The organism is Roseateles aquatilis (genome assembly GCF_002205645.1).
GTDB classification, from domain to species: domain Bacteria; phylum Pseudomonadota; class Gammaproteobacteria; order Burkholderiales; family Burkholderiaceae_C; genus Roseateles; species Roseateles aquatilis.
In genome coordinates, this window is the sequence record NZ_NIOF01000002.1 from 508,209 (window position 1) to 564,800 (window position 56,592).

General features: G+C 70.3%; 46 protein-coding genes and 1 pseudogene (2 of these 47 running past the window's edge). 21 read left to right on the forward strand and 26 right to left on the reverse strand.

Annotated features, from left to right (window positions below; genetic code table 11):
• The 6 genes in view from CDN99_RS07705 to CDN99_RS07730 are tightly spaced (at most 4 nt apart) and all read right to left on the reverse strand, a layout consistent with a single transcriptional unit that may run on beyond the window.
• A protein-coding gene (locus tag CDN99_RS07705) for a hybrid sensor histidine kinase/response regulator (protein WP_088384225.1) crosses the window boundary here: on the reverse strand, positions 1-471 show its start. Its footprint begins 1,512 nt before the window's first position; 471 of the gene's 1,983 nt are visible here — the first part of the coding sequence; its start codon is at positions 469-471; its stop codon lies off the left edge, out of view.
• Positions 468-1,388 (reverse strand): sensor histidine kinase, encoded by a 921-nt coding sequence (locus tag CDN99_RS07710; RefSeq protein ID WP_088384227.1) that lies wholly within the window; start codon positions 1,386-1,388, stop codon positions 468-470. Before CDN99_RS07710 ends, CDN99_RS07705 begins: the two co-directional genes overlap by 4 nt.
• A complete protein-coding gene (locus tag CDN99_RS07715; protein WP_088384229.1) occupies positions 1,385-2,461 on the reverse strand; it encodes an ATP-binding protein in 1,077 nt (358 codons plus the stop codon). The genes CDN99_RS07710 and CDN99_RS07715 overlap by 4 nt, the downstream gene beginning before the upstream one ends.
• Before the next feature lies 1 nt (position 2,462).
• The gene (locus tag CDN99_RS07720; RefSeq protein WP_088384231.1) at positions 2,463-2,876 is read right to left on the reverse strand and encodes an anti-sigma regulatory factor; all 414 of its coding nucleotides are present in this window, start codon (positions 2,874-2,876) and stop codon (positions 2,463-2,465) included.
• Positions 2,857-3,243, reverse strand: a complete 387-nt coding sequence (locus CDN99_RS07725) for an STAS domain-containing protein (protein WP_088384233.1) — start codon at positions 3,241-3,243, stop codon at positions 2,857-2,859. Before CDN99_RS07725 ends, CDN99_RS07720 begins: the two co-directional genes overlap by 20 nt.
• Before the next feature lie 4 nt (positions 3,244-3,247).
• On the reverse strand, positions 3,248-4,141 hold the full coding sequence (locus tag CDN99_RS07730; RefSeq protein WP_088384235.1) for an STAS domain-containing protein: 894 nt from the start codon (positions 4,139-4,141) through the stop codon (positions 3,248-3,250).
• A gap of 305 nt (positions 4,142-4,446) precedes the next feature.
• Between CDN99_RS07730 and CDN99_RS07735 the strand changes: the two genes are divergently transcribed.
• The 4 genes from CDN99_RS07735 to CDN99_RS07750 all read left to right on the forward strand — a co-directional run bounded on the left by CDN99_RS07735 (position 4,447) and on the right by CDN99_RS07750 (position 11,138).
• Positions 4,447-5,580, forward strand: a complete 1,134-nt coding sequence (locus tag CDN99_RS07735; protein WP_158218782.1) for an ATP-binding response regulator — start codon at positions 4,447-4,449, stop codon at positions 5,578-5,580.
• 159 nt (positions 5,581-5,739) lie between these two features.
• Complete coding sequence (locus tag CDN99_RS29610) at positions 5,740-6,582, forward strand: beta/gamma crystallin-related protein (RefSeq protein WP_310732468.1); 843 nt, start codon at positions 5,740-5,742, stop codon at positions 6,580-6,582.
• Between the two features lie 163 nt (positions 6,583-6,745).
• A complete protein-coding gene (locus tag CDN99_RS07745; protein WP_193531701.1) occupies positions 6,746-10,243 on the forward strand; it encodes a response regulator in 3,498 nt (1,165 codons plus the stop codon).
• A gap of 55 nt (positions 10,244-10,298) precedes the next feature.
• Positions 10,299-11,138, forward strand: coding sequence for a CheR family methyltransferase (locus CDN99_RS07750; RefSeq protein ID WP_088384241.1), 840 nt, complete (start codon positions 10,299-10,301; stop codon positions 11,136-11,138).
• Positions 11,139-11,175: 37 nt separating this feature from the next.
• On the opposite strand, the gene CDN99_RS07755 is transcribed toward CDN99_RS07750, so the two are convergent.
• Complete coding sequence (locus CDN99_RS07755) at positions 11,176-11,475, reverse strand: hypothetical protein (RefSeq protein WP_141100695.1); 300 nt, start codon at positions 11,473-11,475, stop codon at positions 11,176-11,178.
• A gap of 355 nt (positions 11,476-11,830) precedes the next feature.
• Here CDN99_RS07755 and pepA point away from each other — a divergent pair, with 355 nt between their 5' ends.
• Positions 11,831-12,631, forward strand: a complete 801-nt coding sequence (gene pepA, locus CDN99_RS07760; protein ID WP_088384245.1) for a flocculation-associated PEP-CTERM protein PepA — start codon at positions 11,831-11,833, stop codon at positions 12,629-12,631.
• A gap of 176 nt (positions 12,632-12,807) precedes the next feature.
• Here pepA and CDN99_RS07765 read toward each other — a convergent pair whose 3' ends face one another.
• Positions 12,808-13,644: a Crp/Fnr family transcriptional regulator gene (locus CDN99_RS07765; protein WP_310732469.1), complete on the reverse strand. Its 837-nt coding sequence runs from the start codon at positions 13,642-13,644 to the stop codon at positions 12,808-12,810.
• 341 nt (positions 13,645-13,985) lie between these two features.
• Between CDN99_RS07765 and CDN99_RS29720 the strand changes: the two are divergent.
• A pseudogene (locus CDN99_RS29720) lies at positions 13,986-14,078 on the forward strand (PEP-CTERM sorting domain-containing protein); the annotation flags it as partial.
• Positions 14,079-14,223: 145 nt separating this feature from the next.
• Positions 14,224-14,910 carry a hypothetical protein gene (locus tag CDN99_RS07775; protein ID WP_141100696.1) on the forward strand — a complete coding sequence of 229 codons (687 nt, stop codon included), beginning with the start codon at positions 14,224-14,226 and terminating at the stop codon, positions 14,908-14,910.
• On the opposite strand, the gene CDN99_RS07780 is transcribed toward CDN99_RS07775, so the two are convergent.
• A complete protein-coding gene (locus CDN99_RS07780; protein WP_088384251.1) occupies positions 14,844-15,575 on the reverse strand; it encodes a heavy metal response regulator transcription factor in 732 nt (243 codons plus the stop codon). The two genes, CDN99_RS07775 and CDN99_RS07780, sit on opposite strands and share 67 nt — an antisense overlap.
• A gap of 74 nt (positions 15,576-15,649) precedes the next feature.
• On the opposite strand from CDN99_RS07780, the gene CDN99_RS07785 reads away from it, so the two are divergent.
• Positions 15,650-17,929 carry an ATP-binding protein gene (locus tag CDN99_RS07785; protein WP_088384253.1) on the forward strand — a complete coding sequence of 760 codons (2,280 nt, stop codon included), beginning with the start codon at positions 15,650-15,652 and terminating at the stop codon, positions 17,927-17,929.
• A gap of 3 nt (positions 17,930-17,932) precedes the next feature.
• Here CDN99_RS07785 and paoC read toward each other — a convergent pair whose 3' ends face one another.
• The 7 genes from paoC to CDN99_RS07820 form a co-directional block, all read right to left on the reverse strand.
• Positions 17,933-20,143 carry an aldehyde oxidoreductase molybdenum-binding subunit PaoC gene (gene paoC, locus CDN99_RS07790; RefSeq protein WP_088384255.1) on the reverse strand — a complete coding sequence of 737 codons (2,211 nt, stop codon included), beginning with the start codon at positions 20,141-20,143 and terminating at the stop codon, positions 17,933-17,935.
• Entirely contained in the window at positions 20,140-21,099 is a 960-nt protein-coding gene (locus tag CDN99_RS07795; RefSeq protein WP_088384257.1) for an FAD binding domain-containing protein, read from the reverse strand. Before CDN99_RS07795 ends, paoC begins: the two co-directional genes overlap by 4 nt.
• Positions 21,096-21,884: an aldehyde dehydrogenase iron-sulfur subunit PaoA gene (paoA, locus tag CDN99_RS07800; RefSeq protein WP_375134421.1), complete on the reverse strand. Its 789-nt coding sequence runs from the start codon at positions 21,882-21,884 to the stop codon at positions 21,096-21,098. The genes CDN99_RS07795 and paoA overlap by 4 nt, the downstream gene beginning before the upstream one ends.
• Before the next feature lie 66 nt (positions 21,885-21,950).
• A complete protein-coding gene (locus tag CDN99_RS07805; RefSeq protein ID WP_088384259.1) occupies positions 21,951-24,086 on the reverse strand; it encodes a sensor domain-containing diguanylate cyclase in 2,136 nt (711 codons plus the stop codon).
• A gap of 79 nt (positions 24,087-24,165) precedes the next feature.
• A complete protein-coding gene (locus CDN99_RS07810) occupies positions 24,166-24,396 on the reverse strand; it encodes a GNAT family N-acetyltransferase (protein ID WP_202820238.1) in 231 nt (76 codons plus the stop codon).
• Positions 24,397-24,445: 49 nt separating this feature from the next.
• A complete protein-coding gene (locus CDN99_RS07815) occupies positions 24,446-25,069 on the reverse strand; it encodes an RES family NAD+ phosphorylase (protein WP_088384263.1) in 624 nt (207 codons plus the stop codon).
• Between the two features lie 6 nt (positions 25,070-25,075).
• Positions 25,076-25,549 carry a hypothetical protein gene (locus CDN99_RS07820; protein ID WP_141100697.1) on the reverse strand — a complete coding sequence of 158 codons (474 nt, stop codon included), beginning with the start codon at positions 25,547-25,549 and terminating at the stop codon, positions 25,076-25,078.
• Positions 25,550-25,909: 360 nt separating this feature from the next.
• Between CDN99_RS07820 and CDN99_RS07825 the strand changes: the two genes are divergently transcribed.
• Complete coding sequence (locus CDN99_RS07825) at positions 25,910-26,068, forward strand: DUF3309 family protein (RefSeq protein WP_088384267.1); 159 nt, start codon at positions 25,910-25,912, stop codon at positions 26,066-26,068.
• Between the two features lie 127 nt (positions 26,069-26,195).
• Here the strand turns inward: CDN99_RS07825 and CDN99_RS07830 are convergent, their stop codons facing one another.
• A complete protein-coding gene (locus CDN99_RS07830) occupies positions 26,196-27,527 on the reverse strand; it encodes a 3-oxoacyl-ACP reductase (RefSeq protein WP_088384269.1) in 1,332 nt (443 codons plus the stop codon).
• A 138-nt stretch (positions 27,528-27,665) separates the two neighbouring features.
• On the reverse strand, positions 27,666-29,177 hold the full coding sequence (locus tag CDN99_RS07835) for a heavy metal sensor histidine kinase (RefSeq protein ID WP_088384271.1): 1,512 nt from the start codon (positions 29,175-29,177) through the stop codon (positions 27,666-27,668).
• A 131-nt stretch (positions 29,178-29,308) separates the two neighbouring features.
• Here CDN99_RS07835 and CDN99_RS07840 point away from each other — a divergent pair, with 131 nt between their 5' ends.
• The 7 genes from CDN99_RS07840 to CDN99_RS07870 all read left to right on the forward strand — a co-directional run bounded on the left by CDN99_RS07840 (position 29,309) and on the right by CDN99_RS07870 (position 38,816).
• The gene (locus CDN99_RS07840) at positions 29,309-29,755 is read left to right on the forward strand and encodes a DUF4148 domain-containing protein (RefSeq protein ID WP_088384273.1); all 447 of its coding nucleotides are present in this window, start codon (positions 29,309-29,311) and stop codon (positions 29,753-29,755) included.
• 282 nt (positions 29,756-30,037) lie between these two features.
• Complete coding sequence (gene czcI / locus CDN99_RS07845; RefSeq protein ID WP_088384274.1) at positions 30,038-30,430, forward strand: cation efflux protein, CzcI family; 393 nt, start codon at positions 30,038-30,040, stop codon at positions 30,428-30,430.
• A gap of 179 nt (positions 30,431-30,609) precedes the next feature.
• On the forward strand, positions 30,610-31,935 hold the full coding sequence (locus CDN99_RS07850) for a TolC family protein (protein ID WP_088384277.1): 1,326 nt from the start codon (positions 30,610-30,612) through the stop codon (positions 31,933-31,935).
• Positions 31,936-31,943: 8 nt separating this feature from the next.
• Complete coding sequence (locus tag CDN99_RS07855; protein WP_088384279.1) at positions 31,944-33,443, forward strand: efflux RND transporter periplasmic adaptor subunit; 1,500 nt, start codon at positions 31,944-31,946, stop codon at positions 33,441-33,443.
• A gap of 12 nt (positions 33,444-33,455) precedes the next feature.
• A complete protein-coding gene (locus tag CDN99_RS07860) occupies positions 33,456-36,632 on the forward strand; it encodes an efflux RND transporter permease subunit (RefSeq protein WP_088384281.1) in 3,177 nt (1,058 codons plus the stop codon).
• Positions 36,633-36,777: 145 nt separating this feature from the next.
• Complete coding sequence (locus tag CDN99_RS07865) at positions 36,778-37,464, forward strand: heavy metal response regulator transcription factor (RefSeq protein WP_088384283.1); 687 nt, start codon at positions 36,778-36,780, stop codon at positions 37,462-37,464.
• Positions 37,461-38,816: a heavy metal sensor histidine kinase gene (locus CDN99_RS07870; protein ID WP_088384285.1), complete on the forward strand. Its 1,356-nt coding sequence runs from the start codon at positions 37,461-37,463 to the stop codon at positions 38,814-38,816. The genes CDN99_RS07865 and CDN99_RS07870 overlap by 4 nt, the downstream gene beginning before the upstream one ends.
• Positions 38,817-38,999: 183 nt before the next feature.
• Here the strand turns inward: CDN99_RS07870 and CDN99_RS07875 are convergent, their stop codons facing one another.
• Complete coding sequence (locus CDN99_RS07875; protein WP_088384287.1) at positions 39,000-40,046, reverse strand: porin; 1,047 nt, start codon at positions 40,044-40,046, stop codon at positions 39,000-39,002.
• A 108-nt stretch (positions 40,047-40,154) separates the two neighbouring features.
• On the opposite strand from CDN99_RS07875, the gene CDN99_RS07880 reads away from it, so the two are divergent.
• Positions 40,155-42,044 carry a tetratricopeptide repeat protein gene (locus CDN99_RS07880; protein ID WP_141100698.1) on the forward strand — a complete coding sequence of 630 codons (1,890 nt, stop codon included), beginning with the start codon at positions 40,155-40,157 and terminating at the stop codon, positions 42,042-42,044.
• Between the two features lie 60 nt (positions 42,045-42,104).
• Here the strand turns inward: CDN99_RS07880 and CDN99_RS07885 are convergent, their stop codons facing one another.
• Positions 42,105-42,944, reverse strand: a complete 840-nt coding sequence (locus tag CDN99_RS07885; protein WP_088384291.1) for a thymidylate synthase — start codon at positions 42,942-42,944, stop codon at positions 42,105-42,107.
• A gap of 48 nt (positions 42,945-42,992) precedes the next feature.
• Entirely contained in the window at positions 42,993-44,732 is a 1,740-nt protein-coding gene (locus tag CDN99_RS07890; RefSeq protein WP_238139428.1) for an ABC transporter transmembrane domain-containing protein, read from the reverse strand.
• Positions 44,733-45,051: 319 nt separating this feature from the next.
• Between CDN99_RS07890 and CDN99_RS07895 the strand changes: the two genes are divergently transcribed.
• From CDN99_RS07895 to CDN99_RS07910, 4 genes are all read left to right on the forward strand, one after another.
• On the forward strand, positions 45,052-45,576 hold the full coding sequence (locus CDN99_RS07895; RefSeq protein WP_088384295.1) for a MarR family winged helix-turn-helix transcriptional regulator: 525 nt from the start codon (positions 45,052-45,054) through the stop codon (positions 45,574-45,576).
• 103 nt (positions 45,577-45,679) lie between these two features.
• Positions 45,680-47,146, forward strand: a complete 1,467-nt coding sequence (locus CDN99_RS07900; protein WP_088384450.1) for an efflux transporter outer membrane subunit — start codon at positions 45,680-45,682, stop codon at positions 47,144-47,146.
• A gap of 101 nt (positions 47,147-47,247) precedes the next feature.
• The gene (locus tag CDN99_RS07905) at positions 47,248-48,582 is read left to right on the forward strand and encodes an HlyD family secretion protein (protein ID WP_088384297.1); all 1,335 of its coding nucleotides are present in this window, start codon (positions 47,248-47,250) and stop codon (positions 48,580-48,582) included.
• A 100-nt stretch (positions 48,583-48,682) separates the two neighbouring features.
• Positions 48,683-50,248, forward strand: a complete 1,566-nt coding sequence (locus CDN99_RS07910; RefSeq protein WP_088384299.1) for a DHA2 family efflux MFS transporter permease subunit — start codon at positions 48,683-48,685, stop codon at positions 50,246-50,248.
• 138 nt (positions 50,249-50,386) lie between these two features.
• On the opposite strand, the gene CDN99_RS07915 is transcribed toward CDN99_RS07910, so the two are convergent.
• The 5 genes from CDN99_RS07915 to CDN99_RS07935 all read right to left on the reverse strand — a co-directional run.
• Positions 50,387-51,889, reverse strand: coding sequence for a DASS family sodium-coupled anion symporter (locus CDN99_RS07915; RefSeq protein ID WP_088384301.1), 1,503 nt, complete (start codon positions 51,887-51,889; stop codon positions 50,387-50,389).
• A gap of 204 nt (positions 51,890-52,093) precedes the next feature.
• Positions 52,094-52,507, reverse strand: coding sequence for a response regulator (locus CDN99_RS07920; protein ID WP_088384451.1), 414 nt, complete (start codon positions 52,505-52,507; stop codon positions 52,094-52,096).
• A gap of 146 nt (positions 52,508-52,653) precedes the next feature.
• Positions 52,654-54,951: an AsmA family protein gene (locus CDN99_RS07925; protein ID WP_141100699.1), complete on the reverse strand. Its 2,298-nt coding sequence runs from the start codon at positions 54,949-54,951 to the stop codon at positions 52,654-52,656.
• Between the two features lie 54 nt (positions 54,952-55,005).
• The gene (locus tag CDN99_RS07930) at positions 55,006-56,490 is read right to left on the reverse strand and encodes a phospholipase D-like domain-containing protein (RefSeq protein ID WP_088384452.1); all 1,485 of its coding nucleotides are present in this window, start codon (positions 56,488-56,490) and stop codon (positions 55,006-55,008) included.
• 50 nt (positions 56,491-56,540) lie between these two features.
• A protein-coding gene (locus CDN99_RS07935) for a ferritin-like domain-containing protein (RefSeq protein ID WP_088384305.1) crosses the window boundary here: on the reverse strand, positions 56,541-56,592 show its end. 485 nt of this gene lie beyond the right edge of the window; the window shows 52 of its 537 coding nt (coding positions 486-537); the start codon falls outside the window, past its right edge; it ends in the stop codon at positions 56,541-56,543.

Here is a 56,592-nt window from a genome sequence, read left to right on the forward strand (position 1 = left end):
GCAGATGCCGCTGGGCGCCTGCGCGTAGACGGCACGGAACTTGGCCTCGCTGCGGCGCATCGCCTCCTCGGCGGCCCGCGTGCGGACCAGCGCCTGGATCGTCGACACCAGCACCGCCGGCTCGACCGGATGGGTGAGGTAGGCGTCGGCGCCGGCGTCCAGGCCGCGCACCTTGTCCTCGTCGGTCAGGTAGGCGGCGGTGAGGTGGATCACCGGCAGGCGGAAGGTGCTGGCCTGCGCGCGCAGGCGGCGGCACAGCTCGAAGCCGTCGATGTCGGGCAGGTGGATGTCCAGCACCACCGCCGACACGGTCTCGTCGGCCAGCGCCAGCGCGTCGGCGCCGGTGCCCGCCTCCAGCGTCGGGAAGCCCGCCGCGCCGAGCAGGCGCACCGTCGTGTAGCGGCCGATGGGGTCGTCGTTGACGATCAGCAGCCGGTGCTGCGACCGATCGATGGTGCGCGGCTCGTTCATGCGGCGGGGCCCGTTCCGGCGGTGTCCGCGGGCACCGGCGCGCGGGGCGGCAGGCGCAGCGGCAGCGTCACCGAGAACACCGATCCCACGGCGGGCTCGCTGCGCAGCGCCACCCGGCCGCCCAGCAGCTCGGCCAGGCGCTTGCTGAGCGACAGGCCCAGGCCGGTGCCGCGCAGGCGCTTCTGGATCGGCGAGCCGATCTGGGTGAAGTCCTGGAAGATCGCGTCGTGGAACTCCGGCGCGATGCCGATGCCGGTGTCGCTGACGGAGAAGGTGACTTCCTCGACGTCGCCCTCGGCCTGCGTGCGCACGGCGCTGACGCGCACCTCGCCCTTGGCGGTGAACTTGAGCGCGTTGGAGATGAAGTTGCGCAGGATCTGCGACAGCTTGGCATCGTCGGTGAACAGCTGCGGGATGCCCTGCGGCTCCTCGAAGATCAACTGCACGTCCGGGTTGACCAGCACCGGCTTGAACATGCCGCGCAGCGCCGCGAAGAGGTCGACCAGCTCGAACCACGCCGGCGAGATGTCGATGCGGCCGGCCTCGACCTTGGCCAGGTCGAGCAGGTCGTTCACCATGTCGGCAAATTCTTCCGACGTGGTGCGGATGAAGGTGATCTGCTTGTCCTGCTCCGCGGTCAGCGGGCCGTCGACGCGGTCCAGCAGCAGCCGGGTCAGGCTGCGGATCGACGAGATCGGCGTGCGGAACTCGTGGCTCATGTAGGCCAGGAAGCGGCTCTTGAGCTCGGTGGCCTGGCGCAGTTGCTGCGCCTGCGTGTCCAGCTCCGCGTACAGCGCCAGCACGCCGCGATTGGTCTCGTCCAGCTCCTGCTGCATCGCGCCGACCTGCGCGCGCGCCTCGTCGAGCGCGGCGCGCAGCGCGGCCGGATCGTCGTCGAAGGCGGTGGTGTCCGTCATGGCGTTCCCTGCGTCCGCTGATTGTCCTGATGCTCCTGAGCGCCCGGGATCGCCGCGGCCTCGTTGCGGCGCACGACGACGACGGTGGCGTCGTCGCGCCCGCGCAGGTGGTCCCGCAGGATCCAGCCGGCGATCACCGCCGGCTCCGATTGCAGCAGGCCGGGCGTGTCCTGAAGCGACCAGCGGCTGACGATGCCGTCGGAATGCAGCACCAGCACCGCATGGGCCGGCCAATCGTAGACCACATCCTGCAGGCGCCGGATCTGCAGGCCCAGCGTGCCGTGCTGCGACAGCAGCGTGCGGTCCGACACGCCCGAGATCAGCCGGCCGGTGACGTTGCCGGCGCCGGAGAGCAGCAGGCGGTCGCCGCCCTCGGTCAGCGTGACGGCGGTCGCGGCGGCGCCGCGCGTGCTGCGCAGCTCGTCGTGCGAGCGCTCCAGGAACGTGGCCGGCGTGTTCACCGCCGCCGGCGTCGCCTGCGCCAGCAAGGCGGTCAGGCGGTCCGCGGCGCGCGCGGCGTCGGGGCCGTGTCCCAGGCCGTCGGCGACGACCAGGGTCCAGCGTTCGCTGTCACGGCGGCAGGCCCAGGCGTCGCCGCAGACCTCCTCGCCGGGCGCGGCCAGGTTCAGGCCGGCGATGTCGAAGGCCGGCGCCTGGGACGACGACCACGCGTGCGCCATGCCAGGCGAGAAACGCGTCGCCAGCACCGTGCCGCGTCCGGGCGCGGAAAACCCGTTGAAGCGCTCCGCCATGCGCCGGATCGCGCCCAGGCCGGTGCCCGAGGATCCCGCGGTGCTGTAGCCGTCCTGCAGGCAGCGCGCCAGGTCCATGCCGCCGCCCTGGTCCAGCGACAGCACTTGCACGCCGTCGCCGTCCGGCGCCAGCAGCAGCGCCGCCTGACGCCCGGGGCCGACGTGACGGACCAGGTTCGTGCCGAGCTCGGTCACCGCCAGCGCGACGCGGCCGGCGGCCTCTTCGTCGAAGGACTGCTCCAGCGCCAGCGCCTGCGCCGCGCGGCGCGCTTCTCCCACCTGGCTGATGTCGTCGATGGGCAGCCGTCGATGCGCGCGCACGTTACTTCCAGCGCGTGATCGTCACGCGCGTGCCGCGACCCGGACCGGAGTCCAGTTCGAATTCATTCACCAGCCGCTTGCTGCCGGAAAGCCCCATGCCGAGGCCGCTGCCCGAGGTCCAACCGTCCTTCATCGCCAGCTCCAGATCGGGAATGCCCGGTCCCTGGTCGACGAAGGCAAGGCGCAGGCCCGCGCGCACGCCCTGCTGCAGCAACTGCCACTCCATCGTGCCGCCGCCGCCGTACACCAGCGTGTTGCGCGAGAGCTCGCTGGCGGCCGTGATCATCTTGGTCTGATCGACGAGGGAGAACTTCAGCTCCTGCGTCAGCTTGCGCACCAGTTGCCGCGCCAGCACGATGTCCGGCTCGTTGCGCACGGGGATGCTGCCGGAGAGGTCAGGACTCGTCGGCGTCATGGGCCTGCTCCTCGTCGCTGTCGAGCAGCAGGCGCAAGCCCCGCTCGACGTTCAGCGCGGTGCGCACGCCATGCAGCGACAGGCCCAGCTCCACCAGCGTGATCGCCACCGCCGGCTGCATGCCCACCACCACCGAGGTGGCGCCCAGCACGCGCGCGATGCTCGAGATGCCGGCCAGCATGCGGCCGATGAAGGAGTCGACGATCTCCAGCGCGGAGATGTCGATCAGCACGCCGGTCGCGCCGGTGTGCTGGATCTTGTTGGCCAGGTCGTCCTGGAGGGCGAGGGCGGTCTGGTCCTGCAGGTCCACCTGGATGGTGACCAGCAGCGTCCGCCCCATCTGCAGGATGGGAATGCGTGTCGTCATGCCGTCAGTCCGCCGCGCCCAGGGTGGCCGACAGCGGCAGCGCCGCGGCCGCCTTGCCTCGCGTCACCACGAAGCCGGCGCGCTTCATCGCCAGCGACAGCGCGTCGGCCAGCGAGGCCTTGGTGGTGATGCCTTCCAGGTCGATGCCCAGGTGCACGATGGTTTGCGCGATCTGCGGGCGGATGCCGCTGATGATGCAGTCCGCGCCCATCAGCCGGATCGCGGTGACCGTCTTCAGCAAGTGCTGCGCGACCAGCGTGTCCACCGTGGGCACGCCGGTGATGTCGATGATGGCCAGCGCCGAGCCGGTCTCGACGATGCGCTGCAGCAGCGTCTCCATCACCAGCTGCGTGCGGCCGCTGTCCAGCGTGCCGATCATCGGCACCGCCAGCACGCCGTCCCACAGCTTCACCACCGGGGTGGAGAGCTCCAGCAGCTCCTGCTGCTGGCGCGCGATGACTTCCTCGCGGCTGCGCTGGTAGGTGGAGACGGTGTACTGGGCCATGTTGTCCAGCAGGGAGGAGATCTCCCAGGTCGCCTCGATCAGCACCTCCGGCTGCCCGCCGAAGCGGCGCTGCAGGCCGGCGAAGAGCGGCCGCTTCAGCGCCAGCACGAAGCGGCTGGTCTCCGCCGCGGTCGCGCCCTGGGCGGCGCGCGAGCGCGACAGGCCGGCCAGCACGTCGCGCACGTGATTCCACGGCGTGTCGTCGAAGTTCTCGGTGTTGCCGCTGGCGCGCACGCCGACCAGGATCGCGTTGATCAGTTCGTCGGTCTCGCGGCTGTCGCTGGAGAGCGATCGGCCGCCCGCGGTCGAGGCCAGCTCGTTGCGCCATTCGGCCAGGACCTGCTCGCGCTGGGTGGTCAGGAGGTCTTCGACCGCGGCGCTGTTCTGTTTCATGGTGTCGTCCTCTGGGGCGCTCGCCGGCGCCTCGTTCGGCGCTGGCGGCGCCTTCGGTTGCGCAGGTTGCGCGGGGAAGCGGAATGAAGCGGGGAAAAGGCGGCCGGATGTTACCTCTGCGTATGCAGACGAAAACGGAACACGACGCGCGGAACCGGGCAGGGTATGTCCCATGCAAGAGCGGGCACGCCGGTTGCCCAATGGGTGCGACGCCCGTCGGGGCGCGCTCGCGGCACGGTCCCGGCCTTCTGGCTGCAGGACTGACGCGCGCGCTGGCGGGCGTTGGAAAAAAATACTCGGACGACATGACACAAACCAACTTGTTCGATTGGGAGAACGACGTGGCGCATCAGATCAGCGTGCTGGTGGTGGACGACAAACCCCAGAACCTGCTCGCGATGCGGGCCTTGCTGGCGGATTCCGGCCTGCAGGTGCTGACCGCGGAATCGGGGCCGGCGGCGCTGGAGCTGCTGCTGGTGCACGACGTGATGCTGGCGCTGCTGGACGTGCAGATGCCGGGCATGGACGGCTTCACGCTGGCGGAGTTGATGCGGGGCGCGGAACGCACGCGGCATGTGCCGATCATCTTCCTCACCGCCGGCTCGCAGGAGGCGCAGCGCAGCTTCGCGGGCTACGAGGCCGGCGCGGTGGACTTCATCTACAAGCCGGTGGACGCGCATGTGCTGCGCAGCAAGGTCGCCGTCTTCGCCGACCTGCACCGCCAGCGGCAGTTGCTGGCCGAGCGCATCGTCGAGCAGGAGCGTCTGGCCCGCGTCAACGCGCTGATGCTGGGCGCGCTGAGCCACGACATCCGCAGCCCCTTGTCGGTGCTGATGCTCAACGCCGAGCTGCTGATTCGCCAGACCGAGGCCCCTTCGCTGCAGAAGGCCGGCTTGCGGATGAAGACCGCCGCGACGCTGCTGGGCCGGCAGGTCGACCACCTGGGCAGCCTCGCGCGGCGGCCGTGCGAGTTGCTGCAGGTGCAGGCGCGGCGGGGTGATCTCGCGACGCTGGCCGCGCAGCGGCTGGACGTCGAGGCCAATCAGGCGGTGCTGTGGGCGCCGCCGGCCTTCGACCGCATCGGCGACACCAGCGGCGACTTCGACCTCGAACTGATGGCGCAGGCGATCGACCAGTTGCTGATGCAGGCGGCGACCCACGCCGGGGACTGCGCGATCCGCATCCAGGTGGACGGCGGCGCGCAGCGCTCGCTGATGCTGCGCATCAGCTTCGACACGGTGCTGGACGCCGAGGCGGCCATCCATCTCTTCGGCGGCCAGGAGCCGGTGTCCGGCATGGCATCGGCGCAGGTCGGCCCGGGGCTGCACGAACCCGAGCGCGTCGCCCGGGCGCATGGCGGCTCGCTGATCGGCGTGTCGCGGGCGCGCCAGGGCACGATGTTCGAGCTGCTGTTGCCGCGCCTGCAATCGGAGCGCTGAGATGACGCGACCCGGCATCCTCAAGCCCCCGCGGGCGTGCGCGCCCGTGGCCGGCAGCGGCGCGGGGCGCCGTCCTACATCGACGGCCAGCCGGGCCCGACAGACCCGTGGCGAGGCGCCGTCCAACATCGTGGCATCACAACCATGATGGGGACTGCCATGAACCGCTCCGCCCACACCGCTCCGAATTCCGCGTCGAACGCCGCTGCGCGTTCCGTGCCCGGCAAGCGCGCGATCAAGGCCGCCGTCGCGGTGGCCGCCTGCTTGCTGGCCGGTCACGCGATGGCCGACATCACGTTCTATGAAAACGAGAACTTCCGCGGACGTTCCTCGGGCATCGACTCGCAGGTCAACTTCCTGAAGGAGATCGGTTTCGACGATCGCGCGTCCTCGATCGAGGTGCGCGGCGAGGCGTGGGAGGTCTGCGAGGACCCGGGCTACGCCGGCCGATGCCGCGTGCTGCGTCCCGGCAGCTATCCGTCGCTGCGCTCGATGGGCTTGGACAACCGCATCAGCTCGGCGCGCCGGGTCGGTGACCAGAACGTCTCCAACGATCGCTACGGCCCCGAGCCGCAGCCCAGCTACTACCGCCGCGGCGACGAGGCGCTCTATCAGGCGCAGGTCGTGTCCGTGCGCGCCGTGATGGGCGACCAGCAGCAGCGCTGCTGGATCGAGCAGAAGGAAGTGCGCGACCGGCCCAACGTCGGCGGCGCGGTCATCGGCGGCGTGCTCGGCGGCATCCTGGGCCACCAGTTCGGCGGCGGCACCGGGCAGGCCGTGACGACGGCGGCGGGCGCCGTCGGCGGCGCGGTGGTCGGCAGCAACGTCAACCGCGGCAACGACGTGCGCAACGTGCAGCGCTGCGGCGCCGTGCCCAACAACGGCGCCCCGCAATTCTGGGACGTCACCTATCGCTTCAAGGGCCAGGAACACTACGTCCAGACGACGCAGGCCCCGGGCGCCACCATCACCGTCAACTCGCGCGGCGAGCCGCGCCAGTAGGGCATCCATCGACCGCATCACCGAGGAACGCCCCAGGAGGCCGGGACAAGGACGCGCTAGGATCCGCGGCCTCTCCCGGCCGACCTTCGATCCGTTTCCTGCCTCCATGACCACAACGACATCTCCGGCCTCCTCGGGACCCAACCTCACGTTCGAGCACGGCATGCGGCGCCATGAATGGCTGCCGCTGCCGACGCTCCTGGGCTTCATCCTGGCGGTGATCACGATCGTGATCACCGCCTGGTTCTCGTGGCGCTCGCAGCAGTCGCAGTCCGAGACCGCCGACGCGATGGCCCGCACGCTGGTCGTGCAGGAGCAGATCCAGACGCTGGGTTCCGCGATGAAGGATGCGGAGACGGGCCAGCGCGGCTACCTGATCACCGGGCTCGACACTTACCTGGTGCCGTTCAACACCGCGCAGGTCACGCTGCCCGCCGCGGCCGAGCGCCTGCGCGCGGCATGGCAGGACAGCCGCCCGCAACTGGCGCGGCTGGAGACGGTGGAGCAGCTCTTCAAGGCCAAGCTGGCCGAGATGGAAGAGACCATCCAGATGCGCCGCACCGGTGACGGCGTCGGCGCGGTGACGCTGGTGCGGGGCGACCGGGGCCGCATCCTGATGGAGCGCATCCGCACGCTGCTCGGCGAGATGGAGCGCGAGGAGCGCGACCGCGCGGCCGCGCGCCGCCAGGGCTGGGACGCGGCGGTGCAGCAGACCGTCGGCGTGATCTGGGGCGGGTCGGCGCTGCTGCTCGTGCTGACGATGGTCGCGGCGGTGCTGACGTCTCGCGGCCATCGCGCCGCCAGGACCGAGGCCTGGCTGAAGGCCGGCCAGGCCGGCCTGGGCACCGAGCTGCAGGGCGATCCGCATGTGGAGCGGCTGGCCGAAATCGCGGTCGGTTTCCTGGCGCGCTACATGGACGCGCAGGTCGGCGCCTTCTACGTCGCGCAGGATGACGGCACTTTCCTGCGCGTGGGCGGTTACGCGCTGCCGCAGCAGCCCGACGGTCCGCCCTCGGTGCGCGGCGGCGACACCTTGCTGGGACAGGCCGCGCGTGATCGCCGCGCGCTGCACGTCCGGCATCTGCCGCCGGACTACCTGCCGGTGGCGTCGACGCTGGGTCGCGCCCGGTCGACCGAGCTGCTGATCGCGCCCGCGGGCCTCGACGGCGGCGTGCAGTGCGTGCTGGAGCTGGGTTTCCTGCGCCACGTCGGCGCCGCCGAGCGCGAGATGCTGGCGCGCGTCGCCGAGCCGCTGGCGATGGCGCTGCGCGCGGCCAAGGACCGCAGCCGGCTGGAGGCGCTGCTGGAGGAAAGCCGCCGCCAGGCCGAGGAACTGCAGATGCAGCAGGAAGAGCTGCGCGCCAGCAATGAAGAGCTGGAAGAGCAGGGCAACGCGCTGCGCGACTCGCAACTGCGGCTCGAGAACCAGCAGACCGAGCTGGAGCAGACCAACGCGCAACTGGAGGAGCAGGCGCGCCAGCTGGAGCTGCAGCGCGCCGACCTGACGCAGGCGCAGGAGCTGCTGACCGAGCGCGCCGACGCGCTGGAGCGATCCAACCAGTACAAGAGCGAGTTCCTGGCCAACATGAGCCACGAGCTGCGCACGCCGCTGAACTCGACGCTGATCCTGGCCAAGCTGCTGTCGGACAACAAGGACGGCAACCTGAGCGACGAGCAGGTGCGCTTCGCGCAGACCATCACCTCGGCCGGCAACGACCTGCTGGCGCTGATCAACGACATCCTGGACCTGTCCAAGATCGAGGCCGGCAAGGTCGACATGGAGATCGAGCGCGTGTCGGTGCCGCGCCTGCTGCAGCACCTGACGCAGACCTTCGCGCCCATCGCCGCGCAGCGCAACCTGGCCTTCGGCCTGCAGATGGCGCCCGACGCGCCCGACTGGATCGAGACCGACGAGACCCGCATCGGCCAGATCCTCAAGAACCTGCTGTCCAACGCGCTCAAGTTCACCGAGAAGGGCTCGGTACGCATGGAGGTCGGCGGCACGCAGGACGGCCGCCTGGTGTTCTCCGTCAAGGACACCGGCATCGGCATCGCGCCGCATCAGCAGGCGCTGATCTTCGAGGCCTTCCGGCAGGCCGACGGCAGCACGCACCGCAAGTACGGCGGCACGGGGCTGGGACTGTCGATCTCGCGCGACCTGGCGCGGTTGCTCGGCGGCGACATCCATCTGCACAGCGCGGCCGGCCAGGGCTCGACCTTCAGCCTGGTCCTGCCGCAACAGCATGTGGCGCCGACCGAGGCGGATCGCCCGCGTCCGCTGACCCCGGCGCCAGCCCCGTCGCCGCAAGCGGCGTCGAGCTTCGACGCCGGCGCCGTGCCGGGCGGCCATGCGCAGACGGTGACGCAGGCGTTCAGCGCGGCCGCGCTACTGCACGAGCCGGCGCCCAGCGCGCCCGATCCGCGGCTGCCGCAGCTCGACGACGACCGGCTCTCCTGGGTGCCCGGGGACCGGTCCATCCTCGTCATCGAGGACGACGAACGCTTCGCCCTGATCCTGCGCGACCTGATTCGCGAGATGGGCTTCGTCTGCCTGATGGCGCATACGGCGGAGAACGGCCTGTCGGTCGCGCAGCGCTACGCGCCCAGCGCGGTCCTGCTGGACATGAACCTGCCGGACCATTCCGGGCTGGGCGTGCTGGACCGCCTCAAGCGCGATCCGCTGACGCGCCACATCCCCGTGCACGTGATCTCGGTGGCCGACTACAGCCACGAGGCGATGGAGCGCGGCGCGGTCGGATACGCGCTCAAGCCGGTCAAGCGCGACGAACTGGTGGAGGCGCTGGAGCGGCTGGAGGCCAAGTTCTCGCAACGCCTGCGCACCGTGCTGGTGGTCGAGGACGACGCGCGCCAGCTCGACAGCATCCGGCACCTGCTCGCCGCCGACGAGGTCCGCATCCAGGGCGTGGCCACCGCGGCCGAGGCGCTGGAGGCGCTGCGCCAGTCGACCTTCGACTGCATGGTGATGGACCTGAACCTGCCCGACATGAGCGGCTACGAGCTGCTCGACGCGATGGCGGTGCAGGAGGCGGTGGCCTTCCCGCCGGTGATCGTCTACACCGGCCACACGCTGTCCACGCAGCAGGAGCAGCAGCTGCGGCGCTACTCGCGCTCCATCATCATCAAGGGGGCGCGCTCGCCGGAGCGGCTGCTGGACGAGGTGACGCTGTTCCTGCACCAGGTCGAATCGCAGTTGCCGCCGGAGCGCCAGCGCATGCTCAAGGAAGTGCGGGCCCGCGACAACATGCTGGAAGGGCGGCGCGTGCTGATCGTCGAGGACGACGTGCGCAACATCTTCGCGCTGTCGGCGGTGCTGGAGCCCAAGGGCGTGAAGGTCGACATCGCGCGCAACGGCCGCGAGGCGCTGGAGCGGCTGGAGGCCCCGCAGCAGGGGCCTGGCGCGAAGCCGGCGGTGGACCTGATCCTGATGGACATCATGATGCCGGAGATGGACGGCTACACCGCGATGCGCGAGATCCGCTCGCGGCCCGACCTGAAGCGCCTGCCCATCATCGCGTTGACCGCCAAGGCGATGAAGGACGACCAGGAGAAGTGCATGGCCGCCGGCGCCAACGACTACATCGCCAAGCCGCTGGACATCGAGAAGCTGCTGTCGCTGGTCCGCGTCTGGATGCCGCGCTGAGGCGCGGCGCGGCCAAGGAAACCACGCGGCACAAGAGACGGAGGCACGGCGACGGATGGCGGCGCAAGAACTGGACATCGAGGTCAGACTGATCCTGGAAGCGATCTACGAGCGCTACCACTACGACTTCCGCGACTACGCGGGCACCTCGCTGCGACGGCGCCTGAAGGCGGCGATGCAGCGCTTCGAGTGCGCCAACCTGTCGCAGCTGCAGGGGCGGCTGCTGCGCGAGCCGGACGTCTTCCGCTCGGTGCTGGGCGACCTCACGGTGCAGGTCAGCGAGATGTTCCGCGACCCGGAGTACTACCTCGCGCTGCGCGAGCAGGTCGTGCCGGTGCTGCGCACCTATCCGTCGTTGCGCATCTGGGTGGCGGGCTGCAGCGGCGGCGAGGAGGCGTACTCGCTGGCGATCCTCATGAAGGAGGAAGGGCTGCTCGATCGCACGCTGATCTACGCCACCGACATCAGCCAGGAGGCGCTGGCGCAGGCGCAGGCCGGCGTCTACCGCATGGACCTGGTGCCGGGCTTCGCCGAGAACCACCGCCGTGCCGGCGGACACGGCGCGTTGTCCGAGCACTTCACCGCGGCCTACGACCACGTGCTGCTGGACAAGTCGCTCAAGGACCGCATCGTCTTCAGCGACCACAGCCTGTCGACCGACAGCGTGTTCGCCGAGGTGCAGCTCGTGTCCTGCCGCAACGTGCTGATCTACTTCAACCGCGGGCTGCAGGACCGGGCCATCGGCCTGTTCAGCGAGGCGTTGTGCCGGAACGGCTTCCTGGGGCTGGGCGCGCGGGAAACGATCCGCTTCTCGGCGCATGCCGGCGACTTCATCGAGGTCGCCGCGGCGGAGCGGATCTATCAGAAGCGCGGCGGCGACCGAAGCGGCGACTGACCCGTCGATTCACCCCCTGCAAGGCCTTGGATGGCGCTCAGAGCGTCCCGGCCCAATAGATCGAGCCCAGCACGCCCAAGGCCAGCGCGACCAGCCAGGCGCGCATCGGCGCGGGCTCGTCGCGGGGACGGTGCTGCCGATGGCGATGCAGCAGGAAGCAGGCCACCGATGCCGCGCCGGCCAGCAGGAACACCAGCGCGAAACCCAGTCCTTCGACCGACCGGCCGTGGTGCACCGCCAGGGCCAGCACGCCCTGGCCGAGCATGAGGCCCGCCAGGCCGCTGGTGGCGGTGGAGGACAGGGTGGTGGAAACGGCGGCGCGGGCGGGCTTGGTCATGGCGGATCGGCGGAACTGCGGGAGGGCGATCGCCGTGGTCCACGGCGGGGAGTCGCCGGCGGGCGAGGGCCCGCGCGGCGATCCGGCATTGTCCGGCGCGATGCCCGTGTCCATCGGCTCGAAAAGCGGCCGGGCAGCGCAGTAATTCGCACGGACGCCGCGTGGTTTTTCGCCGCGCCCGGACCCCGTGAACAAGGGGGCCAAGGGGGCTTTCCCGAGGGCCGTCGTCCTGTCTTCCCGGTACATCCCGAGTAAGGGTTGGTTCGTATGTGGGAGGGCGAACAGACGTGCTTGGGCCTGGGTGTTGAACTGCACCGTCCGCGAATTGCGGTCAGCCTTTATCGGAGCAACCACCATGACCCTGCCTTTGCTCTCCCGCAAGCCCGTGGCATTCCAGCGCACCCTGCTGGCTCTTGCCCTGGCCGCCGCAAGCGCCAGCGCATCCGCGCTGCCGCAGTTCACCTGGGACCCGGCCGCCGCCGGCTTGAACGGTAGCTCGTTCACTGCAGACAACCTGCTGGTGTCCAACTTCTCGACCATCACCTTCGGTGCGGGCAACTCCTTCACGGAGTCCGGCTATCTGTCGGTGAGCGCCGCCCAGCTCGGCGGCATCACGTTGCCCTCCAACGGACTGAATCAGAACTACGGCCTGTACATCCAGTTCAGCGGCGCCGGCACGCTGACGACGCCCGGCAACGTCGCCACCGATGTCACCGTGGGCACCTTGACCTCGTTGACCTACACGCTGTACGGCTACAACGGCACAGCCTCGTTCGGCTTCTCCGGCAACACGCCGACGGAAACCGCGTCGGGCGAAGTGGCGCTGGCCACGGGCGAGCTCAAGCTCGGCACGGTGTCGACGACGCCCCTGGGCGACGGCAGCTTCAGCCCGGCGGCCAACGCCAAGCTGACGCTGAACTGGCTCAACTCGGCGTTCCAGACCTCGCTGCCGGTGTACGACATCGCGTTGACGTCGTTCTCCAACACGGGATCGCAAGTCGAGCCGTTCGCGGGGGGCTTCCGCATCCGTCAGGGTGGGGGTTCGATCAACTTCGCCGCGTCGGCGGTGCCGGAGCCGTCGAGCTACGCGCTGCTGATCAGCGGCCTGGCCGCGATCGGTTTCGTGGCACGTCGCCGCAGCCGCTCGGAGAAGTAACGCCGGGATCGGTCGGGCGCTCGCGTCCGGCCGACCGCCGCGGGACCTGACGGCACGCGAGTGCTGGCCGGTCGTCGCAGGCGCGAGAACGACGATTCGATGGCCGCGCTGCGGGGCGCGGTCGCAGGATCGATGGTTCGCGCGCGCGGAACGTCCTCGACAGCGTCGAGGGAAGCTCAGGCCTGCACGGCGACGGGCGCGAAGGTGGTGGCAGAGGTGGCCGCGTTTACGCCGTCCAGGTCCTGAGGCAACAGGCGCTGGAAGTCCTGCTTCAGCAGGGCATAACACTCGCAAGCCCGAGCCTCCAGCCCCGGCCGATCCAGTACCGCGATATGTCCGCGGGAATAACGGATCAGGCCGGCGGCCTGGAGGCGCTGGGCGCTTTCGGTGACGCCCTCGCGGCGCACGCCGAGCAGATTGGAAATCAACTCCTGCGTGACCGACAGCTCGCTGTGGCCGTGCTGACGATCCAGCGACAGCAGCAGCCATCGGCACAACTGGCGTTCCAGCGAGTGATGGCGGTTGCAGACCGCCGTGTGCGCGATCTGCGTCAGCAGCGATTGCACGTAACGCAGCAGCATCGGCGCGGCGCCGCCGGGGCGGACGAACTCGTCGCGCACCGTCGCCACGCGCAGGCGGTGGGCCAGGCCGGCGCGTTGCACGACCGCGCGGCAGGCCGGCGATTCACCGCCCATCGCGGCGGCCAGGCCGACCGCGCCTTCCGATCCGATCATCGCCACCTGCGCCGAGGCGCCCGAGTGCGTCGTGTGAATCAGCGACACGATCGCGCCGATCGGAAAGTAGACGTGGGTGGCCGGACTGCCGGCCTCGAACAGCACGCGTCCCTTGAGCAGCTCCACCGTTTCGAGCTGCTCCGTCCAACGCGCCCGATCCGACGCCGGCATTTGAGCGAGCAGCAGATTGGCGCGCGGCAGCGCGGCGGTAGTTGTTGCGGCAAGGGACAGCGACATCGAGGTACTCCAGAAACCGGACAGCAGTTCCAACCCCGTCATTCGGCAATCCCCATGCCCATGAGGCGTTTCCTCAGGTTTCATCGGTGCCAAGTCGTTTCCGGGGCGGCGGGACGTCGCGGATACCAGCGACGTGTCGCCGCCGTCGCCCTTCGGTCGGTGGCGGTCGATCGCCGGGATCGTCGATGCCATCGGACTTCCAAGGCATCGCGTCGTCGCGCGACGCCTGTCCGCTGGCACCGCCGCGGTGCCGCGTGGGACTGTCGTCCCGGCCTCGGTGCGTTGGCGCACCGGGATCGCTGCAGGTGGCGCACACCGTTCTAGGGGGCGCGTGCCACGGCGGCAGACGCTCCCCATAAGCGGGTGCGTCATTCACTGGCCCGGAGCCCTCGACCTGGGCGATGCTCGCGGCCGGGATCGGCTTGCTGGCGTACTGGCGGCATCGGGACGTCACGACGAGCGCGTCACTCGGTTGATCGTCACCGGACGCCGGGCCGCCTCGCGTGATCCAGCGTCCGCCGACGATCCAACGGGACAACGGAGCGAGCATCCTGCGCGCGCCGATGTGCTCGCTGGCGCGCGGTCGGCGACTGAGGGCCTTTCCCCGACAGGAGCAAGGCCATGCTTCCGAACTCATCATCCGGCGCCCCGGCATGGACGCCGGAACGTTTCTCCGGCGTGTCGAACGCGATGCTCGATGCGCTCGGTCTCGACGACCGCCTCATCCGCGCCCCCTACCATGCCAACCGCGAGACGTTCCCGGGAAACGTGTTCGTGACGGGTCGGGGACCCCACTGTTTCGTCGACAGTTCGTTCACTCGATGCCTCGCCGTGAAGAACGCTGATCTCGAACTGTTCGGCTGCACCTTCAGCGGCGGGGCCCAGCCCAGCGCGATTCGGACCGAGTCGACCCACGCCCGACTGGTGCACTGTGTCGTCGCGGGAAGCGTGCAATGCGACCGAGGACGCCTCGACCTGGAGGGCTCCCGGATCTCAGGGAACGTGCTCGCGAGAGGCCTGGACCTGAGGCTCACCTCCGCGACGATTCATGGCACCCTGGATAGCGATGAACTGGGCTTGTCGATCGGGCCAGGCAGCCGGGTGGAGTGTCTGGTCATGCGTTTGCCGGCAGGCGCGCCGCCCGGAGCGGCGCAATCGGTGCGCCTCGACTTTGGCGCCAGCGTCGGCGCGTGTCATTTCGAATCGAGCCGGTTTCGCGTTGTCCAGGTCAACTCGCGCGGTCATCTCGTCACGGTCGCCAGCAGCGACGTGCCGGATCCGCCATCGGGCCGCACCTCCAGCACATAGCCCATCCCCCGTACCGTGTGCAGCAGCGGCGTGTCGAAGGGCACGTCGAGCTTGGTGCGCAGCCGCCGCACGGCGACCTCGACGACGTTGGTCTCGCTGTCGAAGTTCATGTCCCAGACCTGCTCGGCCAGCTCGGTGCGGGACAAGACCTGACCCTGACGGCGCAGCAGCAGCACGAGCAGGCCGAATTCCTTGGCCGTGAGCTCCAGCCGCTGGCCGGCGCGCTGGGCCTTGCGGCGCAGCAGGTCGACCTCGAGGTCGCCGAGCTTGAGCAGCGTCGCCTCCGCGACCGGCGTGCCGGTGGCCCGGCGCAGCAGGCCATGGACGCGGGCGACCAGTTCAGAGAACGCGAACGGCTTGACCAGATAGTCGTCGGCGCCGCCCTGCAGGCCGCGCACGCGGTCCTCGACCTCGCCGCGCGCGGTCAGCATCAGGACGGGCAACTGGCGGGTGTGCTCCTGCTGGCGCAGCGCGGCCAGCACGGCCATGCCGTCGATGCCGGGCAGCATGCCGTCCAGCAGCACCAGGTCGTACAGACCCTCGGACGCGCGATGCAGGCCGTCGACGCCGTCGCTCGCGACGTCGACGACGAAGCCCTCCTGCGTCAGGCCGTTGCGCAGATACCCGGCGAGCTTGCCTTCGTCCTCGATGACCAGCAGTTTCATCCGTTCCTTCCCCCGGGAGTGAGCGATCGGGACGTCACGAGGGCGGCAAGTCGCGCGCCTAGAATCGCCGCACCATGTCCGACCCGACCCTGACCCCCGCCACGCCGCGCGCGGGGTCCGTCAGCGGCAAGCTGCGCGCCATGGTCTGGCTGATGGTGCTACCGACGCTGCTGCTGTCGATGATCGCCGGCATCGCCGTCTTCCACACCGAGCGCCGCGCCGCCATCGCCGCGGCCACCGAGACGGCCGAGGCGCTGAGCCTGGTCGCCGATCGCGAGATGGCCGTGCGCACCGCGCTGCTGCAGGCGCTGAGCGTGTCCCCCAGCCTGGCCGAGGGGCGGCTGGAGCAGTTCCACCGCGAGGCCTCGCGCCTGGTCGGCACCGGGCCCAACACGATCGTGCTGAGCGCCGCCGACGGGCGTCACCTGATCAACACGCGCATCCCGTGGGGCCGGCCACTGCCGTCCGCGACCGCCTTCAAGAACGGCGTCGACACCTCGCGGCGCCTGATCGTGTCCAACCTGTACTTCGGGCCGGTCGACCGCGCGCCCAGCTTCGCGGTGCGCGTGCCGGTGACGGTGATGGGCGAGCCGATGTTCCTGGGCTATGGCAGCCCCGTCGCCGACATGCAGCAGATCTTCCGCCAGCAGCCGCTGCCCGACGGCTGGCTGGGCGTGGTGCTGGACCGGGAAGGCTACGTCGTGGCGCGCACGCTGGAGCCGGAGCGCCGCGTCGGCCAGCGTGCCAGCGGCAACCTGCTGACGGCGCTCCAGAAGGGCGACAACGGCGTCGTGGAGGCGCGCACGCTGGACGGCGTGCCGGTGTTCACCGTCTTCAGCCGCGCGCCGGATTCGGGCTGGGTGGTGCTGATCGGGCTGAGCCAGGCCGAGTTGGCCAAGAGCGCGTGGGCGGCCTTCGCGATGACGCTGTGCCTGTCGCTGGTCTTCATCGTGCTGGCGCTGCTGCTGGCGCGGCGGATGAGCCACTCGATCGCCGACCCGCTGCGGCGCCTGCGCAAGGATGCGATCCGCATGGGCGGCGGCGGCACGGTCGAGGAGCTGCGCACCGGCATCGAGGAGATCGATACCGTGCAGCGCGCGCTGTCCACCGCCAGCCGCGAGCGCGCCGGCAGCGAGCAGCGCCTGCGCGAGCAGATCGACGCCGCCGTGGCGCAGACGCGCAGCGCGCAGCAGGCGGCCCTGCACAGCCAGAAGCTGGAAGCGCTGGGGCGCCTGACCGGCGGCATCGCCCACGACTTCAACAACCTGCTGCAGACGATGACGACCGGCCTGCAGTTGGCCCGCCGGCTGAGCCAGGACCCGCGCGGCAACGCGGCGCTGGATGCCTGCCAGCGCGCCACGACCAAGGCGTCGCAGTTGACGCGCCAGTTGCTGGCCTTCGGCCGCCAGCAGGTCGGGCATGAATCGGTCATCGACCTGCGCCGCGAGCTGCCGGAACTGATGGACCTGGTGGGCGGCGCGGTCGGCGGCGCGGTGACGGTGCGGCTGGACATGGACGAGGGGCTCTGGTGCGTGCGCACCGATCCGGTCCAACTGGAGCTCGCCGTGCTCAACCTGGCGCTGAACGCGCGCGATGCGATGCACGGGCGCGGCACGCTCACGGTCTCGGCGCGCAACCGGGCGGTGACGGCCGGCGACCCGTCGACGCCGGTGCCGGACCTGATGCCCGGCGACTACGTGGCGGTCGCGGTGCTGGACAGCGGCGACGGCATGACGCAGGAGCAGGTGGAGCGCGCCTTCGAGCCGTTCTTCACCACCAAGCCGGTGGGGCAGGGCACCGGCCTCGGGCTGTCCCAGGTCTATGCGCTGGCGAAGTCCGCGGGCGGCACCGCGGTGATCGTCAGCAAGATCGGGCTGGGATCCGAAGTGACGCTGTGGCTGCCGCGCTCCCACGGGCGCGTGGAGGACGCGACCGGCGCCGCGACGGCGCTCTCGGGCCCGGGCCTGGGCGCCGCGGCGGCGCGTTACTCGGGCAGCGTGCTGCTCGTGGAGGACGAGCCGTCGGTGCGCGAGCTCACCGCGCAGGCGCTGGAGGATCACGGCTTCCGCGTCCAGACCGCGCCGACGGCCGACCACGCGCTGGACCTGCTGCGCGGCGGGCTGGCGGCGGACGTGGTGCTGTCGGACATCGTGATGCCCGGCGCGCGCAGCGGCGTGGATCTCGCGCGGACGCTGAAGGTGCTCAAGCCGACGCTGCCGGTGGTGCTGGCCAGCGGCCACCCGGTGCGCATCGAGGAGGCGCCGGACGTGCCGCTGGTGGCCAAGCCCTACGACGTGGACGCGCTGGCGGCCGTGCTGGCGGAGGCGATGAATCCGACGCGCGGCGCGTCGTGACGCTCACGCCATCCGGGGCAGGTCCTTGAGCAGCTTGTCCAGCGTGATCGGGTAGTCGCGGACACGGATGCCGGTGGCGTTGTGGATGGCGTTGGCCACCGCCGCGCCGACGCCGCAGATGCCCAGTTCCCCGACGCCCTTGGCCTTCATCGGCGACGAGATCGGATCGGTCTCGTCCAGGAAGATCACTTCCTGGTGCGGGATGTCCGCGTGCACCGGGACCTCGTAGCCGGCCAGGTCGTGGTTGACGAAGAAGCCGCGGCGCTCGTCGACGTGCAGCGCCTCCATCAGCGCCGCGCCCACGCCCATCGTCATCGCCCCGATCACCTGGCTGCGCGCGGCCTTCGGGTTGAGGATGCGCCCGGCCGCGCAGACGGCCAGCATGCGCCGCACGCGGACCTCGCCCGTATAGGCGTCCACCGCCACCTCGCAGAAGTGACCGCCGAAGGTGGACTGCTGGTACTTCTTGTCGAGGTCGCCGTACGTCATGTGGTCCTCGGCCACCAGGCCTTCCTTGCCGGCGGCCTCGGCCAGAGAGATCCCGCCGGAGCCCCCGCCGCGCACCTGTCCGTCGGCGAAGACGGCGTTCTCGGGATCCAGCCCCGCCTGCTTCGCGACCAGCGCGCGCAACTGCATGCACGCGGCATAGACGCCCGCCGTCGAGCTGTTGGCGCCCCACTGGCCGCCGGACCCGGCGGACACCGGCAGCGACGAATCGCCCAGCCGCACCACCACCTTGTCGAGGCCCACGCCCATCATCTCGGCCGCGGTCTGCGCCAGGATGGTGTAGCTGCCGGTGCCGATGTCGGTCATGTCGGTCTCGACGGTCACGATGCCGCGGCCATCCAGGCGCACGCGCGCGCCGGACTTCATCACCAGGTTGTTGCGAAAGGCCGCCGCCACGCCCAGGCCGATCAGCCAGCGACCCTCGCGACGCTGGCCGGGCGCGGCGCGGCGGCTCCAGCCGAAGCGCTCCGCGCCGGTGCGCAGGCACTCGGACAGGCGGCGTTGCGAGAACGGCCGCTCCGGCTTTTCCGGGTCGACCTGCGTGTCGTTGACGATGCGGAACTGCACCGGGTCCATGCCGACCTTCTCGGCGATCTCGTCGATGGCGATCTCCAGCGCCATCAGGCCGGGCGCCTCGCCGGGCGCGCGCATGGCGTTGCCCTCCGGCAGGTCCAGCACCGCGAGCTTCATCGCCGTCATCCGGTTCGCGCCGGCGTACAGCAGCCGGGTCTGCGCGACGGCGGTTTCCGGGCCACCGCCTTCCAGGTCACCCGACCAGCTCTCGTGGCCGATGGCGGTGATCCGGCCGTCCTGGCCGGCCGCGATGCGCAGGCGCTGGATGGTGGCCGGGCGGTGCGTCGTGTTGTTGAACATCAGCGGGCGCTGCAGGGCGACCTTGACCGGACGTCCCACCGCCTTCGCGCCGAGCGCGGCCATCAGCACGTCCGCCCGCAGGAACAGCTTGCCGCCGAAGCCGCCGCCAATGAAGGGCGAGATCAGCCGGACCTTGTCCCGGGGCAGGCCCAGCGTCCTGGCCAGGTCGCCGCGGCCCCAGTCGATCATCTGGTTGGCGGTCCAGACCGTGAGCCGGTCGCCTTCCCAGACGGCGAGCGTGGCGTGCGGCTCCATCATCGCGTGCGCCTGGTCGGGCGTGGTGTAGGTGGCGTCGATCTTGACGGCGGCTTGCGCGAAGGCCCCGTCGAAGTCGCCCACGTGGGTCGCCGACGGCGAGCCGCCGCCATCCGCCTTGGGCGGCCTGGCACCTTCCCTGGCCTTGGCCAGGCTGAAGGCGCCGGGGGCCGCGGCGTAGTCGACGCGGATCAGCGCCGCGGCGGCGCGGGCCTGCTCGAAGCCCTCCGCCACGACCAGGGCGACGGCCTGGTGGTAATGCTGGATCTCCGGGCCGCCGAGCAGCCTGGCGGTGTTGAACTTGCCGTGGCCGAGCTTGCCGGCATTGGCCGCCGTGACGACGGCCAGCACGCCCGGCGCCGCTTCGGCGGCGGCCGTGTCCAGGGCAGTGATGCGCCCCTTGGCGATGCCGGCGCCGACGACGTAGCCATAGGCCGGGTTCCTGGCCACGTCGTGGCGCTCGTAGGCGTAGGGCGCGGTGCCGGTCGTCTTGCGCGGGCCGTCGATGCGGTCGGTCGGCTTGCCGACGATGCGCAGTTGGTCGATCGGATTGGTGGTGGCGGGGGTGTCGAACTTCATGCTTGCGTCCTTGCTTGGGCCAGCACGGCGCCGAGGGTGCGTTCCACCAGCGGCAGCTTGAAGGCGTTGTCCGCGGTCGGGCGCGCGCCGGCCAGCAGCGTCGACGCCGCGGGTCGGGCGCCCTCCCGAAGGCGCTGCTCGGCGGCCTCGACGCGCCACGGCCTGGGTGCGATGCCGCCGACGGCGAAACGGCCGCTGCCGTCGCGCTGGATCACGGCGGCCACCGACACCAGCGCGAAGGCGTAGGACGCCCGGTCCCGCACCTTCTGATAGAGGTGCACCCCGCCGGCCGGGCGCGGCAGCGTGACGGCGGTGATCAGTTCCCCCGTCTCCAGCGCGGTCTCCAGGTGAGGGGTGTTGCCCGGCAGGCGATGGAAGTCGGCGATCGGGATGCGGCGCGCCCGGCCGTCGGCGCGCACCGTCTCGACGGTGGCGTCCAGCACGCGCATCGCCACGGCCATGTCGCTGGGGTGGGTGGCGATGCAGTCCTCGCTGACGCCGACGATGCCCAGCGGCCGGCTCATGCCGCCGCCCAGCGCGCCGCAGCCGCTGCCGGGCTTGCGCTTGTTGCAGGGTTGCTCGGTGTCGTAGAAGTAGGGGCAGCGCGTGCGCTGCAGCAGATTGCCGGCGGTGGTGGCGCGGTTGCGCAACTGGCCGGACGCCCCGGCGAGCAGCGCGCGCGACAGCACGCCGTAGTCGCGGCGCACGCGCGTGTCGGCGGCCAGGTCGGTGTTGCGCACCAGCGCGCCGATGCGCAGGCCGCCATCGGTCGTCGGCTCGACGCGGTCCAGCCCCAGGCCGTTGACGTCGATGAGGTGGGTCGGGGTCTCGATCTGCAGCTTCATCAGATCGAGCAGGTTGGTGCCGCCGGCGATGAAGCGGGCGCCGGGCTGGCGCGAGGCGGCCGCGGCGGCGGCGGCCGGTGTCGCGGCGCGCTCGAAGGTGAAGGGCTTCATGCGGGCCTCCGATCGCCGTTGCCCGGCACGGCGAGGCCGGCCACGTCGGCCATCGCGTCGATGATGTTGGAGTAGGCGCCGCAGCGGCAGAGGTTGCCGCTCATGCGCTCGCGCAACTCGTCGATCGACAGCAGCGGGCGCGCCGTCAGGTCGCCGGTGACATGGCTGGGCACGCCGGCCTTGATCTCGTCGAGCACCGCCACCGCCGAGCAGATCTGCCCCGGCGTGCAGTAGCCGCATTGATAGCCGTCGTGGCGCACGAACGCGGACTGCATCGGATGCATCTTCTCGGGCGTGCCCAGGCCCTCGATCGTGGTGATCCTCGCGCCCTCGTGCATGACTGCCAGGGTCAGGCAGGCGTTGACGCGGCGGCCGTCCAGGTGGACGGTGCAGGCGCCGCACTGGCCGTGATCGCAGCCCTTCTTGGTGCCGGTCAGCTGCAGGTGCTCGCGCAGCAGGTCGAGCAGCGAGGTGCGGTTGTCCAGCACCAGCGAATGCGGCTGGCCGTTGACGCTGAGCGTGACGCGGGTGGTGGCCACGAGGTTCTCCTGAGGGGGCGGCGCGGGCGGCGACGGCACTTGCGCGGCGACGCCCGGCGCGGTGCCCGCCGCCGTGACCGCGGTGGCGCCCGCGCCGGCCATCAGCAGGCCGCGTCGCGAGAGGGCGCACCCGGACGACTGGTGGTCGGTCTCGTCACGCGCCGCGGGCATGCCCGGAGGGTGGGGGAGGAGGTCAGGGCGGGACGCGGCGAAGGCCGCGTCGGGGAGGTCCGTGTCGAGATCCATGCGGGGGCACTCCTGGCTGGCGGGGGACGGCAACCCGCCAGCCCGGCAATCCCCGTGCCCATCGCTTCAGGCCGGTTTGCGCGATGGGGGCAGGCGGCTGCTGTCCTCGCCGTCCAGCGTGGCGCCGGGGTCTTCCTCGCCGGCCACGGACTCATCGAACGAGTGGTCGGGCACGTGGGGCGTGCCCGGGTCTGGCGGGCGCGGCGCGGCGGGCGCGGGCGCCGAGGGGCCCGGCACCGGCACCGCCGGCGACGGGCTGTCGGGAACACCCGGCGGGGCGGACACCGGAGCTTCGTCGGGATCGGGCACGGAGGCGGACATGGCGGCGCTCGACAGGTGGCTGGCGGACACGAACCGGTGTTTGCCGGCGCGTTTGGCGTGGTACATCGCCGTGTCGGCCAATCGCATCAGCGATTCGGCCTGGCGGCCGTGATGCGGGGCAAACGCGATGCCGATGCTGGCGCCGATCGAGGTCTCGTCGCCGTCGGGCAGCAGGATCGGCTCGCGCAGCGCCGCCAGCATGCGCTGCAAGGCGGGCTCCGCCTCGGCTTCGGTGCGCAGCGATGTCAGCAACACGGCGAACTCGTCGCCGCCCAGCCGTGCCACCAGGTCGTGGCTGCGCACGCCGGCCAGCAGCCGCTGCGCGATCACGCGCAGCACCACGTCGCCTGCTTCGTGGCCGAAGCGGTCGTTGATGTCCTTGAAGCCGTCCAGGTCGACATGACAGACGGCCACCAGCCCGAAGCGATCGTCCAGCAGCGCCAGCGCGCCGGCCAGCCGTTCGGTGAAGCGCACCCGGTTGGGCAATCCGGTCAAGGCGTCGTGCACCGCGAGATGCCGTGCGGTGGCCTCGCTCTCCTTGATCGCGGTGATGTCGATCGTCATCCAGAGCGACTCGCGCTCCGACACCGACGCGCCGCTGAGGTCGATCCACACCGGCGTGCCGTCCTTGCGTTGCATCCGCAACTGGGTGCGGTAGCGGCGGCCGGCGGCAATGGCGGCATAGGCCTGGTCGCCGACGAGGGCGTGGGACGCATCGTCCATGTACAGCCGCCGGGTGGGCTGGCCCATCAGCTCGCCGGGCGCGTAGCCGAAGACCGATTCCAGCGCGCGGTTCTTCCAGACCACGTGCCGGTCGCGCAGCCGCATCATGCCGACCATGTCGTTGTCCAGCATCAGGTTCTGCTCCAGCGCCAGTTGCGTCAGGCCCTCGTCGGCGCGCCGCTCGCGGCGCTGGCGCTGGAACACCAGCATCGAGCAGCCGATCACCGTCAGGATCACCATCGCGGCCAGCAGGCTCTGCTGGATCGCCTCCTCGCGCCAGCCGGCCAGGAAGTCGGCGGTGCTCGCGCCGGTGAAGATCGTCAGCGGATAGCCGCGCACCTGCCGATAGCAGGTGATGCGCTCGATGTTGTCCAGCCGGGTCCTGGTCATGTACCAGCCCTGGCGCGGATCGATCGCCATCTGGCGGATCAGGTCCTCGGACACGACCACGTCGCCGACGCCGCGGATCGAATGCGGCTCCGCCGCCGAGTAGCGCGCCACCAGGCGCCGGCTCTGGGTACGCAGCGAGATGGCGCCCTCGGCGCCGATGGTCAGGCCCTTGAAGGTCTCGATGAAATGGTCGGTGGACAGGTTGGTGTAGACGATGCCGGCGAAGGCGCCGCTGTCGGTCTCCAGCCGCCGGGCGATGACGATGCCCCATTTGCGGAAGACACGTCCGAACAGCGGCTCCGAGATCACCAGCCCGTCACCGTCGCGGGCGTGCTGGAAGTAATCCCGGTCGGCCACGTTGAGCGCGCCGTCCTCGGACGCGAGCCCGAACAGCACCTGACCGCGGCTGTCGGTGATCCGGATCGCGTCGACCTGCGGCAGCAGGCTGCGCTGGTCGGCGATGGCGCGTTCCATGGCGCGGCTGAACTCGGCCGGGACGGGCAGGTCGGTGCCGGCGCGGCGGTGCTGCAGCGCCAGCGTGGCCAGCGCGTTGTCCACCTGCCTGAGCTCGGCGCCGATCTCGATGCTGAGGCTGCTGGCCAGGTTCTCGGTGGTTTCGCGGGCGAGGCTCTTGTCGGCCTCGCGGCTGTTGTGCAGCGCCAGCAAGGTCGCGGCGACGATCGCCGCGGCCACGATGAGGTTGCCCGCCACCAGCCAGATGGCGAGGCGGGTCAACGAGCGATGAGGGGGAACGGACAGTCGTTGCATGGGCGCGCGCGGGCGAAGCGGGCATCCTAACCGTCTTGGTCGGGGTGGGGCGAGTGACGGCCGACGCTCTACGCCCAGCCTAGAGCGGCAGCATCAGCGTCCAGGGTTCGGAGGGGGACGGCTTGAATCCGTGGTGCAGATAGAACCTTCTGGCGCGCTCGTCAATGGCATGGCACAGCAGCGCGCGGCCTCCCGCGATCCGGGCCGCATGCCGCGTGCGCAGGATGGCGTCTCGCAGCAGGCCAGCGCCGATGCCCATTCCTGTCCACGCCTCATGAACGGCCAGGCGTCCCAGCACGAACACCGGCATGGGCATCGGTGCATTGCGCCGAACGGCTCCGATCGCGGAGCCGTGGCGATCACGCGGGAGAACATCCTTGGCCGCTCTCCGCTCCGTCACTTGATGTCCATGCGACATCCAGCATCGCGCCGTGAAGGGCCACCTGAATCCAGGAATTGACGCGGCCGTCGGCTGCGATCAATGGTGACTTCCACAATGCGCTGAACGACTCGGCGGAAGGGTCGAACAAGAGCACGCAGTCATGGTCGGCATGCTGCGCGGAGCGATAGACAAGGCCATCGAACCCACGCTCGCACAGATCCGTGGCCAGACACTGCGTCGCACGAATGCGGACGGAATGCAGCCCTGGGCGATCCGACACGTGCGGCCGCAGGTCCACCAGCTTCATGCGTAGCGTGGTCTTCACGGCAATGAGCTCGCAGCCTTTTAATGCCACTGGGTCGACCGTGTGGACGTTGCGACGGAAATGGGTCTCGTAGAGCGCGGTCTGTGGGTGTCTGGCGAAGTACACCGTGGGGCGGTCCGACAGGTCGAGGCGACCCGTCATGCCGCCGGGCTGCTGCAACTTGACGGGGCCGAGCCGGGGCGTCTGGGGAGTCGGCGCGATGCGCTGCACTCGAAACAGGACTTCTCCGGCCCGGAGCTCCAACGTTGGCAGATAGTTGAAATTGCAGAACTGCATGGACCCTCAAAACGTAGGGCCCCACCTCGCATCACGCAGCACGTCGTCCAGATGACCTTGTTCCAGGGCGATCCTGGGTGTTTTCTCCCGCAGGCCCCGGGACGGGGACTCCAGGTAGTTCAGCAGACCCCAGGGCTCACTTGCGCTGACGCAATCGGCCTTGATCGTGGGCAAGTGCGGCCATAGCGAATCGTAGAACTGCCAGAACGGCAAGCGAAGTTCGCCTTGCTCGTTCACCAGTCCAAGCGCTCGGCCGGAATGAACCAGCTCCAGAACTTGCTCGGCGGTCTGTCCGATCATCGAAGCGGCCTGCTCCACGGTGAACATGTCTCCCTCCGCGAATCGCTCGCGACGGAAGCGTTTGTTGTTCTCCCGCAGATGCTGAAGAAAGTCATCGGAGCATCGGAACCCGGGATCTGGCTCCAGGGATGCGTACTGGGCAGGGGTGGGGGAATCGGAAGTTTGGCTGACCGTATCCATGGCGACATCCATTTCAAGAACTCGAGAGGGCTGAAATGCTGGTGCCGATGCGGCCATGAAGCAAGCCAGCCGGCGGGTGTTGCGTCAAGGTTCGAGCATCTCGTCATCGACATCGTGGGCTGCCGATCGACTCGCGGCTCGGACCTTGATCGCAACGCCTTCATCTTGGCTGGACGAGGCGCGCCGCGCTTCCCGCCGAGGAGGGCGAGGTGGGTCGGAAATGGGGGCGCCCCGAAGCGGGTGGGCACTCGAGTGCTGACCGATGGGCGCACCGGGCACAGGGGTTGCCAAGAGACGCCATGCAGCTCGCGCGATGCCGATCCGGCATGCGCGTCGCGTCACATCATCAGGAGATATCGCATGGCCATCGGCACCATTCTTCTCATCATCCTGCTGCTGCTCCTCGTCGGCGCGTTGCCGACGTGGCCGCACAGCCGCGCGTGGGGCTACTACCCGAGCGGCGGCCTGGGGCTCGTCGTCTTGATCCTGATCATCCTGCTGCTGATGGGATACATCTGACGCCGCGCGCTTGAACAGGCGCTGGAAAGAGCGCGCGAACGGCGCGGACTGGCGAACGTGCCAGCGACGGCAAGACGGCGACCTCGTCAGGTCACGCCCTGCGACCGTCGTTGGCGTTCGTGCAACGTCAAGCGCCCAGCAGCGATTGACCGCAGACCCGTAGCACCTGCCCGGTCAGCGGCTGTGCCGGCGGCGACGCCAAGTAGGCGATCGCCTCGGCGACGTCGGCCGGCGTGCCGCCTTGCTTGAGCGAGTTGAGGCGCCGGCCGGCCTCGCGCACCATCAGCGGCATGCGGCGGGTCATGGCGGTCTCGATGAAACCGGGAGCGATGGCGTTGACCGTGATGCCCGTCGCGTCAAGCGCGACGGCGCGTGCCGCCACGTAACCGATCAAGGCCGCCTTGGATGCGCTGTAGTTGGTCTGGCCCGCGTTGCCCGCGATGCCGCTGATCGACGACAGGCAGATCTCGCGGGCGCCCGCGTTCAGCAGGCCCGCGTCGTCCAGGCGGGCGTCGATGGCGAGGATGGCCGCGAGGTTCACCGCCATCACGCCGTCCCACTCCGCGGCGGTCATGCGGGCCAGCGTGCGGTCGCGTGTGATGCCGGCGTTGTGCACCAGCACGTCCACGCCGCCGAGCCGGCGCACCGCGTCGACCAACTCGTCCGCGGCGCCCGGGCCGCTCAGGTCCATCGCCAGCAATGAGCCGTTGATCTCCCGCGCCAACGCGTCCAGCGATGGCCGCGCGGCGGGCATGTCGACGCACAGCACGCGCATCCCGTCGCGCGCGAGCCGTCGCGCCGTCGCGGCACCGATGCCGCCGGCGGCACCCGTGACCAATGCGGTCCGGGTCGGGGTTGCCGCGGACCCGGCGTCATCGCTGCCCCGATGCCAGCTCAGCACCTGGCCCGACACATAGGCCGATCGGTCGCTCGCGAAGAAGCGCAACGCGCCTTCCAGTGACGCGGCCGATGCCGCGCCTTCCCGCAGCACCAGCAGATTGGCGGTGGCTCCGCGCCGGCCAAGTTCCTTGGTCATCGCGCGCGTGAATCCTTCGACCGCCCGCAGGCAGGCGGCCTCGGCGGGGGCGGTGGCGGCGGTTGTGGCGGCGCTCAGCACCAGCACGCGGCCGCTGGCGGACAGCCGGGCGGTGGCGCGCTGGGTCTGCTCGTAAAGCGTCCGCAGCGCCGCGATGTTCCGGCAACCGGTGGCGTCCACGATCAGCGAGTTCACCGCGCCGTCCGCGCCGACCGCGCCGCCTTGGGCGGCGATGGCGGCGAGCAGCGAAGGCATCGGCTCGATGCTGCCCGGCGCGATGACCTGCACATGCCGCCCGGCGAGTTCCTGCGCGCTCCACGCGTCGTGACGACGCCGCAGCGGCATCGGCTGCGGCAGGCCCAGCGCGCGTGCGATGCGGCGGCCGAGCGGATGTTGGACGAAGGCGAGCAGGCTGTCGGTCATGGCGATGGGTTCCTGGGACGGCCGGGCCGCGAGGGCAAGGACCAAGGGAAAGAGGGGGCGAGGGCGGTGAGCAGGCGGGCGCGGGGAGTGTAGGCGCGGCGCCCGCCGACGACGCGAGCGACGAGTGGAACGGAGGGCTCAGTGCCGCGCCCTGAAATGAAGCTGCCGTCGACGCACCCGCGACGGGCGGCTCATCGGCATCGGCGCCGGCAGGCGCGCGCCGGTCAGCGTCAATCCGATGCGTGTCCGGTCCGCGTCCGATCGCGCGAACGGCGTGCCGTCATGCATCCGCGCGATCGCGGCGACGATCGACAGGCCCAGGCCGTGGTTGTCCGTGACCCGGCTGCGCGCCGGATCGCCCCGGTAGAAGCGGTCGAACAGCCGCGGCAGGTGGTCCGGCGGGATCGTCGGTCCCTGGTTGGCCACCGTGAGCCGGACCACGCCCGGTCCGTCGGCATCGATGCAGACCCGGATCGTGCTGCCGGGCGTCCCATAACGCGTGGCATTGCCGATCAGGTTGGACAACGCGCGCTTGAGCAGCGCGGCGTCGAACTCCCCCGCCGCCTCGCCGTCGACGCCCAGCGCGAGGCCGGCCTCGGCGATCGACGCCTCGTGATAGTCGGCCACGTCGCGGGCCAGCGCCGCCAGGCTCTCCACCGGCTGCCGCCGCGCCCGCGCGCCGCTGTGGGCGTGCGACAGGAACAGCATGTCGCTGACGATGCCCGCCATGCGCCGCAGTTCTTCGAGGTTGGAGCCGAGCCGGTCCATCGTCGCATCGGGAATGCCGGGTTCACGCATCGACAGCTCGGTGCCGGTGATCAGCGTCGCCAGGGGCGTGCGCAGCTCGTGCGCGACGTCCGCGTTGAAGCCCTCCAGTTGCGCATACGAGCGCCGCAGCCGTTCGAGCAGCGCGTTGAACTGGTCGACCAAGGGGAGCAGTTCGTCGGGCAGGCCGTCGGCGTCGAGGCGGTGATGCAGGTTCGGCGCGGCCAGTCGCCGCGTCTGGTCGACGAGCCGCCGCACCGGACGCAGCGCCAGCCGCACCAGCAGGAAGCCACCCAGCGACACCAGCAGCGCCCCGGCCAGCGACGCGATCATCAGCGTCATGCCCAGCCGCCGCACGAAGGCCGCGTCGGCACGGGCATCGAGCACCAGCGTCGCCGGGGCGAGGCCCGCGCCGGCCTCGAATCGCTCGATCCGCAGTCCCTTGGCGCTCAGGTCGGCACGACCGAGGTTGTCGTAGAGGACGCCGCCGTCCAGGCGCGTCAGACGCAGGCGCACATCGCGATGCAGGTCGAAGAATTCGTCGAGGCGACGTCGCAGCGCGGGTTCGTTCGTTGTTTCGATCACCTCGGACCGATCGGCGCTGGCGGGCACGCCGCTGGCGGTCGACCGAGCCGCCTCGTTCAACACATGCGCGATCAGGGCGCGATTGCCGTCGAGCACTTCGCGCTGACGCTCCTCCAGATCGGCGGCCGTCAGCAGATAGACCGCCAGCGAGATCAGCGCCAGGCCGGTGAAGGTCTGCGTCGCGAGCCACAACGGCAGGCGTTGACCCAGGCCGTCGGATGTCCGGGCCAGCCGCCGCCGCAACGCGCCGATCCGGTCGCGGAGGGTCGGCCTCAGCGATGACAAATCCGTAATCCGCATGTCCGGCTCATGTCGACGTCGCGCGCCTAGAGTCGATCCCAAGGCGTTTGAAACGTGCGCCGACGCAGCGGCGGTCCGGCTTGCTCCCGACCTCGCGTGCAGGACCTACTTTCAATTCAAGGAGTTTCACCATGCGTTACCTCCGTACCCTTTCGATGCCGATCGGTATCACCGCGCTGGCGGCGGCCATGAGCCTGCCGGCCTTTGCCCAGGTCGAGGAAGAAGTCGTCTCGGGACCGAAGTCCCGCGATCAGGTCGTGGCCGAGCTGGCGCAGGCACGAGCCGACGGCTCGTTGCAGAAGATCCAGAGCGAGCAGGGCTATGCCCCTGACTTCGACGAGGCGATGGGCGCCGACGTGCAGTACTCCAACCATCAGGCCGACGCCGACGTTTCGGTGACCATGGCGGCGGACACGAGCGCGGCGATTCAATACGCGCCGACAGCGGCGGGCGGCAAGTCCCGTGCCCAGGTGATCGACGAGCTGCAGCAGGCGCGGGCCGACGGCACGCTGGATCGGATGTGGAGCGAATCGGGATATGCGCCGGAGTTCGAGGCGGCGCGTTCGTCGCGTCCTTGAGCGAGGCCGACGCCCGGCATCGGCCGCGTCAGTCCAAGAGGACGGGCGCGAGGCCGTGCCGGTCCGTCGGTCGGACCGGAGGATCGACCCGGATGACCTGACCGAGATCGAACGGTCATCCCGCTTCGAGCAAGGGGCCCCTGGCGGGGCCCCGTTTTCGTGGAGCGATCGCGATGGGCGCAGGGCCGGCGCCGTGCGTTCGTGAAAACCGTCGGCGATCCCTCGCCACTATCGAACCCGTCGTCACGAAAGTGCATCGTGGTCTGCCTATACTCGCGCCCCATGCGCCGCTGGCTCACCGTCTTCCTGCTGATCCTGCTGCCGCTCCAGCTGAGCTGGGCGGTGGCGGCGACCTATTGCCAGCACGAAGCGGATCCGGCGGCCAGCCACATCGGGCATCACCAGCACGAGCATCACGGGCTGAAGGCCTCCGACGACACGTCGGCGACCGACGCGACCGGCAAGGTGGCCAAGGCCAAGAACGGCGCGCAGCCGGCACCGGCCGGCGTCGACAACGACTGCGGCTCCTGCCACCTGGGACATGCCCAGCCGGTGTTCAGCGCACCGCCGCGCCTGCCGGCGCTGGTCGGCCCCGTCGCGCGGACGGCTCCGTCCGGGGACTGGTCCTCGCGCGGCCCCGATCGCCGCGAACGTCCCAATTGGCGCCTCGCCTGACCGGCGAGCGCGGCAGCCCCTTCCTGGGCTAGCCAGCGGCGGAAGCTCCTTGTCGAGCTGAATCTCCGCCCACCCTCATCCGTCCTGTCCGGACGCACCCTCGCGCTCGCCGAGACCTTCCCGTTGTCCTGTCCCGCCCCGTTCGTCCAGGCGAAGGGGCTCAACGTCGGAGTTGCTCGATGTGCAAGCCATTGGCGCCGCTGTGTAGCGCGGTGCTCTCTCTCGTCTTTCCGCTGACCGGCTGGTCGACGCCCAGCGGTGTCGTGACCGGCGCGGTGCCGGCCGTCACCGCCGCCAGCCCCTCCACCATCACCACCGCGGCGCCCGTGCGCGCGGCCTTCACGCTCGACGACGCGATCCGGCGCGCGCTCGACGGGCATCCCCGTCTGCGCGCCGCCGGCCACGAGGTCGAGGCCAACGACGGCGCGGTGCGCCAGGCCGCGCTGCCGCCGAATCCTTCGCTCGGGCTTGAGCAGGAGGACACGCGCCGCGAGACGCGCACGCTCACGGTGCTGCTGAGCCAGCCGCTGGAGCTGGGCGGCAAGCGCGCCGCCCGCACCGCGTTGGCCCAGCGGGGGCGTGATCTGGCGCAAGCCGATCTCGACGCGCTGCGCGCCGAGATCCGCGCGGACGCCGTGCAGGCCTTCTTCGAGGCGCTGCTGGCGCAGGAGCGCGTGCAGGCGGCCGAGGAGTCGTCCCGCATCGCCGGCGGTGGCGCCGACGTGACCGCGCGCCGCGTGGCCGCCGGCAAGCTGGCGCCGAACGACGAGACCCGCGCCCGCGTCGCCGAGGCCGCCGCGCGCATCGAGTTGCGCCAGGCGCGCGCCGACAGCCGCGCGTCCCGGCATGCGCTGGCCGCGGCGGTCGGCATCGACGAGGCGCTGATCGGGCCCCTGGACGGCCGTGCCGAGTCCCTGCCGGCGTTGCCGGGCGAGGCCGACATCGCCCGCCGCCTGGCCGACGCGCCCGCGCTGCGCCGCGCGCGGCTGGAGGTCGATCGCGCCCAGGCCGCCTACGACCTGGAGCGCGCGCGCCGCATTCCCGACGTCACCGTCACGCTGGGCGCCAAGCGCGCGCAGGAGATCGGTCGCAATCAGGCGGTGATCGGGGTGTCCCTGCCGCTGCCGCTGTTCGATCGCAACCAGGGCGCGCAATTCGAGGCGCTCAAGCGCCGTCAGGCCGCCGAGCAATTGGCCGAGGCCGAATCGCAGCGACTGCGCAGCGAGGTGCTGCGCGCCGCCGACGAGCTGCAAGCGCGCATCGACGAAGTCGACGCGCTGCGGCGCGAGGTGTTGCCCGGCGCGCGCGAGGCGCACCAGGCCGCGACGCGGGGCTTCGAGCTCGGGAAGTTCGGCTTCCTCGATGTGCTCGACGCGCAGCGCACCTGGCTGCAGGCCCGCACGCAACTGCTGGATGCGCTGGCCCGTGCCCACCGCGCCAATGCCGACCTGGAGCGCCGCCTCGGCGCCGACGACGCCCGCCCCGTGGCCAGCCCGCAACCTTGAGAACGACGATGACCAATTTCAACGAGCAAGAACAAGCGCAACAACGGCAGGATCGGCAGGACGCTCCGCAACGACGCGGCGGCCTGGGCCGCAAGCAGGCGATCGCGATCGCCGTGTTGATCGCGATCGGTATCGGCGGCGGTGCCGCGATCCTGCTGTCCGGTCCGGCATCGCCGGCCAAGGGCGGGGAGCACGGCGAGCATGGCGGCAAGGACGATGGGCACGGCCACGGCAAGGAGGACGCTCACGCCGACAAGGGCAAGGACGCGCATGCCGACAAGGAAGCGCATGGGGGGAAGGACACCCACGCCGAGAAGGAAGGCGCCGGTCACGCGCATGACGACCACGACGACCACGCGAAGGAATCTGGCCAGGCCAAGAGCGAAGGACAGACCGAAGGGAAGGGCGACGCTCACGGCGAAGGCAAGGACGACGGGCACGGCCATGGCGAAGGCGCGGGCAAGAAGGAAGCCGGCGCCGCCGAGGCCATCGCGATGACCGAGGCCCAGATCAAGGCTGCCGCCATCGTGCTGGACAGCGCCGGTCCGGCCCTGATCCGCACCACCACCCAGTTGCCCGGCGAGATCGGCTTCGACGAGGACCGCACGGCCCACGTGGTGCCGCGCGTGACCGGCGTCGTGGAGGCGGTGCCGGCGGTGCTCGGCCAGGCGGTGCGCAAGGGCGACCTGCTGGCGGTGATCGCCAGCGCGCAGGTGTCGGACCAGCGCAGCGAGCTGCTCGCCGCGCAGAAGCGGCTGCAGCTGGCCCGCACCACGCACGAGCGCGAGCAGCGCCTGTGGGAGGAGAAGATCTCCCCGCGCCAGGACGTCGACGTCGCCGAGCAGGCCCTGCGGGAGGCGGAGATCGCCGTCGCCAACGTGCGGCAGAAGCTGCAGGCGGTCGGCGCGCTGCCGGGCGGCGGTGCGCTGAACCGCTACGAGCTGCGTGCGCCGTTCGACGGCACCGTGGTGGAGAAGCACATCGCGCTGGGCGAGCAGGTGAAGGAGGACGCCAGCGTCTTCGTGCTGTCGGACCTGCGCACCGTGTGGGCGCGCGTGGACGTGCCCGCCGGCGATCTGCCCAAGGTGCGCGTCGGCGAGCGCGCGGTGGTGAAGGCGACCGCCTTCGAACAGTCCATCGCCGGCACCATCGCCTACGTCGGTCCGCTGATCGGCGGCCAGAGCCGCACGGCGCAGGCCCGCGTCGCGCTGCCCAATCCCGAGCGCGCCTGGCGGCCGGGGCTCTTCGTCAACGTCGACCTGGTGACCGGCGAGGCGCAGGCGCCGGTAACGGTCGCCGCCGACGCGGTGCAGACCTTCGAGGACCGTCCGGTCGTGTTCGTGCGCACCGCCGAGGGCTTCGTCGCCCAGCCGGTGCGCACGGGCCGCAGCGACGGCCGCCGCACCGAGGTGCTGCAAGGGCTGAAGCCGGGCGCGCGCTATGCGGCTCGCAATGCCTTCGTCATCAAGTCCGAGGCCGGCAAGGGCTCGGCGACGCACTCGCATTGACGGAGCACAGGCATGTTCGAACGCATCATTCGTTTCGCCATCGAGCATCGATGGCTCGTGCTGATCGCCACGCTGGCCATGGCGGCGCTCGGCATCCACAGCTACCAGCGGCTGCCCATCGACGCGGTGCCCGACATCACCAACGTCCAGGTCCAGATCAACACGCCGGCGCCGGGCTATTCGCCGCTGGAGACCGAGCAGCGCGTCACCTATCCGGTGGAGACCGTCATGGCCGGGCTACCGGGCCTGCAGCAGACGCGGTCCCTGTCGCGCTACGGGCTGTCGCAGATCACGGTGATCTTCCGCGACGGCACCGACATCCACTTCGCGCGGCAACTGGTCAACGAGCGGCTGCAGGCGGCGCGCGAGCAATTGCCCGCGGGCGTGACACCGGCGATGGGGCCGGTGTCGACCGGCCTGGGCGAGATCTACCAATGGACGATCGAGGCCGAGGAGGGTGCGCTCAAGCCCGACGGCAAGCCGTACACGCCCACCGACCTGCGCGAGATCCAGGACTGGGTCGTCAAGCCGCAACTGCGCAACGTGCCCGGCGTGACCGAGGTCAACACCATCGGCGGCCACGCGAAGGAGTACGAGGTGGCGCCTGATCCGGGCCGGCTGTCGTCCTACGGGCTGACGCTGGCGGATGTCGTCATGGCGCTGGAGCGCAACAACGCCAACGTCGGCGCCGGCTACATCGAGCGGCGCGGCGAGCAGTACCTGATCCGTGCGCCGGGCCAGCTGCGTGATGCCGTCGACATCGGCAACGTCGTGCTGCGCACCGATGCCGGCGTGCCGGTGCGGGTCAGGGACGTCGCGCAGGTCGGCATCGGGCGCGAGCTGCGCAGCGGCGCGGCCACCGACAACGGCCGCGAGGTGGTGCTGGGCACCGTCTTCATGCTGCTGGGCGAGAACAGCCGCAGCGTGGCGCAGGCGGTCGACCGCCAGATGAAGGTGATCGACACGACGCTGCCCAAGGGCGTTCGCGTCGTCACCGTCTACGACCGCACCACGCTGGTCGACAAGGCGGTCGCGACCGTGAAGCGCAACCTGATCGAGGGCGCGGTGCTGGTGATCGCGGTGTTGTTCCTGTTCCTGGGAAACCTGCGGGCGGCGCTGCTCACGGCGATGGTGATCCCGCTGTCGATGCTGTTCACCTTCACCGGCATGGTGAGCCAGAAGGTCAGCGCCAACCTGATGAGCCTGGGGGCGCTGGACTTCGGCATCATCGTCGACGGCGCGGTGGTGATCGTGGAGAACTGCGTGCGCCGGCTGGCGCATGCGCAGCAGCATCGCGGCCGGCCGCTGACGCGCGCCGAGCGCTTCCACGAGGTCTTCGCCGCGGCGCAGGAGGCGCGCCGGCCGCTGCTGTTCGGGCAGTTGATCATCATGATCGTGTACCTGCCGATCTTCGCGCTGACCGGCGTGGAGGGCCGCATGTTCCACCCGATGGCGATCACCGTGGTGATGGCCCTGCTGGGCGCGATGATCCTGTCCATCACCTTCGTCCCGGCGGCGGTGGCGCTGTTCATCGGCGACAAGGTCGCGGAGAAGGAGAACCGCTTGATGGCCTGGGCCCATCGCGGCTACGAGCCGCTGCTGGCGCGCGCGATGGCCGCGCGGCCGGTGGTGCTGACCTTCGCGGTGGTGGCGGTGGTGCTGTCGGGCCTGCTGGCGACGCGGCTGGGCAGCGAGTTCGTGCCCAGCCTGAACGAGGGCGACTTCGCGGTGCAGGCGCTGCGGCTGCCGGGCACCAGCCTGTCGCAATCGGTGGCGATGCAGCAGCAACTGGAGCTGCGGCTGAAGGAGAAGTTCCCCGAGATCGAGCGCGTCTTCTCCCGCACCGGCACCGCCGAGATCGCGGCGGACCCGATGCCGCCCAACATCTCCGATGCCTACGTGATGCTCAAGCCGATGGACCAGTGGCCCGAGCCGCGCCGCACGCGCGCTGAGCTGCTGGCCGCCGCGCAGGCCGAGCTGGCCACGCTGCCAGGGCAGAACTACGAGTTCTCGCAACCGATTCAGTTGCGTTTCAACGAGCTCATTTCGGGCGTGCGGTCGGACGTGGCGGTGAAGGTCTTCGGCGACGACATGGACCAGCTGAACGCCGCGGCGGCGCGCATCGCGACGGTGCTGGGCGGGCTGGCCGGCGCGGCGGAGGTGAACGTCGAGCAGACGACCGGCTTGCCGGTGCTGACGGTGCAGATCGACCGCGAGAAGGCGGCGCGGCACGGCCTCAATCTGCAGGAGGTGCAGGACCTGGTCTCCACCGCGACCGGCGGCGCGCATGCGGGCACGCTGTTCGAGGGCGATCGGCGCTTCGGCATCGTGGTGCGCCTGCCCGAGGCGCTGCGCGGCGACCTGACGGCGCTGGAGCGCCTGCCGGTGCCGTTGCCCAAGGGCGCGGACGGCGCGACGCGTTACCTGCCGCTGTCGGAGATCGCGACGCTGTCGCTGGCGCCGGGACCGAACCAGGTCAGCCGCGAGGACGGCAAGCGCCGCGTCGTCGTCAGCGCCAACGTGCGCGGTCGCGACCTGGGCTCGTTCGTCGCCGAGGCGCAGCAGGCGGTGGCGACGCAGGTCGCGCTGCCGGCCGGCTACTGGCTGGGGTGGGGCGGACAGTTCGAGAACCTGCAGTCGGCGAGCGAGCGCTTGAAGGTCGTCGTGCCGGTGGCGTTGCTGCTGGTTTTCGGCCTGCTGTTCGCGATGTTCGGCAACTTCCGCGACGGCCTGCTGGTGTTCACCGGCATCCCGTTCGCGCTCACCGGCGGCGTGCTGGCGCTGTGGACGCGGGGGATTCCGCTGTCGATCTCCGCGGCGATCGGCTTCATCGCGCTCAGCGGCGTGGCGGTGCTGAACGGGCTGGTGATGATCTCGTTCATCCGTCAGTTGCGCGAGCAGGGCCTGCCGCTGGACGCGGCGATCCGCGAGGGCGCGTTGACGCGCCTGCGGCCGGTGCTGATGACGGCGCTGGTGGCCTCGCTCGGCTTCGTGCCGATGGCGATCGCGACCGGCACCGGCGCGGAAGTGCAGCGCCCCCTCGCGACGGTGGTCATCGGCGGCATCCTGTCGTCGACGGCGCTGACCCTGCTGGTGTTGCCGGTGCTGTATCGGCTGGCCTATCGGCGGGAGGAGGACGAGGTGCCGGCGCGGGACGCTCACACCCCCGTCATGGTTGAGCCGCGATGATCGGGCGGGCGGCGGCCGGGTGAAGCCGGGGCGCCGCCCGCGCAGGCGCATGCCGTGGAGGGGGGCGGCCATGCGTCGCGCTTGTTCGCGTGCAACGGCCGGAAGGCCTCGGGCGCATGAGGCCGACGAAGAACCGGATCTGTCCATGAAACTGCTGATCGTCGAGGACGAAGTCAAGGCGGCTGAATACCTGCGCAAGGGGCTGAACGAAGAGGGGTATGCCGTGGAGGTCGCGCACAACGGTGTCGACGGTCTGCACATGGCGGCCGTGAACCGCTACGACCTGCTCATCCTGGACGGACAGTTGCCCGGCATCGACGGGCTGGCGATGCTCGGCGCCATTCGCCAGAGCAGCGATATCCCCATCCTGATGGTCACGGCGCGATCGCGGGTCGAGGATCGCGTGCAGGGCCTGCAAGCCGGCGCCGACGACTACCTGACCAAGCCCTACGCCTTCTCCGAGCTCGTGGCCAGGGTCCAGGTGCTGCTGCGGCGGCGCATGGGCGGGCGACGGGGGGCGGAGGAGGCGCTGTACCGGGAGGCGGACCTGGAGGTCGATCCGATCCGCCGCCGGGTCAGCCGAGCCGGCCAGCGGATCGAGCTGACCACGAAGGAGTTCGGCCTCCTGGCGCTGCTGATGCGCCGCAAGGGCGAGGTGCTCTCCCGGACCGAGATCGCCGAGCAGGTGTGGGACCTGAACTTCGACAGCGACACCAACGTGGTCGAGGTCGCCATTCGCCGCCTGCGCGTGAAGATCGATCAGCCCTTCGATCGCGCCCTGATCCACACGGTGCGCGGCATGGGCTATGTCCTCGAAGGTCGGCCGGCATGAGCATTGGTTGCCACGCCGGCAGCCACGCCGGCAGTCTGAGGCTGCGCCTGCTCCGTCGTCTGGCGCTGCAGTCGATGGCCGGGTTGGGGCTGGTGTGCGTGGGCGTCTACGTGGTGATTTCCTGGACGCTCGACCAGCGCCAGGATCTGACGCTCGGCATGAAACGCGAAGGGGTGGAGCACCTGCTTCTGGAGAGCCGCGGGGCACGCGACGTGGAGGGCGTTCGGCACCTGCTCAACGACTTTCTCGCCGGGCACGACGAGCTCACCCTGACCGTGGCGGACAGCCGGGGCCGTCTCTTCCTGCCGCCGCAGCGTCGGCTGGGGCCCTTCGTGAAGCTGGAGCACTTCGCCGTGCCGCTGCCGCTCGATCTGGGCGGCAAGGGGACGGCCTCGCTGGCGTTCGACCAGGGCAGGGACGAGGAGCTGCTCGCGCGGCTGGCCTGGACGCTGAGCATCGCCGCGGTGGGCGGATCCCTGGCGCTTTCCGCGGCAGCGGCCTTCGGCGTGCGGCGCGAGCTCGCGCCCCTGCGCGCGCTGGTCCGGCAGACGGCGGCGGTGCGGGCCGATCGCCTGGAGTTGCGTCTCGACGGCCGCGATCAGGTCGAGGAGCTGCAACCGCTGATCGCGCAGACCAACGATCTGCTCGATCGGCTCGCGATGGCGTATCGACAGATGGAATCGTTCAACGCCGACGTCGCGCACGAACTGAACAACCCGCTCTCCATCCTCATCAACAGCTGCGAGTTCGCGCTCAGGCGTCCTCGATCACCGGGGGAACTCAGGGAGACGCTCCAGTCGAATCTCGAGGAACTGCGGCGCATCGCCAGGATCGTGGGCGACATGCTGTTCCTCGCGAATGCGCAGCGTGGCGCGCAGGCCAGCCGGGATGAACTGGCCGACCTGGCGGATCTCTGCGCGGAGGTGCTGGACTATCACGAAGGCTCGCTGCGAGAAGCGCGTCTTCGCGGCGTGGTCCGGGGAGGCGCCCGGGCGAGCGTCGATGCGGGCTTGCTGCAGCGCGCGATCTCCAACCTCGTCGGGAACGCGCGTTGTTATGCCACGCCCGGCACGGACGTGGTCACCGAGGTCGAACGCCGCGGCAATGAGGTGTACATCGGCGTCAGCAACGAGGGCGTGGCGATTCCCGAGGAGCACCTGCCGCGACTCTTCGAGCGCTTCTATCGCGTGGATCCCTCCCGCGCGGGCGCCAGCCAGAACCACGGCCTGGGGCTGTCCATCGTCGCGGCGATCGCGCGCATGCATGGGGGTTCCGCGTCAGCGACCTCCGCGGGGGGCGTGACGCGCATCGGGTTCACGATCTCTTCCGGCGCGACGGCCAACGGCCGTTGAAGGGCATCACCGCGGTCGCCGCGTCCCGGCGTTGCGGCGTTGCGGCGTTGCGCGCGGGCCTCCGGCCATGGTGCCCTTCGGCGCTGGCGCGCGAGGGGCAAGGAAAAAGGGAGATGCGCGATACGCATCTCCCTTCCCGGCTTCATTGCACCGTCAGCGCGCTGGCACCGCGCGCTGGGGGTCTTAGAAGTTGTGACGCAGGCCCACTTCCGCACCGGTGGAGTTCTGGCCACCGAGCATGCCCGCCGGCGTCGTGTACAGCACCGAGCTGCGCGCGGCGCCCTTGTTGCCGATGCGAGCCACGGTCCCGTACACGGCCGTGCGCTTGGAGAAGTCGTAGACATAGCCCAGCGCCAGGCGGGTGCTGTCGTCGCCGTTGGCGTAACCCGAACCCACGGCGCCGCCGGAGCGGTCGGCGTTCGTGTAGCCGACGCGGATCTGGCCGACCGTGACCGGGATGGTCGCGCCCACCGAGATCTCGGTGGACTTGCGCGCGCCCCACTTCTTCACGTCGAACAGCGTGTGCAAGGTGCCCCACGGCGACTTGTAGTTGAACAGCAGGTTGTAGTTCTTGAACTTGCCCTGGGTGCCGCCGACGTCGGTGGTGCCATAGGCGCCGCCCACCAGGAATTGCTTGTCCTCGTAACCGACGCGACCGCCGTAGTACTTGTTGCCCACGGTGTTGCCTTCGCCCGCGGCCACATGCAACTGGCCGAAGGCGCCGCCCAGGTTCTTGGGCAGGAAGTAGCTCACGCCGTTGTCGGTGCGCTGGAGCGTGTTGGCGCCGCTGCCCAGGTTCGAGCCGCTGCCGTAGACGAAGATGCCGCGCGAGCCCACGCCGACGATCCCGAACTCGTCGTTCACCGCGTTGTTGTAGGTCGGGGTGCTGTCGCGGCCCAGGCGCACTTCACCGAAGCTGCCGATCAGGCTGACGGTGGATCGGCGATTCCAGAACTTGCTCGCGTTGGCGGTGCCGGCGTCCAGCTCGATGCCCGACTCCAGATGGAAACCGGCCGACATGCCGCCGCCCAGGTCTTCCACGCCGCGAACGCCCAGACGCGAGGTCGTGTTGCCACCGGAGGTGACACCCTTGACCGTGCCCGCGTTGCCGTTCTTCACTTGGCGGACGGCGACGTCGGCCACGCCGAACAGCGTGACGGTTGAGGTTTGCGCGAAGGCGGAGCCTGCGACCGCGCCACATGCCAATGCCAAGAGGACTGGCTTTTTCATGAACTTCTCCTATTCGATGGTCAATGCCAGGACGTGAATCGCCTCAAGCGAAATCAAGGCTAAGGAGAAGGCCAGGGGAATGCCACGAGTTCTACGGAATGGACCGGGATGCGCTGGCGCGCGGTGGCCCAAATCGTCGCGACCCGTGTGTCTGGGAACACAGCGGCCTTTGCCGCGAACGACACGGGCGAAATTCATCATTTCGACATGCCGGGGATCGCCCCGATGTCGTCGCCATGTCGTCTCGATCGCGTCCCGAGGTCGTCGCGGTGCGATCGGGAAAAAGCTGACGAAGCCGTAATCCACCCGTCAGCGGTTGGTCAATGGCCGATCCCTACGCTCTCGGGCACATCGGCGTCGAGTACAGACCCGGGCAGATCGTTGGATGCTTGGCGAATGCGCCGGCGCGGAGAGGGGCGCGACATGCGAAGACAAGACGTGCAGCTGATATCGAGAGCCCGCAAGGGCGACATGGCCGCGTGCTTCGAGGCCGGAAGAATGTACCTGGAGGGCGCGGGCGGATTTCCGCGCCACGTCACCCTGGGGCTGGAGTACTTGAGCCAGGCCGAGTCCCAGCGCGAGGAGGCCGCCCAGCGGCTCATCGTCGACGCGCTCGATCTGCATGAGATCGCGGTTCACGGACGGATCGCCACGCTGGAACGCGCGGCGTGCGCGGGCGGCACGTCCGCTCAGTTGAGGATGGCGATCTGGTCCGCGTTGACGTGCGAGGACCTCACGGCGTCGAGCGGTTGGTTGAGCATGGCCGCCGACGGCGGGAGCCGGCCGGCCCGCGCGGCGCTCATGCATCAGGGCGCGGAGCCGGAGGCCGACGGGGTGGCCGTGCGTCGGCTCAAGGCCTTGCTCGGCGCTGAAGGCATGGGTTGGCCCGATCTGCTCGTCCTGGCGATGGATCGCGCGTTGGTGCACAAGGAACCGCGCCTGCTGCTGCGCGCATTGGCGGTGAGCCTGGCGCTCGGCGTCGCGCCCGATACCGCGCTGGCGGACAAGGTCTACGCCGCGCTGAGCTATGCCCAGTCGCTGGCCGACGTACGAATCGCCGTCGACACCAAGGCGATCGAGCAACTGCTCGATGACTGCGTGCATCGCGGCAACCCGGCCGCGGCCCTGATGCTGGGGCTCGCGCTCAGCGGCAGCGACGTCGGGTCATTGGCCTGGGACCGCCTGGTCCCCGCGCAGAATCGACGCAAGGCCTCGGCCCTGCTCTTGCGGGCCGCGGACGCCGGTTATGGCGAGGCCTGGACGCGGCTCTTCGAGCTGCACGCCAACAACCAGAGTTCCGTCGCCAACCCGCCGATGGCGCGCTTTTTCCTGGAGAAGGCCGCGGCCAGCGGCGACGTGTCCGCGCAGCGCCGACTGGGGGCGATCGTGATGCGATCGGCGGGGTCGCAGCGGGAGGCCGAACAAGGCATGAACTGGCTGTTCCTGGCCGCTCAGGCACAGGACCCGCATGCCTGCGGCCTGCTTCGTTCCTTCTTGCTGCCGGTCGCCGGCGATGAGGACACGGCGGCGCAAGGCATCGCCGAGATCGCCAGAAGCAACGCGGCGCTGGCGGCCCGTCTTCGCGTCGCCAGGGACTTCGGGCTGACCAAGCTCGAAGCCATGACCGTCGACGTGGCCGAGGGCATGCGGCCCTGGGGTCTGGTCGTCGGCAAGAACCCCTTCATCCAGCACGCCCGGCTGGCAGCCGCCCGCGCCGTTCCCGCGTTGAATGCCTCGACGCTTCAAACGCTGCGTCGATGTGCCGGCCAGTTGGCGGGAGGGGGGCCACAGGGCACCGCACCGAAGGACCTGGAGCTCAGGCATCGGGCCGCCAGGCTCAAGCAGGCGCTGGACAGCCACGGTCTCCAGGAATCGTTGTTCTTCGCGAAGGCGAGCTCCGATGCGCTGGATGCGCTGCGCGGTGGGCCGCGCTGGGCAAGGCTGACCAAGGCTCAGCTGGATGCGGCGATGGAGGAGTCCGCCGAGGCCGTCTGCTGACGAGGTGCGTTGAAACGGTCAAGGCCCTGACCGGGGCCGCGTCCTCGGGGGCCTGGTTGCTTAAACCGCCACCGGCGCCTTGATCGCCGCGTGATGCTGATAGTCACGCAGCTCGAAATCCTCGAACTCGTAGTCGAAGATCGAGTCCGGCTTGCGCTTGATGTGCATCGTCGGATACGGGAACGGTTGCCGCGACAGCTGCGTCTGCACCTGCTCGAAGTGATTCGCGTAGATGTGGCAATCGCCGCCGGTCCAGATGAAGTCGCCCAGCCCCAGCCCGCATTGCTGCGCCAGCATCTGCGTCAGCAGCGCGTAGCTCGCGATGTTGAACGGGACGCCCAGGAAGATGTCCGCGCTGCGCTGATACAGCTGGCAGGACAGCTTGCCGTCCGCCACGTAGAACTGGAAGAACGCATGGCACGGCATCAGCGCCATCTGGTCCAGCTCCGCCACGTTCCACGCCGACACGATGATGCGGCGTGAATCCGGGTTCTGCCTGAGCTGCTTCACCACCTCCGCGATCTGGTCGACGTGGCCGCCATCGGGCTTGGGCCAGTTGCGCCATTGCACGCCGTAGACCGGGCCGAGGTCGCCGTCCTCGCGCGCCCATTCGTTCCAGATCGTGCAGCCGCGCTCCTGCAGCCACTTGACGTTGGAGTCGCCGCGCAGGAACCACAGCAGCTCCAGGATGATGGACTTGAGGTGCACCTTCTTCGTCGTGACGAGCGGGAACCCTTCGCTCAGGTCGAAGCGCATCTGATGGCCGAAGACGCTGCGCGTGCCCGTGCCGGTGCGATCGCCCTTGGCGACACCGTGCTCATGCACGTGGCGCATGAAGTCTTCGTACTGGCTGCGCGCGGGGCGCGTGAGGGCGGTCTCGGGAGCGGTCGGGGCGGTCATGGGGCGGGATTCTAGAGGGGGCGGTTTCGCGGGCGCGCCGTGGGGCGATCAGGCGCTGAACTGCAACGCGGCCAGCCGGGCATAGAGGCCGCCGCGCGCGACGAGCTCCGCGTGCCGGCCCTGCTCGACGATGCGGCCGTGGTCCATCACCACGATGCGGTCGGCGCGTTGCACCGTCGCCAGGCGGTGCGCGATGACCAGCGTCGTGCGGTCGCGCATCGCTTCGTCCAGGGCCTGCTGCACGAGCCGTTCGCTCTCGGCGTCCAGCGCGCTGGTGGCTTCGTCGAGCAGCAGCAGCGGCGCGTCCTGCAGCATCGCGCGGGCGATCGCGATGCGCTGGCGCTGGCCACCGGACAGGCGCACGCCGCGCTCGCCGAGGAAGCTGTCGTAGCCGTCCGGCAACTGGCGGATGAACTCGTCGGCATGCGCCGCCCGCGCGGCGGCGAGGACCTCGTCGCGGCTCGCGTCGGGGCGGCCGTAGCGGATGTTGTCCAGCGCGCTGGCCGAGAAGATCACGCTCTGCTGCGGCACCAGCGCCATGCGGCCGCGCAGGTCGGCCAGGCGCAGGCGGTCCACCGGCGCGCCGTCCACCAGGATGGCGCCGCCTTGCGCGTCATAGAAGCGCTGCAGCAGTTGCAGCACCGTGCTCTTGCCGGCGCCGCTGGGGCCGACCAGCGCGACGGTCTCGCCGGGCTGGAGGTCGAGCGAGAAGTCGTCCAGCGCCGCGCGGTCGGGGCGCGACGGGTAGTGGAAACGGACCTGCTGGAACGAGACGCGCGCCGGGCCGGTCGAGACCGGCAGCGCGAGCGGCGCGGCCGGATCGGCCACCGGCGATTGCGCCGCCAGCAACTCCATCAGGCGTTCGGTCGCGCCGGCGGCGCGCAGCAGGTCGCCCCAGACCTCCGCCAGCACCGCCACCGACGACACCAGCAGCACCACGTAGACCACCGTCTGGCCCAGGTGGCCGGCGGAGATGCGCCCGGCCATCACCGCCTGCGTGCCTTGATACAGGCCCCACAGCAGCGCGCCGAAGGTGGCCGTGATGATGAACGCCACCAGGAAGGAGCGCACCCGCGTGCGCTTGCGGGCGGTGTCGAAGGCGGCCTCGCTGGCGACGTCGAAGCGCGCGGCCTCGCGCGATTCCTGCGCATGCGACTGCACGACGTGGATCGCGTTGAGCATCTCGGCGGCGATCGCGCTGGTGTCGGCGACACGGTCCTGGCTTGCCCGCGACAGGCGCCGCACGCGGCGCCCGAAGAACAGCGCCGGCGCCACCACCAGCACCAGGATGCCCATCACCTGCGTCATCACCCACGGGTTGGTCGCGATCAGCAGCGCCACCGCGCCCAGCCCCAGGATCAGGTTGCGCAGCCCCATCGACAGGCTGGAGCCGACGATGCTTTGGATCACCGTCGTGTCGGTGGTGATGCGGCTGATGACCTCGCCGGTCTGCGTGGTCTCGAAGAACTCGGGGCTCTGCCGCAGCACATGCGAATAGACGGCGGTGCGCAGGTCGGCGCTGACACGCTCGCCCAGCCAGGTCACCGCGTAGAAGCGCAAGGCGGAGAAGACCCCCAGCGCCGCGCCGGTCGCGAACAGCCAGAAGAAGTGCTCCCGCAGCGCCATCAGGCGCTCGCCCGGATCCGTGGAGACCAGGCCCTGGTCGATCAACTGGCGCAGCGCGATCGGGAAGATCAGCGTGGCCGCCGCGGCGAGCATCAGGAACACCATCGCCGCCGCGATCCGGCCCCGATAGGGCCGCAGGAACGGCCACAGCGCCGGCCCCATCGCCCGCAGCGGGGGCGGATTGCGCACGGCGCTTGCCCCGGCGGGCAGGGAGGCCGGGCGCGAGCCGGCGGAGGAGGGCGGGGAGGTGGCGGACATCGGGCCAGTGTAGGGGCCGCCTCCCGGACCTGCCGGTGACGGCGCGCCGCCCTGGGGCGCTGGACGCTCCCTGGGCTGATGCGGCCTTGACGCCCTCGGAGCGCGCCCATCGGGAATACCCCCACGCCTGGAAGGCCATCGCTCGCAGTAGTTGGCAAGGCAATCATTGCCTAAGCAATAATTGCCACAGCTTTTTCCAGACGTACCTTCCCGGAAAGCCGCCATGAGCCCCAAGCCGCCACCGCCCGCTGATTTCTACAACGCCGACAACTTCACCTGCGAACCCAGCCTCGGCTGGCTGCTGCGTCAGATCAAGCAGTCGATGGTCTGCCAGGCGGACAAGCTGCTGGGCAAGCACGACCTGACCCATGCGCAATGGGCGCCGATGCTGCGCCTGCGCTTCAACGGCCCGATGTCGAGCGCGGCGCTGGCGCGTGAACTGGCGATGGACGGCGGCGCGATGACCCGGCTGCTGGACCGCCTGGAAGCCAAGAACCTGGTGCGCCGCGACCGCTCGGTGGAGGACCGCCGCGTGGTGATGGTCTCGCTGACCGACAACGGCGTGAACGCGATGTCGGCGGCGCCGGGCGTGCTGTCGCAGGTGTTCAACGACCACCTGTCCGGCTTCACCGACGAGGAGTTCCGCACCCTGATCGCCCTGCTGCAGCGGCTGGTGGCCAACGGCCATGCGATCCGCGACGCGGAGCTGACCTCCGAAAGCGCCACGCTGGTCGACAAGGACGGATGAGCGGCGTCCACGCCGCGCTCCCGTCCACCCCTGTGAATCTCACCGTTTAGCCATGACCGCTCGCTCCATCGACAAGAACAACATCCTTCCGCAGGAACCTCCGATGACCTCCCGATCCCTTCATCGAACCACGCTGGCCCTGGCCATGGGCGCGGCGTTGCTGATGGTGCTCGCCGCCTGCGCGCCCATCCCCAAGCTGGCCGATCCGGCCCGACCCATCGACGGTCCCGAAGCCGCCGAACGCCTGGGCCTGGCCCCCGGCGACGGCCAGGCCATCGACCAGCAGTGGTGGAAGGCCTTCGGCGACGCGCAACTGGACGGGCTGGTGGCGCAGGCGATCGCCGGTTCGCCCAACCTGGCGCTGGCCCGCGCCCGCATCGCCCGCGCCGCCGCGCTGACCGAGAACGCCGAGGCGGCCAAGCGCCCCAACGCGGAACTGGAAGCGGACGTGACGCGCCAGCGCATCACCGAGCACGGCATCTACCCGCCGCCGCTGGCCGGCAGCGTGCAGACGCTGGCCAACATCCAGGCCGGCCTGAGCTACGAGTTCGACTTCTTCGGCCGCCATGAAGCCGCGCTGCAATCGGCCCTGGGCCAGCGCCGCGCCGCCGAGGCCGACGCGGCCGCCGCGCGGCTGAGCGTGTCCAACGCCGTCGCCAAGGCTTACGTCGCGCTGGCCCGCAGCCAGGCGCAGAGCCGCTTGCTGGAGCAGCAGAAGGGCTTGCGCGACCAGAGCCTGGACCTGGTCCGCCAGCGCAGCGCCGCCGGCCTGGACAACGGCCAGGACCTGCGCGTGGCCGAGGCGCCGCTGCCCGACATCCAGCGCCAGCAGGTCGTGCTGCGCGAGCAGCAGGCGCTGCTGCGCCACCAGCTCGCCGCGCTGACCGCGCAGGGCCCGAACGCCACCGCGGCGCTGCAGGCCGCGCTGCCGCGCGCCGTTGAATGGCAGCAGGAGCCGCGCCTGGACCTGCTCGGCCGCCGCCCCGACCTGGCCGCCGCCCGCGCCCGCGTCGAGGCCACGGCCCAGGACGTGCGCGCCGCCCGCACGGCGTTTTATCCGAGCGTCAGCCTGAGCGCCTTCGTCGGGCTGAACTCGATCGGCCTGGACGACCTGTTCAAGAGCGGCAGCCGCCAGTACGGCATCGGCCCGGCGCTGCACCTGCCGCTGTTCGACAGCGGTCGCCTGCGCGCCCAGCTGCGCGGCAGCGCCGCCGAGCAGGACGCCGCCGTGGCGACCTACAACGCGGCGGTGCTGGACGCGGTGCGCGATGCCAGCGACCAGTTCACCTCGCTGCAATCGCTGCGCCAGCAACAGCAGCAGCAGGACGCGCTGGTGAGCAACGCCGACAGCCAGTTCGCCCTCGCGGACCAGCGCTTCAAGGCCGGCCTGACCAGCCGCATCGTCGTGCTGAACGCCCACCAGAACCAGCTGCAGCAGCAGCGCGGCCAGATCGACCTGCAGGCGATGACCGTCGACGCGCAGATCAACCTGATGCGCGCGCTGGGCGGTGGTTACGCCGAGCCGGGGCGAGCGGACGCGAAGCCCGCGACGCCCGACGACCGCGGCTGACCGCCTCCCGTCCTCCGATCACGACCCCGTCCCTGACCGCCGGACACGACCCCGCGCCCGGCGCCTCCCCGAATCACGCAGAACACTTCTCAGAGCCCATCATGAGCGCTACCCCCGAGAACAACACGCCCGCCACCCCGGCCAAGAACGGCACCAACGGCACCCGCAAGAAGGGCCTGACGCTGATCGCCGCCGCGGTCGTCATCGCCGGCCTCGCCTACGGCGCCTATGCGTGGGTGATCGGCAGTCGGTACGAATCGACCGACAACGCCTACGTGCAGGCCAACGTCGTGCAGATCACTCCGCTGGTCGGCGGCACCGTGCGCGCTGTGTATGCCGACGACACCGACTTCGTGAAGGCCGGCCAGAAGCTGATTAGCCTGGATCCGGTCGACGCGCGCGTGGCGCTGGAGCAGGCGCAGGCCCAGCTGGCGCAGACGGTGCGTGAAGTGCGCACCCTGTATGCCAACAACAGCGGCTTCACGTCGCAGGTGAAGGTGCGCGAGGCCGACCTGCAGCGCGCGGTGTCCGAGCTGAACCGCCTGCAGGCCGACGTGGCCCGCCGCCAGCCGCTGGTCGCCACCGGCGCCGTCGGCAAGGAAGAGCTGGAGCACGCGCAGGCGCAACTGACCGCCGCCCGCGCTCAGGCCGCCGCCGCGCAGTCCGCGCTGCAGGCCGCCAAGGATCAACTGCAGTCGAACCAGGTGCTGACCGACGGCGTCAACGTCGAGGACCACCCCAACGTGCTGCGCGCCGCCGCCAAGTTGCGCGAGTCCTACCTCGCGCTGCAACGCGCCGAGCTGATCGCGCCGGTGGACGGCTGGGTCGCGCGCCGCTCGGTGCAACTGGGCCAGCGCGTGGCGGCCGGCTCGCCGCTGATGGCGGTGGTGGGGCTGCAGCAGGTCTGGGTCGACGCCAACTTCAAGGAAAGCCAGCTGGCCAAGCTGCGCATCGGCCAGAAGGCGACGCTGGAAGCCGACGTCTACGGCAAGAAGATCGAGTACCACGGCACCATCCAGGGCCTGGGCGCGGGCACCGGCGCGGCCTTCGCGCTGCTGCCGGCGCAGAACGCCACCGGCAACTGGATCAAGGTCGTGCAGCGCGTGCCGGTGCGCATCGCGCTGGACCCGAAGGAAGTGCAGGAGCACCCGCTGCGCGTCGGCCTGTCGATGGACGTGCAGGTCGACATCCGCGATCAGGGCGGCCAGATGCTCGCCGCGGCGACCGGCAGCAGTGCCCCGCGTCTGCAGACGACGATCTTCGACGCGCAGGAGAAGGCCGCCGACGACCAGGTCAGCCGCATCATCGCGGCCAACCTGGGCAAGGCCGCCGCGAAGGCGCCGGTGCGCTCGACGCTCAAGCCCGAGCCCGACGCCGTGGCGCCGGTCAAGACCGCGCCGAGCGCCAAGACCCGCGCCGCAGCCCGTCACGCGTGAAGCGAGGCGCGATGCCACGCCCGATGCCGGACGACCGAGCCGCGCGGCCTGACCGCCGCCGGCTCGCGTCCCGGACCCCAAGACTTCAATCGAGACGAGCATGAGACCACCTGCTCAGAGCGCTCCCCAGGCACCGCAGCCGTTGACCGGCACGGCGCTGGTGCTGGGGACGATCTCCCTGTCGCTCGCGACCTTCATGAACGTGCTGGACTCGTCCATCGCGAACGTGTCGCTGCCGGCCATCGCCGGCGACCTCGGCGTCAGCCCGGTGCAGGGCACCTGGGTCATCACCAGCTTCGGGGTCGCCAACGCGATCTCGGTGCCGCTGACCGGCTGGCTGACGCAGCGCTTCGGCGCGGTGCGGCTGTTCACGACCAGCGTGCTGCTGTTCGTGCTGGCCTCGTGGCTGTGCGGCTTCGCCCATTCGCTGGAGATGCTGGTCGTGGCGCGCGTGTTCCAGGGCCTGGTGGCGGGACCGATGATTCCGCTGTCGCAGACGCTGCTGCTGTCGAGCTATCCCAAGCACAAGGCGGGCACGGCGCTCGCGTTATGGGGCATGACGACGCTGGTGGCGCCGGTGGTCGGGCCGCTGCTGGGCGGCTGGATCACCGACAACGTGACCTGGCCGTGGATCTTCTACATCAACGTGCCGGTGGGGCTGTTCGCGGCCGGCCTGACGTGGAGCATCTACCGCACCCGCGAGACCCCGACCAAGAAGCTGCCGATCGACAGCATCGGCCTGGGCCTGCTGGTGGTGTGGGTGGGCGCGCTGCAGATCATGCTGGACAAGGGCAAGGAGCTGGACTGGTTCGCGTCCGGCCAGATCATCGTCCTGGCCGTCGTGGCGGTGGTGGGCGTGGTGACCTTCATCGTCTGGGAGCTGACCGACGATCATCCGGTGGTGGACCTGCGGCTCTTCGCGCGGCGCAACTTCCTGTTCGGGGCGGCGGTGCTGTCGATCGCCTACGGCCTGTTCTTCGGCAACGTGGTGCTGCTGCCGCTGTGGCTGCAGCAGCACATGGGCTACACCGCCACGGCCGCGGGCTTCGCGCTGGCGCCGGTGGGGGTGCTGGCGATCCTGCTGTCGCCGCTGGCGGGCAAGAAGGTCGCGGTCTGGGACCCGCGGCTAATGGCGAGCTTCGCGTTCGTGATGTTCTTCATCGTGCTGCTGATGCGATCGTTCTTCACGACCGACACGGACCTGGCCACCATCATGGTGCCGACCGTGCTGCAGGGCGGGGCGCTGGCGTTCTTCTTCATCCCGCTGACGACGCTGACGCTGTCGGGCATTCCGCCGGAGCGCATCGCCGCCGCGGCAGGCCTGTCCAACTTCGTGCGGATCACGGCGGGGGCGATGGGCACGTCGATCTCGACGACCTTGTGGGAGAACCGCGCGACGCTGCACCACCATCACCTGGCCGAGCGTCTGGCGCTGGGCGACCCGGTCGAGAACCAGACCCTGCAGACGCTGCAGAACGCCGGCTTCAGCCATGACCAGGCGCTGGCCTACCTGAACCGGTTGGTCGACCAGCAGGCGTTCACGCGGGCGGCCGACGACATCTTCCTGGCGTCGGCGGTGCTGTTCATCGTGCTGATCGCCTTCGTCTGGCTGACCAAGCGGCCGCCGAAGATGGCCGGGCCGGTGGACGCGGGCGGGGCGCACTGAGCGATGGCGACGCGACCTGTCGACGGATGAAACGAAGGGGCTCGATGGTGATCGAGCCCCTTCTTCATTGCCGGACCGCTTCCGATCGCTCCGGCTCGCGTGGCGATCGCCCTCGGCGGCGAGAGCGCTGCTGGAGCCTCACCAGAAACCGAGCACCTTCCACCATGCCAGGCCGACGGTGGCGAAGATCGCCAGCTCGACCACGGCCATGACGAACCCGACGCGCCACCACAGCCCCAGCGACACGTAGCCGCTGCCGAAGACGATCGGCGAGGTGCCGGTGGCGTAATGCGTCAGCGTCATCATGATGGCGGACGCCGCGGCCATCATCAGCAGGAAGGGGGGCAGGTACGCCGGCGGGATCAGATGCGCCCCGACCGTCAGGAAGGCCAGCATCATGGCGCTGATGTGGGCCGTGGTGCTCGCGAACAGGTAGTGCGAGAACAGGAAGACGGCCACCAGCACCGCGGCCGCGGCGGGCCAGCTCATGCCGCTGGCCTCGATGCCGCCGCGCAACCCGTCCGAGAACCAGGCCACGACGCCGAGCTTGTTGAGCTCCCCCGCCAGCATCACCAGCGCGCCGAACCAGATCAGCGTGTCCCAGGCGCTTTTCTCGGACAGCACGTCGTCCCAGTCGATGGTGCCGGTGATCAGCAGCACGAACAGCCCGAGCAGCGCCACCACCGTCGCGTCCAGGCTGAACGCCGGCCCGAGCAGGATCGCCGGCACGTCGGCCCACAGCACCAGCAGCATCGCGAAGGTGCCGAGCATGACGCGCTCCTTGGGCTTGAGCGGCCCCATCTCGGCGAGCTGCTGGCGCGCGAACGGAATCGCGTCGGGCGTGCGCGTCAGGGCGGGTTTGGCCAGCAGGTACACGACCAGCGGCATCAGCGCCATGCACACCAGGCCGGGCAGCAGCATGCACAGCGCCCAGGTGCCCCAGCTCAGGTGCAGCGCCTGGTTGGTGACGCGGCCGATGTAGTCGACGACGAGCGGGTTCGGCGCGGTCGCGGTGATGAACATCGCCGAGCTGATCGGATTGGCGTGGTAGTTGACCAGCGCCAGGTAGGTGCCGACCTTGCCCTCGGTTTTCTGCTCCGGATCGGAGCCGAACGCCGTGGCGATCGACTTCATGATCGGGTGCACGATGCCGCCGCCGCGCGCGGTGTTGCTGGGGGTGAACGGCGCCAGGATCAGCTCGCAGGCGGCCAGGCCGTAGCCGATGCCGATGGAGCTCTTGCCGAACAGCGAGATGAAGAAGAAGCCGAGCCGCGCGCCCAGCCCCGTCTTCTTCAGCCCGCGCGAGATCAGCACGGACACGACGATCAACCAGATCAGCGGGCTGGCGAAGCTGCTCAGCGCATCGGCGATCGCGCCCTTGGAGGACGTCGACGTCACCTGCGACAGCGACACCGCCATGATCGCCATCATGGCCATGACGCCGATGGGCATGACCTTGAGGATGATCGCGACGATGGTGGTGAGGAAGATCGCGGTCAGTCCCCAGGCCTTGGGCGTGAGCCCGGCGGGGACCGGGGTGGCCACCAGCGCGATCAGCACCAGCGTCGTGATGAACGCCGGCAGGATCTTGAACGGCACCGCGTCCCGGAAGTACCGGGCCATGCGAACGATTGCTTCCATGTGAGGCCCTCCCTGTCCGCCACCGCCGGAGACTCCGGACCGAGCGGCGAATCGCCTGCGAGTCAGTCGACCTGCGGCCGTTCCGGGTCACCGTCGAGGGCGATCGGTCGGCCGCTTGGGTGGAGCGAGGCTAACAGATGGAAGGGGCGGCGCGAGACCTGACCCCGGGCCGGGAAAGGGGACGAGTCGCGCGGCGGACTGCCCTCAAGCCCGCGACGACGCCAGATCCAGGCAGTACGCGATCAGCTCGTCGAGCTCGCTGGACTTGTCGAAGACGCGGTCGGCACCGAGCTCGGCGCAGCGGCGCCGCATGTCGGCGGTGGCGTAGTTGCTCAGCACGACCAGCTTGGCCTCCGGCTGCAGCAGCCGCGCCTTGGGCAGCAGCGACAGGCCGGTGCCGCGCTTGAGGAAGATGTCGATGATGACGATGTCGCAGGGCACCGCCTCGTCGTGCAGCCAGCGCAGCGCCCCGGCCTCGTCCTCGGCCTGGCCGACCACTTCCAGGTCGAGCATCTCCTGCAGCGTCGCGATCAGGTTCTCGCGGATCAGCGGGCTGTCTTCGACCAGGAAGCAGTTCAGCGTGCCGGGGGGCGGGTCGGTGGCGCGGGCGGAAGACATGGGCACGGGCGTGGCGGGCGATGTCGGGATGACCGTCCGCGACGGCGCCGGCGACCGCAGCCCGTGCGACGCCGCGTCGAGCAATCGCGGCGGCACGGGAGCGCCGGGCTCCGTCGTCGGGTTCGGAGTGGGCGAGGCGCTGATTATCACGATCCCTGGCGACCCTTGCTCAATGGCGCCAACCGGGCGTTGCATTCCGACAGCGCGGCACGACTTTCGTCATCCGGGTCTTCGCCCAGGTCGATCAGCGGCACGATCGCCGCCAGCGGCGCCACCGCCAGCCCCAGCACCGCTGCCGGCACCAGGCGCTTGAGCAGCGGCCCCTTTTCCAGGCTGATCTTCGGGTCCCCCATCGTGCCTTGCACGTTCAGCGGCGTGCGCAGCGTGAGCGGACTCTTGTCCTTGGGCTCGACGCGTGCCGTCAGCGCCAGCCGCTCCGTCGCCAGCGACATGCCGCCATCGACCAGCACGACCGAGTCCTTCGTGTCCACGATCAGCGGCTTGGGCGTCACGAGGCCGTCCTTGACCCGCAGGTCGGCGACGCCGCAATAGACCTGCAAGGCATCGTCCCCCTTGATCAGCATGCCCAGACCCTGCGCGATGTCCAGGCCGGCGGCCTCGACAAGCAGGTGCGACAGCGTGCCGTCGGTCCAGTACAGCACCATGCGGCCGTCGGCGCTGGCCAGCAGCTCGGCGGTGGACCGGCCGCGGCCGTCCAGCGCGATGCGCCCGCCGACGACGCCGGTGACGTAGGGCGGCTGGTTGTTCTTGCGCTCCAGGTGCAGCCATTGCTCCAGGCGCACGCCGTTGACACGCAACCGCGCCTCCCACTTCGCCTGTTGCTCGCGGCCGTCCAGCTGCATGCGGCCGGCGACCTGGCCGCGTGCGACGCGGGCATCGATGTCGCGGATCTCCAGCACGCCGTCCTGCAGCACGATGCGCGCGTTGAACGGCTCGGCCGCCTGCAGCAGCGTGGTGCCGGACTCGAAACGCGCCAGCTTCACGCCGACGTCGGCGTTCATCGCGCGCAGCGAGGGCAGGTCGAATTGCTTGTCCGGCAACACACGCGCCGGTCGGCTGGACTTGGGCGCTGTCTTGTCGGCCGGCACGCCGACCGCCGGCCCCAGGTCGGCGAGCCACAGCTCGCTGCCGCGCAGTTCACCGGTCAGCTTGGGCACGGCCTCGCCTGGTTTGTCGTAGGCGAAGTCGCCGCTCAGGCGGCTCTTGCCGATCGTCGCCTTGGCGACCGCCGTGGTCCACCGCGATCCCTCGCGCGTCAGCCGACCCTGCATGGCGAACGCCGGCGTGGTGGGCAGCGTGATGCCCAGCGGTTCGCCGACCGCGGCCAGCGAGGGGCCGCTCAGGGTGTACTTGCCGGACAACCCCTGGCTGACCAGCAGGTCGCGCACCTGACCGTCGAAACTCAGCCTGGCGTGACCGATGTTGCCGCGCAGTTCCACCGCCACGGCCGGCGCGTTCGGGTCGGAAGACAGCCAGGGCAGGGCGGAGCCGGTCTGCAACGTGGCCTGCAGCGGCAGGCCACGGTAGTGACCCTCGGCGCGCGCGGTGACGCCGTAGCGGTCGCCTTCGCCCGGGCCGGGGCCTTCGGCGTCCGACGCGCCGCGCGGCTTGCCGGCGATGCGTTCACCGAGATCCACCGCAAGGCGGGCGCCAGAAGCGGCGGCGCTCGCGGCACGGGTCGCGGCCGTGGGAGCGGTGGCGGGGACGGTGGTGGTGGCGGACCTCGTCGGCGTCGACGCCTCCGACCGCACCGCCGAGGCCGCGTCTTGCGCCGTGGTCCAGGTCTCGCGCAGCGCGAATCGAGCCAGCACCGAGATCTTCTGGATCTTGTCGTCCACGAAGGCGGTGCCCTGACGCACCTCCAGCAAGTCGAAGCTGACGCCGTCGACCGCGGGCCGCTTGCGGATCTGCGTGCTGCTGTCGGGCTGCTTGCCGAACTGCCAACTGGCGCGGCCCTCGACATCGCGTTCCAGTCGCAGCGTCAGCTCGCCCGCGCGCAGCGCCTTGACGCGTAGCGCGTCGCCGTTGCGAAGCGCCAGCAGGTCGCCGTAGCGCAGTACCAGCGTGGCGTCCTGCGCCTGCACCATCGGTCCGCCGGTGGTGCTCCAGCTCGGACCGGCGATGGTCAGGCTGTGGGTCTTGAGGCGCAGGTTGCCGATCAGGCGCAATTGCCAGGCCTGGCCGCCGCTGCCGTCGAAGCTGACCGCGCGGTCCAGCTTCTGGCTCAGCCATTGCTCGGCGGGACGGCGCAGGAAGGGCCAGCCCAGCCATTCGCAGACGCCCACCGCGACGCACAACAGCACCAGCAGCGTGCCCACGCCCAGCGCCCAGCCGTGGCGGGCGCGATGACGCGCGGGCGGGGCGACCGCCACGTCAGACGGGGAGGGATCTTGCGCCGGGGGCGTTGGCGGGACTGCGGTCATGGGGTTCACCTTGTCGTTCTGATCGTCGGCGCGGGGTGGGAGCGGTGACCGCGCTCACCACCAATGCTCGAACATGCGGGAGAAGAATTCCTTGCTGCGCTGGATCAGGCCGCGATCGCGCCAGCGTTGCAGGTCGATGGTCTGGGAGGCCTCGCGATCGCGCTCGAACATGCGGTTCATCGCGCCGCCGAAGTCCTCGCCGAGCACGACGGCGTTGACCTCGTTGTTGTAGACGAAGCTGCGCCAGTCCATGTTGCTGGAGCCGATGGTGGAGACCACGCCGTCGATGACGGCGGTCTTGGCGTGCAGGACGGCATTCTGCAGCTCATGGATGCGCACGCCTGCCTCCAGCAGGCGGTCGTAATGGCTGCGGCCGGCATACATCACCGGCGAGAAGTCGCTGCGCGAGGGCAGGATCAACTGCACGTCGACGCCTCGCCTGGCGGCGTCGCACAGCGCGTCGACCATGTCCTTGCCCGGCGCGAAGTAGGCCATGGTGAGGTACACGCTGCGCTGGGCGGCGCGGATGCTGCCCATCAGCAGGGTGTAGATGCGGTTCTCGGTGTCCTGCGGTGCGGCGGGGATCACGCGCATCAACTGCTGGCCGGGCGCGGGGCCGGCGACGGGCTCGACGGCGGCGAGCGTGCCTTCGCATTGCTGCTGGGCCCAGGTCTCGCGCACCAGGCGGTGCAGTGCCTGCACCGCAGGACCGCGGACCTGGATCATCGTGTCGCGCCAGCCGTTTTCCTGCGTGGCGTCGCTGGCCGCGCCGGCGGGCGGCGCCGGCTTGCGGGCGCCCCGGCTGCCGCCGATGCCGCCCGACCCGGACGAGTAGACCGCGCTGATGTTGATGCCGCCGGTGAAGCCGGTCTCACCGTCGACCACCATGATCTTGCGGTGATCGCGGTGGGTGATCTTGTTGTACCGGGTGCGCTTGAGCGGATTGACCGGATTGAACGCGCAAACGGCGACGCCGCCCTGGCGCAGGCGGTCGAAGTAGGCTTCCTCGGTGCCGAGCGAACCGACGGCGTCGTAGATCATCGCGACTTCCAGGCCCTGCGCCCGCCGCTGCAGCAGCAGATCGGCGAGCTGGCGGGAGACGTCGGCGTCTTCGATGATGTAGCTCTCCAGCAGGATCTGGCGGCGCGCCTTGCCGATCGCCTCGAACATCGCGGCGAAGGTGGCGGGGCCGTCGATCAACAGCTTGGCGTCGTTGCCCGCGTACAGGTCGACATCGCCGAACGAGGACATCGCGGCGAGCTGACGCTTGAGCAGGTCCGCCTTGCCCTGCGCCGCGGCGCCTTGCAAGGCCTGCTCGCGACGGGCCTGGTTCATGGGCCCGCGGGGCCCGACCACGTCCACCTGCGCGGCGACCCGCGTCAGGGCGGGCGCCGACGCCGGTGGGTCGGGCAGCCGACCGTTGATCGGCGGCTGAGGCGTGCCGCAGGCCACGAGCGCCGCGCTCAAGCCCAGCACGGCCGCCAGGTGGCGCCCGCGCTCACGCCACGGCGAGCGGTCGAAACGGAGCAGCGTGGGCATGGCCTGATTCCGGCTGGCTTCGCGTGCTCCCGACGACATCGCCGCGCCCGTCATTCCTTCAGCATGTCGGCGAGTTCATCGGCGTGCTCCTCCTCGTCGGCC

Bases quoted from the DNA above. Each gene is read 5' to 3' on its own strand.
- CDN99_RS07710 (WP_088384227.1), bottom strand. From the start codon at position 1,388: ATGACGGACACCACCGCCTTCGACGACGATCCGGCCGCGCTGCGCGCC.
- CDN99_RS07720 (WP_088384231.1), bottom strand. From the start codon at position 2,876: ATGACGCCGACGAGTCCTGACCTCTCCGGCAGCATCCCCGTGCGCAAC.
- CDN99_RS07725 (WP_088384233.1), bottom strand. From the start codon at position 3,243: ATGACGACACGCATTCCCATCCTGCAGATGGGGCGGACGCTGCTGGTC.
- CDN99_RS07730 (WP_088384235.1), bottom strand. From the start codon at position 4,141: ATGAAACAGAACAGCGCCGCGGTCGAAGACCTCCTGACCACCCAGCGC.
- CDN99_RS07735 (WP_158218782.1), top strand. From the start codon at position 4,447: ATGACACAAACCAACTTGTTCGATTGGGAGAACGACGTGGCGCATCAG.
- CDN99_RS29610 (WP_310732468.1), top strand. From the start codon at position 5,740: ATGAACCGCTCCGCCCACACCGCTCCGAATTCCGCGTCGAACGCCGCT.
- CDN99_RS07745 (WP_193531701.1), top strand. From the start codon at position 6,746: ATGCGGCGCCATGAATGGCTGCCGCTGCCGACGCTCCTGGGCTTCATC.
- CDN99_RS07750 (WP_088384241.1), top strand. From the start codon at position 10,299: ATGGCGGCGCAAGAACTGGACATCGAGGTCAGACTGATCCTGGAAGCG.
- CDN99_RS07755 (WP_141100695.1), bottom strand. From the start codon at position 11,475: ATGACCAAGCCCGCCCGCGCCGCCGTTTCCACCACCCTGTCCTCCACC.
- pepA (WP_088384245.1), top strand. From the start codon at position 11,831: ATGACCCTGCCTTTGCTCTCCCGCAAGCCCGTGGCATTCCAGCGCACC.
- CDN99_RS07765 (WP_310732469.1), bottom strand. From the start codon at position 13,644: ATGACGGGGTTGGAACTGCTGTCCGGTTTCTGGAGTACCTCGATGTCG.
- CDN99_RS07775 (WP_141100696.1), top strand. From the start codon at position 14,224: ATGCTTCCGAACTCATCATCCGGCGCCCCGGCATGGACGCCGGAACGT.
- CDN99_RS07780 (WP_088384251.1), bottom strand. From the start codon at position 15,575: ATGAAACTGCTGGTCATCGAGGACGAAGGCAAGCTCGCCGGGTATCTG.
- CDN99_RS07785 (WP_088384253.1), top strand. From the start codon at position 15,650: ATGTCCGACCCGACCCTGACCCCCGCCACGCCGCGCGCGGGGTCCGTC.
- paoC (WP_088384255.1), bottom strand. From the start codon at position 20,143: ATGAAGTTCGACACCCCCGCCACCACCAATCCGATCGACCAACTGCGC.
- CDN99_RS07795 (WP_088384257.1), bottom strand. From the start codon at position 21,099: ATGAAGCCCTTCACCTTCGAGCGCGCCGCGACACCGGCCGCCGCCGCC.
- paoA (WP_375134421.1), bottom strand. From the start codon at position 21,884: ATGGATCTCGACACGGACCTCCCCGACGCGGCCTTCGCCGCGTCCCGC.
- CDN99_RS07805 (WP_088384259.1), bottom strand. From the start codon at position 24,086: ATGCAACGACTGTCCGTTCCCCCTCATCGCTCGTTGACCCGCCTCGCC.
- CDN99_RS07810 (WP_202820238.1), bottom strand. From the start codon at position 24,396: ATGCCGGTGTTCGTGCTGGGACGCCTGGCCGTTCATGAGGCGTGGACA.
- CDN99_RS07815 (WP_088384263.1), bottom strand. From the start codon at position 25,069: ATGCAGTTCTGCAATTTCAACTATCTGCCAACGTTGGAGCTCCGGGCC.
- CDN99_RS07820 (WP_141100697.1), bottom strand. From the start codon at position 25,549: ATGGATACGGTCAGCCAAACTTCCGATTCCCCCACCCCTGCCCAGTAC.
- CDN99_RS07825 (WP_088384267.1), top strand. From the start codon at position 25,910: ATGGCCATCGGCACCATTCTTCTCATCATCCTGCTGCTGCTCCTCGTC.
- CDN99_RS07830 (WP_088384269.1), bottom strand. From the start codon at position 27,527: ATGACCGACAGCCTGCTCGCCTTCGTCCAACATCCGCTCGGCCGCCGC.
- CDN99_RS07835 (WP_088384271.1), bottom strand. From the start codon at position 29,177: ATGCGGATTACGGATTTGTCATCGCTGAGGCCGACCCTCCGCGACCGG.
- CDN99_RS07840 (WP_088384273.1), top strand. From the start codon at position 29,309: ATGCGTTACCTCCGTACCCTTTCGATGCCGATCGGTATCACCGCGCTG.
- czcI (WP_088384274.1), top strand. From the start codon at position 30,038: ATGCGCCGCTGGCTCACCGTCTTCCTGCTGATCCTGCTGCCGCTCCAG.
- CDN99_RS07850 (WP_088384277.1), top strand. From the start codon at position 30,610: ATGTGCAAGCCATTGGCGCCGCTGTGTAGCGCGGTGCTCTCTCTCGTC.
- CDN99_RS07855 (WP_088384279.1), top strand. From the start codon at position 31,944: ATGACCAATTTCAACGAGCAAGAACAAGCGCAACAACGGCAGGATCGG.
- CDN99_RS07860 (WP_088384281.1), top strand. From the start codon at position 33,456: ATGTTCGAACGCATCATTCGTTTCGCCATCGAGCATCGATGGCTCGTG.
- CDN99_RS07865 (WP_088384283.1), top strand. From the start codon at position 36,778: ATGAAACTGCTGATCGTCGAGGACGAAGTCAAGGCGGCTGAATACCTG.
- CDN99_RS07870 (WP_088384285.1), top strand. From the start codon at position 37,461: ATGAGCATTGGTTGCCACGCCGGCAGCCACGCCGGCAGTCTGAGGCTG.
- CDN99_RS07875 (WP_088384287.1), bottom strand. From the start codon at position 40,046: ATGAAAAAGCCAGTCCTCTTGGCATTGGCATGTGGCGCGGTCGCAGGC.
- CDN99_RS07880 (WP_141100698.1), top strand. From the start codon at position 40,155: ATGCGCTGGCGCGCGGTGGCCCAAATCGTCGCGACCCGTGTGTCTGGG.
- CDN99_RS07885 (WP_088384291.1), bottom strand. From the start codon at position 42,944: ATGACCGCCCCGACCGCTCCCGAGACCGCCCTCACGCGCCCCGCGCGC.
- CDN99_RS07890 (WP_238139428.1), bottom strand. From the start codon at position 44,732: ATGGGGCCGGCGCTGTGGCCGTTCCTGCGGCCCTATCGGGGCCGGATC.
- CDN99_RS07895 (WP_088384295.1), top strand. From the start codon at position 45,052: ATGAGCCCCAAGCCGCCACCGCCCGCTGATTTCTACAACGCCGACAAC.
- CDN99_RS07900 (WP_088384450.1), top strand. From the start codon at position 45,680: ATGACCTCCCGATCCCTTCATCGAACCACGCTGGCCCTGGCCATGGGC.
- CDN99_RS07905 (WP_088384297.1), top strand. From the start codon at position 47,248: ATGAGCGCTACCCCCGAGAACAACACGCCCGCCACCCCGGCCAAGAAC.
- CDN99_RS07910 (WP_088384299.1), top strand. From the start codon at position 48,683: ATGAGACCACCTGCTCAGAGCGCTCCCCAGGCACCGCAGCCGTTGACC.
- CDN99_RS07915 (WP_088384301.1), bottom strand. From the start codon at position 51,889: ATGGAAGCAATCGTTCGCATGGCCCGGTACTTCCGGGACGCGGTGCCG.
- CDN99_RS07920 (WP_088384451.1), bottom strand. From the start codon at position 52,507: ATGTCTTCCGCCCGCGCCACCGACCCGCCCCCCGGCACGCTGAACTGC.
- CDN99_RS07925 (WP_141100699.1), bottom strand. From the start codon at position 54,951: ATGACCGCAGTCCCGCCAACGCCCCCGGCGCAAGATCCCTCCCCGTCT.
- CDN99_RS07930 (WP_088384452.1), bottom strand. From the start codon at position 56,490: ATGCCCACGCTGCTCCGTTTCGACCGCTCGCCGTGGCGTGAGCGCGGG.